Below are 46,209 nucleotides of genomic sequence, written 5' to 3'. Positions count from 1 at the left end.
TCAGAGCCTGATATCGCTGAGAAATGTGATGAAGGGGTCGGAGGAATATTGGGTGACTTATCCGGCCCTGGCCTATCGGTATCAAACCAATCCGTTATTTCTTTCCGCCGATTGTTTTCTGACCAAAATACATCACCTGCAGCGTCTCAAATGGCTTCTCACCGATCCCGGTAACGAAATCGAAGAGACGGAGATTTCGGCTATCATCGACAGTGTGCATGTTCTCGGAAAAGGCAGAAGTCGTGCTGAGTTGACATCATTTCTGGCAGCGCTGGCCAATCCTGAAACCGACAGTGCAACGCAGACAAGTCTGACGGCGATGATTCTTTCCGCATCCGAACGAACGAAAACCAATGCTGTTGCCGTTGCGAGAAGCCTTCAGATGACTCTTCCGGAAATCCCCGATGCCGATCTGGCGGGGGACTGGGATTACTTATGTCGCGAAATAAAGACCGATATCATGATAAAGCCGGAGCGGACTGTCGCACGGATGAATGATATATTGTCGCTACTGCGTAAGACGGACAACGCCCGGATGTTCATGATATCGAACAGTACCGACCGGAATGCCACTTTTGATATAATTGAGAAGCTGGTGACCAAGCTTGATGCAACCGGCAAATCGATCAGACAGACCTACTCCAAAACTGACAGGATAACCGGCCGCCTGCGCGATCGCGTGCCGGGTCTGAAAAATCCCGACTATGTCGGCTTGGTCAACGAAAATACCCGCAATGGGGTGATTATCTCCTCGGCCCGGGATGCCGGCATCTATGACATCAGCACCAGTGCTATTATCAATGATTTGGCCGCACGGATGTACACCGGCGGCGGCGGCCATAGTCTTTTCATGAAAACCTGGGGCGCCGGGCTGGCGTACAGTAACGGCGTTTCTTACAACGAACGTAACGGCCGGGTGGGGTATTATGCCGAAAGGTGTCCCGACATTTCGGAGACAATGCGCTTTGTGGTGGATCAGTTAAAAACGCCGCTGAACGACCCGAGCCTGGTTGATTATGCTACCGCCCAGGTATTTCTCAGTTCCCGAGCCGCTTCCACTTATGAATCACGCGGACAGGGAATGGCCAACGATCTGGCCGATAATCTCCCCCCGGATATGGTTCGCAATTACCGCCGGAAAGTAATGGAGGTGCGCAAGACCGCCGATCTCATGAGCAAAATGAAAGCGCGTGTCGAACCGGTTTTGGGTTTGGCGCTGGTCGGATACGGGCCGAAACAATCCGAAAGCCCGGAAGCAAGTTTCTTCATTATCGGCCCCGAACCCCAGTTCAAGGCGATGGAGGAATATATCAAAGCGACCGATGGTGAACAGCCGGTATATCGCCTTTACCCGCGCGATTTCTGGCTGACGATGTAACTTGCACGGTGCAGAAAGCGTAGCACAAACGGCGGCCGCCCGGCCGCCGTTTTCATTTGTTTAATATTCGCAAAGGATTCTTTCAATCATATTGATATTTCAGGCGACCGCTATTTGATCGTCGGGTAAGTGCCGGGGAGAAGCATCGGCAGCGACTTACCCTGATGCTCTGCGAGCATCCGGATATATCTATAGAACGGCTCCGCATTCATTTCGGCCGCAACCGACGCCATCGGCGAACGAAATCTAAATAGACCTTTGTCTTTGGGTATTTCCAGAATTTCCACATCCGCCGGTTTCAGTCCCGCCGTCGTTTCAGCCAGCGCCAGTGCCGTCATTAGCCCGCCGATTTCATCCACCAGCCCGTTTGCTTTTCCCTCGGTGCCGGAATAGAAATGCCCCTCGCCGATTCTTTTGACATCCTCAACCGACATCTTTCGTCCGGCGGCCACTTTCTGGACAAAGATATCGTAGCACTTTCTGATAAACTCCTCCATCTGTGTCCGTTCCTCGGGCGTGAGATTGCGGGCCGGGACCTGTAATCCAAGGAATGGTATGGTGATACCGAATCCTAAGTCGGCATGGTCACCCCGTTTGACAAAATCGGAGGTCATCCCCAGTTTGCTGCTGAAACCCAGATCGTAGAGCCAGCCGCCGATGACACCGATAGAGCCGGTGATAGTGAGTGGTGCGGCGACAATGCTCCGGCCGTACATCGAAATCCAGTATCCGCCCGAACCGGCTACCTGTCCCTGGCTGATAATGACCGGCTTATTCTCGGCGCATTTCTTGAGCGCCTCGGCAACCAGGTCGCTGGCCAGACCATCGCCCCCCGGGGAATCAACCCGAAACACCACCGCTTTGACCGATTTGTTGCGTGCCAGGCTCAAAAAGACTCTTTCCAGCCATCGCGCCTTGATTCCGGTATCCATGGCGCATTCGCCGAGGCCGTACACCACAGCCACTTTGGGTCGGGCGCCCCAGGACTGCGGCGGCAGGGCGATATCGTACAATTCAGAGGCTGCCATTTCGTTCATATTAAGGCCGGTCACGGTCGATACCATTTTTCTCAGATCCGACCAGCGGGCCAGCGTATCGACCAGATGCGCTTCGAGCGCCGCATCGGCCATGAAATATGACTTTTCGTTGATGAGTTCATCATACTGCTCCGGGGTCATCGTGCGCGAAGCACAGATATCGGCCCGCACCTCCTCGTACCAGTCATCCAGATAGTTCTGGTACTGTTCGCGATCCGGATCGGACATCCGGTCGCGGCTGAGCACTTCGACCGCCGACTTGTACTTAAAGAAGCGCCATTCGTCAAAGCCGAGACCCAGTTTGGCCAAGGTCCCTTTGAAATAGGTTTTTCCCAGAGCATAGCCGGAAAGCATTACGCTCCCCTCGGGATCCATGACAACTTTATCGGCAACTGAGGCGAGATGGTATGAGGTCATCGCGGCATTATCGATGAATATGATGACCTTTTTACCACTGTCACGCGCGGCGGCTAACTCCCGCCGAATTTCCCAGGCATGCTCGGGAAGAATTCTCATTCCGGAGAGATTTAGAGCAATAGCACCGATCCGAGGGTCATTCGCGGCGGCGCAAATATTCTGAAGAATATCCATGAATCGAAGTGTTTCGTTATCGAACCAAACATATCGCTGATAATCGACCGTTCCTTTCATGTTAACGGCAAGGTACTTTCGGTTTCTCTGTCCCATGTTACTGAAAACGCTCGGCTGAAGGCCGCCTGTTCTCAGCGAATAGGTATAGTGCGAAATATTGTGATCGGAATCATAATGACCCTGCGCCCCTATTTCCGCATGGCCGAAATTGATCGCGAGGCCGATCGTGAATGCTTTACTCTTGAAATATCGTCCTACCAGGCTTATTCCCGAAACCAATTCCACCGCCGCGCCGACACTCCAGGGTGCATCGGAGATATCGATCCCCTTCTGCCAGGCGCCGTCCTTTTCAGCGAGAAATTGCCGATCAGGCCCAGCGATAGATATTTCCCCGGACGGGCAAGGCCGCCCAGACTTATAATCTTCTCCCGGCCCATGGCGCCGTTGCCCCCGGAGGACCAGCCGTACGCCAGCCCGCTCGCGAAGTCACCGGTACCGAATCCGGTCGATATTTTGTAATCGGTGACTCTGACATCTCCGAATTTCCGGCTCTGGACACCGAATCCCAATCCCCGCACGCCGGAGAACGACCCCCAGTCATGGAATGATGAAGCATCAACGCCGTTAGTCGACCAGTAGAAACGAGACTCGCCGGTTTTAAGCAAGGCCAGATTAGCCGGATTGACAAACCCGACCAGTCCATCCTGAAATGCGCCGGGGGGCGCAATAAGAAAATTATAGCGGGAATAGTAATCGGGAAGTGCAGTCGTCCACACGTTGCTCCCGAAAAACGTCATCACCAGAATCAAGGACAACAGGATATTTCTTCTCACAATACCTCCAGATTGATTTTTGAATATCACAGGGGAATATGATAGATTTCATTTGGAAATGGCAAGATTAAAAGATATTACTCATGCTCTTTATAATAGAGGCGCGACCTGTGAGCCAGTTGAGACAACTGATGATATATTTATTGCGCTACAATCCGGTCGATGATTTTCTGGTCATTGGGAAGCAGTTCCGATTTAACCAATCGCGGGACCAATACCCGCCATGAATCATCCATCTTGAATACTTCCTTGAAAATTGGAAGCGCCCGTTCGAGTTCGCCGGCCATCACCAGAGTTTGCGCGTGCCAGAAAAGTATTTCGGCGTTGCCGGGGTTGAGCTCGGCCGCTTTGCCATACTCGGCATTGGCCTCGTCATATTTTTTCTCGGTGATATATTCGTCGCCCTTATCCATGTGTCGGTAGGCGCGCGAAATATTGAGTAACCGCCGCAGGTCGACCAGCGGCTGCGGGGAATCATCAACCCTGATATCGATAATCCGGTCGCGCCAGCTCATACCGGTCGGCTTGCCGCTCACGACCACCATCGCGGCCGACTGCATGCCGCGGATATCGCCCCCCTCTTTTTGCGCCGCTTCCAGCGCCGCCATCATCCGCTCGGCCAGATGCCCCTTGGCTGATTCGAAAGCGGTTGCCATGGCACCCCAGACCGTGTTGTTGCGCATCAGATTCGCCTGCACCGAGTACAGCTTGCCGGTGTGATGCCCCGCCTCGGCGATACATTTTGAGCCGGTATGGGCGGCGACCACGCCGTTTTTGTCGATCATGGCCACCTGACGCACGGCATTGTTGGAATCGCCGGCCAGAAGCCCCGCCAGCGCCTCTTTGGCCGACTTGCCGTTCTTCATCATCGCCAGTCCCAGCGGCCCGTAGGAAAATTCCACCAGCGACTGGGTGGCCACGGCGCCGATACCCGGTTCCAGCCAGATCACATCGGCCACTTTGAAATAGTGCGACTGCACCGCCGCGCCGAACTGGCCGGTGGCGCTGTCATAGGCGACAATCGAATAAGTGTTGACCGGTTGTATTGGCGTGTATGCAGGCTCGTTTCCACCTGCCAGCGCGGCGACCGCCAGCAGGGTGAGGGCAATGGTGAGTTTCAGGATTTTCATTTTCGATTCCTTTCATATTTATCTGGACGAGAATATCGAATGGGCACCACGGTTGAACATACTAAGGCAGAGATTCAAATATATATTCATTGGACGCCACGCCTTTTGAAGTTTCAACAGTTATCTTACAATACATTCTTGCATTGACGATATTGATAGGTAGCTCAGGTGCATCGGCAAGCATTTGACGATCTTGGCCTCTTAGCATTATACTGATTCCCGTATCACTCCAGACAATTATGGATTCGCTGTGCAATCTCATGTTTGTGAGTAAATGCGGCCCCCTGGAAGAAACGGTAATTATTTCTCCGTTGGCGGATGTATCGACTTGAAGGAGAGAAATGGAAATGATCACAGTGCCCATCTCATTTCCAAAATTTAGGCCACGAATTTGTCCGCGGAATGCCGGGGGTAAACTGGATATTTCACTTCGCACAGCCCAAATGACTGGTCTTTCTTCCTTTATGGCTTCTATATTTGACTGGTAAACTAGCGCTTGAGAGTCCAGTTGCCGGCTATCGTCGGGCCGAAGACTCTTTTCATTGATTAATGAATCAATTTTGTGATTTAAGTCAGCAATAGTACGTGCATCTTCCTCCGATTTAATATCCTTTACCCGCAATACGGAATCATTCAACGCAATTTGCCTGACCAATGAATCTCTCTTCGCCTGCAACGGCTGGATTTCGGTCTTTATGCGGCCTATTTGCTCTTTCAGGTTTTGTCTCTCTTCATTGAAAAAGCCGGCAAACCAAAGCGATAAGAGACCAATGATGGCGAGAATGAGTGGGGCCAGAGCAGCAATATAGCTGGGCTTACGCCACCAGGGGCGGGCCAATTCGGCACCTTCTAACTGAAGTTTCTTATTCTCTAGAAGGAGCTTTTCAATTTCCAGGCTCTTAAGTCTGCTATTATTGCTTTTTTGATCTTGTTCTTCGTTCATATCGTGGCTATTTATCCGTAGACAAATATTGGGCCATAATCAGAGGAACCGGAGACTATTGGCCGCAAGCAGAGCAAATGGATAATTCGAGTGCTTCCAATTGCACAATCTCTGCCATGATCCATAAAACCAGACCCTTTAGATTCTCCGGTTGATATCCGTGAATAAAGATAACTTCTTATAAGGCATATTTCAAGAGTAAAGCGAAAGATTGCGCCAAAATAATTAGGAAAGGGTTCCTGCCGGCGCGAAATAAAATGTCGGGTTTCTCGCAGCCGCTGGCGCGGCATCTTGGAACCACGACCTACAATAAAATCTCGCCGACAAAAAATGTCACGGCGCGGCCGCTCATTTTCACCCGCTCGCCAAGATATTCGCAGAAAAGCTCGCCTTTTCTCTGCGAGAGCTGAATGGCATGCAGAGATTTCTTATTCAGCCTCTCCGCCCAGAACGGAATCAGCATCGAATGAGCCGAGCCGGTCACCGGATCTTCATTAATCCCCAGCCCTGGCGCAAAAAAGCGGGAAACGAAATCGCACTTTTTCCCCGGCGCCGTAACAATGATACCATGGCTGTCGACATGTTTCATTTTTTCAAAATCAGGATCCATGGTCAGGATATCATCTTCATCGCCGAAAAGGGCCAGAAAATCCCTCGCCTTGAAAACCTGCTGCGGCTCTTTCTTGAGCGACTCGGGCAGGCCATGGGGCATCTCGGCCGGTGCGGCATGATAGGCCGGGAAATTGAGCGAAATGAGATCACGATCCCGCGAGGCAACCAGTTTCCCGCTCAGTGTCTGGAATTCGATGGTATCACCTTTATGCCCCAGGTGATTGAAAATGACATGAGACGAGGCGAGCGTGGCATGGCCGCAGAGATTGATTTCCACCCTGGGTGTGAACCATTTCAATTCGAAATGGTCGCCTCTGGGAACAAAGAAAGCGGTCTCGGAGAGATTATTTTCGGCGGCGATATTTTGCATCAGCTCCATATCGAGCCATTGTTCGAGCGGGCAGACCGCCGCAGGATTCCCGCCGAACAGTTTACTCGTAAAAGCATCAACCTGATAAATGGGTATCTTCATGATAACTTTCAGTTCCTCTTGCACGCAAGAAAAGATTAAGAGTATTCAAGGATCACATTGGAGTACCAACGCCCTTCGAGATAATTGACTCACATGGTCGCCGACATCCAAAATCCGATTCCGATGAGTCCAATGCCGGCGGTGACTCGAATAGGCTTAAGCACTCTCTGCGCTAATTCACAATTCGGCCATGACCTCCCGCAACAGCTGTTGGGTCGGCTCGTGGTTGGGACACCCTTCAAAGTAAAGGAGTTCTATTTTCATGCTTTCATCCTTAAACACTACTCAACAAACAGGTGTTTGAACACCTGGCCGCTGCTGTCGCTGAAGAAATTACTTCGGTTTTACCGCAGGCGAATTGAGCGGCGTCCCCACGGGGATATCACACCGATGATTCGGCTGTCCGTGCGGTGGATTCATGCCCGGAGCCGTCGTGGGTGGGGCAGTCTGAGAAGGGACATTTGGCTGCGAGGTAATAATTGGTGTCGGCGGCGTCCCCGGAGGCGTATCGAGCGGCGCCCCCACGGCGATATCACACCGGTGATTCGGCTGTCCGTGCGGTGGATTCATGCCCGGAGTTGTAACAGACTCGGGGGTCATAAGAGGTGGAGCCTCAATACGATTAGCCGCAGGGACGGGCGAATCTGTTGATAATTGAGGAGATGCGGGGGCAGACTGTGTCGTGCCTGAATTAGCGCCTGGACCCTCGCGCGCAGGGATTTCCGATGATTTCTTGCAGGCCATCGTAAAAACCATGAAGAGAATGACAATCGTTATGCTTAAGCGCTTCATAAAGAACCTCCTGCTTTTGATGAGTATATTGTTTGACGATCCCTAAATAATGCAAATGCCTTATGCGGCTCAGTCGGTTCAAGGCTTGTCCTTATTTAAGAGGGACCATTTCCATTAATCACTTTAACTCCTCAAAGGAATCACTCTACTGATAGGCCTTTGAATATCCGGCCGCCGATCACTCCGGTAATGAGCCCGACCTCCTTCGGTACCCAAAGGTGCTGCGGCACCGTCGACTGCGCCAGGGGAATACGCCCCGCCAAGTCACCGCAACGCACGTGCGCATTGTATCGTGACCACAAATTTCTCTCTGATCACCGCAGCAGGATGCCAAACGCAGGAAAATTATGGCTCTATTTGGATTTGATAAAGCCGCAAACATCTGCGCATAGTGCTTGACTTGATTTATACGATACTTCGACATCTATCGAACAATACTAGATTGGTTTCATCCTGTCAAGTACTTTAATGACATCGCCCAAATATGTAATAGCTGTCAAGGGCCAAAAATGATACTGTAAGGCACCGATGTCACCGGCCGATCCTTGTCGTCGGTAGTGATTGTAACAGATCCAGTCACATTTTGCCTGGCACCGAGCGCCGTTGACTTTGGGGTCATGGATATTTCGTACTGCTTTTCGGCTCGTAAAGTATCGATATGAAAGGTAAGCCTTTGGTCTGCATCCTTTATATCCAGGAGATGCAGCCGCGCCTCATCAACGTTGCTGGTTACCCTGATTGTTTGTTTCGCAAACTTGGAGTCGTTTTTCAATGTATCCATAAAGAATCGCACCGTTTCCGGCGAAATGTCGACATCGCCTGTCACGGCACCGATAATCTGCAAAGTGGCTTCCAATACAGAACGATCGCCGGCGCGAGCGGTGATCGTCGCACTGATGCGGCCGACGGGCATCGCCGAAGTTCCCGAGACTTCGACATTAAGACGCCCCTTCTCTGCCCCGGGTTCGGCGGGACTTTTTGCCAGATTAGCCGTTATATATGACGACGATGAAGTAAATCTAATGGTCTTGATTATTGATGGGTCTTTTACGAGCAGAGTTGCTGTCTTTGAAACAGACTGTCCCTTACGAATCTTTCCCATATCAAGGTTGTATTGTTCGAAACCAAACACGATCTCAACGAGGGCCGAGACATTCAATAACGCGCGCGGATTCCGAGAATCATTCGATTCAACGGTAATTGACTTATTCTGCCGGCCCCTTTTATGACTGGTGTCAAAGGTAACTTCGATTTTTCCTTCCCCACCCGGGGGAATATCCGTGTTTGTGAGCACGGCCGCCGTACAGCCTCACGAACCCGCAGCCCTGATCAGTCGTAAGGGCGCATCCCCGGCATTCCGTACAACAAACGTATGCGAAACCTTCGATCCCTGGGCTATGGTCCCAAAATCGTAACTTGTCTCTGGAAAATTAATTTGTGGTCCGCCGGATACATTAGTACTGTCAGTTCCCGATTTTGCGCCCGGTGTCGCAGCTCGTAATTGATTTATCGAGGCGGATTCGGACGAGCTATGCGATATATTCTGAAAAACCATCCATGCCACAACTACCGCTACGACAGCCATAAGACCGCTTATCGACCAGATGGCATAGCGCCTATGCTTGACTTGCTGTTTCGGAACGGTGGACGGCATTTGTTTGCCAATCTTTGAAGCAGTTGCGTCTGTTTGCTTAATTCTTTTCTTATTTTTTTTTGCCATATTAGTTTGACCCGTTTTCAATTCTACCGTCTTTCAGGCGAAGCTGTCTATTTCCAAATTTGGCCGCCTCCGGGCTGTGCGTGACCATAATAATGGTCATGCCTTCCGTATCGTTTAGATTCTTCAATATTTTCAGTATCTCAAGCGACAGGTTAGGATCCAAATTACCCGTCGGTTCATCCGCCAGAATCACATCGGGACTGTTGGCAAGAGCACGGGCAATCGCAACCCGTTGCTGCTGTCCCACCGAGAGTTCACGCGGCAGATGCGCCCTTCGGTCTTCAAGACCCAGCTTCTGCAGCAATCCTAAAGCCGAGGCTTGAGCGTTACCGTTTCTTTCGGCATTAAATAGCATCGGCAGCATGACATTCTCAAGCGCCGACAGGTATGGAATCAAATTGAAAGTCTGAAGAACAAAGCCGACATTTTTGTTTCTATATTCGGCCAATCTCGGCTCGGGCAATGAATACACATTCTTTTCTTCATAAGTTATAGAACCGCTGGTGGGATGATTGAGACCGCCCAGTGCAAGAAGCAGAGTTGTCTTACCCGACCCGGAGCCGCCGGTGACGGTTACAAAACTTCCCCGTTCTATCGTAAGAGATACATTATCCAGAGCGCGGATTGTCCCATGCCGGCCGGTGTATATTTTGCTCAGATTCTTGATGATATACATCGATCATACCTCCTGCATAATGACAGCAGGATCGAACCGCGATGCCCGCCGTACCGGCAAAATACTTCCCATCAAGGAAATCAGCACCGCTACAATAACTGACAGGAGCAAGTAAATCGGGACCGGTGATATCTTTAGCCCGGCAAGTTGCGGTCCCAGTATCATGGCCGAACCGGTACCCAGGATATATCCGATAATACCGCCGACAAGGCCAAGAATGACGGCTTTGGTCAGGAACATACGATATATTATCGAGCGCCGTGTGCCGACAGTGATCAAAATGCCTATCTCGCGGCGTCTTTCTTCGACATTTGCCCACATATAGTTACCGATGGTTATAGCTCCGACCAGAATAATAATTACCAGAAAAACAAGAGAGATCTTGCTCATCAGTTGATTGGTTTTAATCTGAGTGCTGACAATCTGATTGATAGTGGTTATACGGGTATCGGGAAGAATATTCCGGAGCTTGCCCAGAAGCCCGTCGGAAATGGCCGAGCAGCATCCCATGATTTCAATCGCACTCACCTGGTTACCTGTGCCCAGCGCCTGCTGAACCGTATGCAAGTGCGCATATATCCGATTATCATCGATTGTCCCTGTCTCAGGTATGACTCGAGCTACCGTGAACGATCTCCCCGACATTTCGAGGATATCATTCTCACGCAAATTCAGTCTTTGAGCAATGACACTTCCCACCAGAATATCATTGACGGCAAGAGAATCAATCGCCTTGCGTTGCAGGCGTTCATCCTGGTATCCAAATGATTGATTGGCTGAATTTTTGGGATCGCAGGCCGGGTCGAGGCCGGGTCCTATGAGTCCCGCTGTTTGCCAGATCGGTTTGGATGCCAGCTCGTTGGCCGGAAGGATGCCGGTCAGGATTACCGGTATTTCCTTTATCTTCAGGCGCCGGGTCAACTTGGGGGACAGATTGTCAACACCGGGAAGCATTGATGTCGCCAATCTCTCCACATATTCTTCCGGGAAAGTAGGCGCATCTATATCGGCCGAATAATAATCATCCACCGATGCGGCCTGCGGAAGAACCAGAATATTGGCGCCCAGGTTGTCGAGGCTGACCTTAACCGCTTTCTCGGATACCGTCGCAACCGACTGGATACCGACAATGACCGCTATGCCCAGGGTAATTCCAAGCAACGCGGAAATAAGCTGTGATTTTCTCAGCCACAGTTCTTTCCAGATGATGGTTCGCAATCTCATTATCCGACTTTCCTATTTCTTGGCCGGCGCACAGGAGGCATCGGGCTTGGCAACGGTCGATGGACAGCAGCCGCCGATCTTCTTTTTGGCAGCCGTAACTAAGTCAGCCACCTGCATCGCACCGGTATACATACCGGCAATCTGACCCTGAGCATTGGCTACTAAAGTCACCGGTTCGGCGGAAGTCATATTAACTTTCATTTCGGTCAAAAAGCCTGCTTCCGCCGGATCATCCATATTCACTTTTACTTGCACCGATTTCCCGGCCATTTGCTGGCAAGCCATGGCGCAGGCGCTGTTGACCGTTTCGACCGTATTCATGCTCTTACGGTAAGCTGTTATAAAAACAGCATTCCCCGTCGAAAGAGCCTTAATAATTTCTGCTTTCTTGGGTGAGGGAATCATCTTGACCAACTGGTCCACCGTCCCTTGCTGTGCGATCAGACCGCCCGTGATTATCCCCGTCGAGGAGGTGACCAGAATTAGAGGGACCGGCGCTCCGGACAGTCCATATTTGGACACAAAATCAATATTGGCCGGGTCGCTGCGGTCAAATTCGATTTTCACTGAACCGGGGACTCTGGCCATTGCGTTGGCGATAAGCTCGCGGGCCTGCTCAACCTGCATGGCCGTCTGGTCATACATTAGAATAAATGCCGCCTTGCCCGCACCGGCGGCGGACTCCATCTCCTGCTGCACGGAGGCAAAGGCCATGACGGCCGCAAGAATGATGATAATTGCACTGACGCTAACCTTCCGTAACATCATTACCTCCAATCGAAAATTATTTTGGAATACTATATTTTCTGCTTTTCTCTCTTCAGCAAGTAATAAGGATAAGTAATCTATTTCTCAACTGACGTCATAGAGCATATATATTTTGCCTTTGCTCATGTTATCACCGTCATTAATCAGTTCGATGAAAACAGCAGTAGTTCATGCACACTTACTGGTCGCCATGTATTTCTTGAGCATTTTCAAATCATTGCGATATGGATTGAAACCGGCGTAATTCCGTCTTAAAAAGCTTCGCAGTTCATTGACCAGGGGCGAGTTGTCAAGTCGATAATGGACCCATTTGCCATTGCGACGATCAATCACGAGTCCCAATGCTTTCATACGCGACATATGCCGGGACACCGTCGATTGCGGCAACTTCAGAACCGCCATAAGATCACAGACACATAATTCCTGATCCAGAAGCAGGATAGCGATTCGCAATCGGATTGGCTCGGCCAAACCCTTGAATAGCTCGATTGTCATCAGTTTGTCTCCTGTGTCGCGACTCCCGCAACCATGAAGTATCGGCGGCGGAAATAAAGGGCGACATTGACCAGACCAATCATCACCGGCACTTCCACCAGCGGCCCGATAACCGCCGCAAAGGCAACCCCCGAGTGAATGCCGAAAACCGCCACCGCCACCGCAATAGCCAATTCGAAATTATTAGACGCCGCCGTAAAGGACAATGTGGTTGTCCGGCCATAATCGGCGCCTGCTTTCTTGCTTAAGTAGAAACTCACAAGAAACATTAGAATGAAATAGATTAATAGCGGTATGGCAATGCGGACGACATCCATTGGAATCTTGACAATATGCTCACCCTTAAGGGAAAACATGACAATGATCGTAAAGAGAAGGGCGAGCAATGTGATCGGTGAAATCTTCGGAATGAATTTTTGATGATACCACTCTTTGTTTTTCAGATTTATAAGCGCGAATCGAGTGATAATACCGGCCAAAAACGGAATCCCCAGATAGATAAAGACACTCTTGGCGATCTGCCCGATAGTCACCTGAACCAACGCTCCCGAAAGGCCGAAAAGTGGCGGCAATTTTGTAACGAATATCCAGGCGAAAACGGAATATAAGAGAATCTGGAAAATGGAATTGAAAGCGACCAGCCCGGCGGCGTACTCCGGATCACCCGAGGCGAGATCGTTCCAAACAATCACCATGGCGATACATCGTGCCAGCCCGATCATGATCAGTCCGACCATATACTCGGGGTAGGCGGGAAGGAATATTATGGCCAGAAAGAACATCAGGATCGGCCCGATGACCCAGTTCTGAATCAGGCTCAAACCCAGAATTTTGAAATCCCGGAACACCCGCCCCATTTCCTCATAGCGCACTTTGGCCAGAGGCGGATACATCATAAGTATCAATCCGATCGCAATGGGGATATTGGTGGTACCGACGTTGAATCGATTCCAGAATGAAGGAATATCGGGGATAAGGTACCCCATGCCAACCCCGACAGCCATCCCCAAAAAGATCCAAAGGGTAAGGTAACGATCCAAAAATGAAAGTCTCTGTTTCATTTGTTGTGTCATCCCCGGTGTCTCCCCATACAATATGCTATAATTACAAAATGCTACTTTTATAGACGACTACTTTACATATCCGCTTATGCGAATATAAGAGTATATCGGCAGGCTGTCAAGCGATATTTAGCAATTCTTGCTCTTTCCTTGCCGGCGGCGGAATAGGCCTTGGCGACGACTGTCAGGAGGTAATGTAAAAACAAGCAGACCATAGCGTTAGGGGTTTGCTTCTATATTGGCAGACCAAAGATATATATCAGAGAATAATAAATTCCCACGATTATGAAAGTCACACCCGTGATACGTCGGACCCATTTTTCGATATGGCTCAATTTGTGGAAAGCCTTTCCGACTGTCTGCGCTCCGAACGCCAGAAGGAAAGCGAAGACGATTACCGGCAGGCCGGTTCCGATTCCATAAAGTGACGGTAACAGAATTTTTGAATTATGTTGTACTGCCAGAGGAATAAGGCTTCCAAAAAACAGGGCAGCGGAAACGGGGCATAAGGATAAGGCAAAGACGAAGCCTATGAAACCGGCGCCAAAGACGCCTCCCTTTTCCGCCCATTTTCGGGCTTTTTCACCGGATGACACTCCGAAACCGCCGAAGCGAATGATATCAAGAAGAAATACCCCGACAATTATTAAGAGCGGGCCAAGTATGATATTCAGATACCGCTGCAGGAAATTGGAAAGACCGGGAATGGACAGCAACCCCGCCGTGATAATGACCCCCAGAACCAAATAGGCCAGCATCCTTCCCAGTGTATAAGCCAGGCCGGAAAAGAGAATGCGGCCCGTTCTGCCGACCTGCCGCCCGATAAATGATATGGCGGCGATATTGGTGGCCAGCGGACAGGGGGAAATGGAAGTCAATATTCCCAGCCAGAGAGCCGAAACTGATGCAATCAGGATTGAATCCATCAATCGACTTTCATGAAAAGAGCGACCTCGTCACGGATATATTTCTTAAAGGCCTCTTTATCGCCAAGATGCTCCCAGACCTTTTCCAGATTTTTCCAGCGTGCCTGTTTGCCGTCATGCATATCGACCAGAACTACCGACTTGGTGTACAATTGATAATCATTGAGAAAATGATTGTTGGCCTCCTCATCAGTATTAACCACTCGCCAGACAAGACTGCTGTCTTTGAGAGCCGCGCCATAAGCGCTGTCAATGGCCTCCTTGGTATAAGACTCAATCTTAATGCAATTCGAGCAGCGGCGGATTCCATGGAAATAGTATGCCAATACCTGGTGCACCGACGGCACGGAAGCTTTTGATGAATCCGAGGTTGCCGCCGCGGGCACGACCGGTTTCCCCTCAAGTTTCGGGATTCCGGCCGTACGGCTGGAATCGGCGCCAGTCATAGCGGTCAGCGCGATAGCCAATAGTAAAATTGGTAGAACAATCAAGCTGCGTTTCATTCTTATTTTACTCCTTCGCTGATAGTTTTTAAAATCTCTGAGACTTCATGATATACGCGCCCGACATTATCGTCGGTGACCGGGGTTTTTCCTTTAATCATCCCCAGATCAGTTATTCTGATATGCTTGAAATTATTGAAACCGGCCTGGTCGAGAGTATGGGCGGCGCAGTCCAGCGGACACCCATCAATAGCCACAAGGCCGGCGGCCGACTGAGTTGATTTCATTATGCCGCTTATTCTCCCACCAATACCTGCCAGGCAATACATCGTCCCGATCTTATCGCGGGTCAGTTTGCGCGCGGCCAGGTCGGCGATCTCACCCGTGTCGGCTGCTCCGGAACAGGCAAATATCAATTTTGGCGAAATACTGCAGGCGCAGGGCTTTTCTTCGTTCATAGCGCTTATTCTCCTTATCAATCGTTCTGCACTCAGGCAAGCAGTTTCTTAATTTCCTCAACACTTGGGACCTTGCCTGTCACTTTGACCACGCCGTCCACTACCAGCGCCGGTGTCATCATCACGCCAAAGGCCATAATATCATTGATGTCGGTGACCTTCTCGAGTTGATATTCTATTCCCAGCGCCCAGGCGGCCTCTTCAGTGGCCTCGGCCAGTTTTTTGCATTTGGGGCAGCCTGTCCCCAAAATTTGCAGCTTTTTCATAACCTATATCCTCCTAAAAAATAGCGCCATAAAGTAATCCGGTAATGGTCGCCATAATAACGACAATAACCACATAAACCACGGTCTTTTTTGTTCCCATAATGCTTCGCAGGACAAGCATGCTCGGAAGCGAGAGTGCCGGCCCGGCCAGAAGAAGCGCCAGCGCCGGCCCTTTCCCCATACCGCTGCCGATCAATCCCTGTAGAATCGGCACTTCGGTAAGGGTTGCGAAATACATAAAAGCCCCGACTATCGAGGCAAAGAAATTGGCCCAGACCGAATTTCCGCCGACCGATGCACTAATCCATGAGGAGGGTATCAGACCCTCTTGACCGGGACGCCCCAGAAAGGCGCCGGAGAGAAGAACGCCGATAAGAAGCAGCGGCATGATCTGTTTGGTGTACCCCCAGGTGGCATCAAACCAGTCGCGGCTTTCTCCCTGCGAAGTGGAAGTGATAACCGAAAGCCCGATTACCGCGGCCGCAAATGGTATCATCGGCTGATCCCGAAATATTATCGCCAGAATAGCCGCAGGAGCAACCGTAAGAAGCACTTTCCACCAGTGCAATTTAAACCAGACAATCAGGACCAGCCCAAGAATCAGAGCAAGTACCGCTGTTATTATCCATTTGATGTTATAGACCATATAGTACAGCCCGGTCTGCAATTCTCCTTTGCCCCAGTTGGCGAAAACCAGAATTCCGACCAGCAGGGCAAAATAGACGGCGGTTCTCCAGAGCGCGCGGGATTTTATATCCGGCGGCAGCGCTGTCTGATTATTGACTCTTTGCGCCTCCTCTTTACGAAATATGAAGTGCATCAGAAGGCCAATGATAATACTGAATGAAATCGCGCCGACCGCGCGGGCAATGCCGATTTCAAGCCCCAACACACGGGCCGTAAGAACTATCGCCAGCACATTAATAGCCGGGCCGGAATAGAGAAAGGCAGTGGCCGGCCCCAGGCCGGCGCCCATCTTATATATGCCGGCAAAGAGGGGAAGTACCGTGCAGGAGCAGACCGCCAGAATGGTTCCGGAAACCGAGGCCACCCCGTACGCCAGAACCTTATTGGCTTTGGCACCGAGGTATTTCATGACCGAGGCCTGACTGACAAAGACCGAAATCGCCCCGGCGATAAAAAAAGCCGGTATCAAACAGAGGAGCACATGCTCCCGGGCGTACCATTTGGTCAGATAAAGTGCTTCCTTTATCGCATTATCAAAGCGGATAGAGCCGACCGGCAGATAGAAGCAAACCAAAAAGAGGGCGATAATTATTGTCAACGGTTTCCATTCTCTTTTCCATTCCATATTTATGCTTCCCTTATCTTGCTGAGAACATTTTGCTTATCATGGCAATTGTGGACGAGAAATTTGCCATGACAGTCGTTTGAATCCTGCCTATCATTTTACCAATGCCGATCGTTCCTCGGCGGAGGTTTTCAAAACCGACTCGACACAGCCGAAGAAGTTCAGGATACAGGGGACTTTCAGACTGTAATAGACTTGCGCTCCCCGTTTCTCATCGCGGACGATTCCAGCAGTCTTGAGGACCGACAAATGTTTTGAGACAGTAGAAACATCGGCGCCGATTTTTTCGGTCAGTTCGTTGACACATCGCTCATTTCGGGTAAGCTCCTCGATGATGAAAAGGCGGGTCGGGTGGGCCATCGCTTTTATGATTTCAGCGCGGGCTTCCAGCCGCGCCTGGGTTTTAATATCCAATCTCTACTCCTTCTTCAATTTATCGGGCCTGCCCGGCCAGGCGGGCAAAACCTGAGCGGTATTTTCCAAAACCATTGGTCATTTTACCAATTGGCCAATATATTTCTTATACAAAATTTGTCAAGGAATGGTTGAATTTTTTCTTAAATCAGATGCTGTAACTCAGCCACCGTGCTGGACAGGAATGACTTACCGCCCCTTGCGGCGATGGCTCATGAAATCCCAGAATAAGTAATCGCCGAGATTATCGGCGGAGGCGAAATATGCGCGGCCGCGGTTTAATTCGGTCAATTTGCGCACAAACTCCTGCAGGTAGGGGTCATCGGTAATCATAAAGGTAGTGATAGTAATTTTTTTCTTGCGGCAAATGACCGCCTCATCGAGGGTGCGATTGACAATCATCGGGTCGAGACCGATCGGATTCTTGTAGGGGCGGCCGTTCCTTTTGACAATCATCGATGGTTTGCCGTCGGTGATCATGAAAATCTGCTTGTTGGGGGATTTCTTGCGGAGAAGAATCTGCCGGGCCATCTGAAGACCGGCTTTGGTGTTGGTATGGTACGGCCCGACCCCGATATAAGGCAGATCCTTTATTTGTATTTCGTGTGCATTGTCGCCAAAGAGAACGATGTTGAGACTATCCTTGGGGAATTTGGTCAGAATTAATTCCGTGAAAGCCATCGCCACCTGCTTGGCGGGGGTGATACGATCCTCGCCGTAGAGTATCATCGAGTGGGAAATATCAATCAGGATGACAGTGGAACAGTTTGTGGTTTTCGAAGTATCGAATACTTCCAGATCGTCCTCATGCATTTCCATCCCCAGCGAGCCGGTGCGGGAGATGGTGTTGAGCAGCGAGCCGCGCAAGTCGATGTTGAGAAAGTCATCACCGAAATCGAACGGCTTCTTCTCGGGCAAGATCTCCTCGGAATATCCGCCGCCGAGCGGCGCAGGATGATTGCCGATACCGGAAGCTTTGAGCTTCTCGAATATCCGGTCAAAAGCATCTTTGCGCAACCCCCGCTCGCCTTTACGTGTCAGGGAAGCGCCGTCTCTCTGCATGGCGATAATTTTGCTGTTGAGGAGCTCTTTCTTGAATTCCTCAAGGTCGAAATCCTCGGGGAGGTACCCCATCTGCTGCAGTTTTTCCATCAGTTTCAGGGCCATTTCGACATTGCCGTTCACCTGCAGAAGGAGATAGTTGAAAATCGCCAGAAGATCTTTCATGTTCTTGATCTTCTGGAAAAGAGAATCATTCCATCCGGAATATATAAACCGCATCTAACTCCTCAGAATATTTTCGATCATATCGGCATAGATGAAACGGTTGTCAGGCGATTCTTTGGCGATGATATTGGAACGGTGCAATCCCTCGAGAATCAGTTCCATAGCCAGATAAATCTCGCGCGGATCCTTGGACGGGAAAAATCGTTCGGCGATTTTTTCCAGTCCGACTATCTGCGAAAGGCGGCGCTTATATTCATCGTACGGTATCTCATCGGAGATTTCCAATCGCTTTCCGGTCGAGAAGAAGTCGATGACCGGCTCATAGATATTTTCCTCATCGGGCCGGGCATCGAGATTAACTTTCTCCCTGCGCGGCGCGGGGAAATATCGGGCGAAGGTGGTTTTAATCGCCTCGCCGATAAGGTTCACGGCCAGAATGGCCGGCCCCTCCAGTTCTCCCTCGTAAACCAGTTCCACTTTTCCGGCAATGGATGATATGACCGAGAAGAGGTCGCAGATACGGGGAATATGATCGTGGTCGTTATTAAGCGCCGCTCGCCGCTCGATATTGGAAATGAGGTTTTCATAAGCGGAAATGGAGAGCCGGGCCGATACCCCTGAAGACTGGTCGACATATTCGCTGGCGCGGGCCTCGAAAGAGATTTGCTCGATGATATCCCGAATGATTTCGGGAATGAATATTTTGGAGCCACGGTCGACCCAGGCCTCCTGACGGGTGATCGACTTGGCTTCTTCAAGAGTATTCGGGTAATGGGTATTTATCTGCGAGGCGATCCGGTCTTTGAGGGGGGTGATAATATTGCCGCGATTGGTGTAATCCTCCGGGTTGGCGGTAAATACCAGAAGCATATCAAGCGGCACCCTTATCGGGAAGCCGCGGATCTGAAGGTCATTCTCCTCGAGAATATTGAGGAGCGAAACCTGGATACGGGGTTGCAGGTCGGGAAGTTCGTTGATGGCGAAAATGCCGCGATTGGTGCGGGGGATTATGCCCCAGTGAATCGCCTCCTCATCGGAGAGGTCGAGCTTTTCGCGTACCGCCTTGATCGGGTCGATATCACCAATGAGGTCGGCCACCGATACATCGGGCGTGGCCAGTTTCTCATGATACCGTTCGCTGCGATGCAGCCATTCGATTTCCAGCTCATCGCCGGCCTCGGCCGCCAGCTTCTTATACCGCTCGGAGATGGGGGCAAACGGATTTTCGTTCAATTTGCTCCCCTTGATAATTGGAAGGTAATCATCCAAAAGCTCCACCAGCTGGCGGAGAATTCTGGTCTTGGCCTGTCCCCGCAAGCCAAGGAGGATAAAATCATGTTTGGAAAGAACGGCATTCTCCAGCTGCGGCAGGACGGTTCGGTCGTAGCCGATTATTCCGGGAAAACGTTTTTTCCCCGATTTTATCGAGGTCAGGAGATTCTTGCGCAATTCATCCCTGGTGGAGTGGGAGATATATCCGGAGCTTTTCAATCCCCCCAGCGTTTTGGGCAATTTCATATATTCCTTTCGGTCATTTTCAAATTATACGTATGGAATGAAACAACGGTTTACCCCTTAAAGTTCATTGGCGGCCGCTTTGACCTGAAGCGAGGTATCTATATGATTTCGATTGACTTGCCCTCCCGGATTAATATAATTGCCATAATATATTCAGAGTTCGAGTCGAATTTCAGATGGGAGTCACAGATGGAGATTAAGAAATACACCGAGGCCAACCGGGTTGCCTGGAATGAGGCTACCCCATATCATATGAGAGCCAAGAGAGATGAATGGTACAGAGCATTTGCGCGGCCGGGATATTCCTGCCTCGATGCGGTCGTGACCGGAGTATTGAATGAAATGGATGTCGCGGGCCGGGATATCGCGCAGCCGGGGTGCAACAACGGCCGGGAGCTGGTTTCGCTGAAAAATATGGGTGGGCGAAAGTGTGTCGGGTTTGATATTTGCGATGCCGTCATAGAGGAGGCGCGTCAACTGGCCGCCCATGCCAAAGCCGATTGCGAATTTGTCCGCACCGATATCTATGATATTCCGGACAAATACAACGACTCCTTCGACCTGATCTATATGTCCATAGGTTTTCTGACCTGGCTTCCGGATCTGGCCTGTTTCATGGAAAGAGCCGCCCGCCTTCTCCGCAAGGAGGGAATCATGCTGATTTATGATACACACCCCTTTCTGCATATGTTCGATTGTGACAAGAAAGATGATCCGCTTAAAGTAAGAGAGTCATATTTTAAGGATGATCCATGGGAAGACTATGGCAGTCTCGATTATTACGGACTGACACCGTACAATGGCACCGTTAATTACAACTTTGCGCATAAGCTTTCGGATATTATCAACGGCTTTCTGAGGAACAGGCTGCGGATTGTCCGCTTTGAGGAATACGAGCATGATATATCGGTTTGTTATGAATATATGGAGAAGACAGCCATGCGCCTGCCGCTCAGTCTTCTCATTGCGGGGAAAAAGGAATAGGGGGTCTGATGAATCAAACCCCTATTTTTTGAATCGCAACAGTCGCGTGATATTGAACCCCAGCCGCCATTCGCTGCTCCTGAATTCGTAATCGGTTCCGGCCAGGTACTGCGAGGGATTGAGCCAGATACTGTTGGTCAGGACGATTTTGAAAAAATGCCCGCCGGTGTTGAACTCCACTCCGAATGCGGCGGGCGTATATTTCCGGTGATAGCCGTCCACTACCGGCGACCACTCGGCCAGCACCCCCACAATCGAGTTCAAATAATACTCCAGATAAGTCCCGATAATTACCGAATGCCTGGTGTCGGTGCTGTATATATCGCTGTTCTGCAAATACGACGGCACCAGCCCGATGCCGAAATTTTTCTTTATCATGGTGTTGATTATCATCTGGCCGTAGTACTGGAAGTTGCGGGAATCGCCGGTGCTTCGCCCTTCGACATAAACCTCGCGGTTCCAGGCGGCGCCCGCCTGCAGGGCAACGACAATCGGGAAATCGGCGCTTCTAAGCTGCAGCAGTTTGTATTTAATACGCCAGTCGTTGTTGTCCTCGGCGTTGCTGATAGCGGCGGTGAGTACCATTTTATTGGTCAGGGCATATCCCAGCGCGAGGCGCATGTTGATCGGGCCATCGAGCCCCCAGAGATAATTGGAACCTTTTGAAACCGGCGGTGAAAAACGATGCGATATTTCAAACTCCAGGTCACCTTTTTGCAGAGTCTCGGTGGTTGGAAGGCTGACCAAATGACTGGAGCGGAAAAGCTCCAGGTCAAGTTTAACCGGCGCCTCGGTCCGTGTCCAGTGGCTTTGCTCGGTCTGCGCACTGCCCAACGGTGCCAGTAGAAGGAAAATGGCCAACGCAATAATGATATGCTTCACAACGCCTCCTATTTTTTATTTTCCATTGTCTTAACATAAAAATCCAGGCGAACAATCTGCGTATCGCTTAGCTTCATGAACATCAAAGAGGGAATTTTAATATTGAAATCGGACAGCTTGACCTGGAATTCGGTGGTAATATGGTACAGGGGACTCTGAGGAGTCACACTGGCGGTGATGGTCAGCGGTTTCTCTATCCCGTGGATATAGAACTTGCCCGAGGCCGTGATCAAAAAACCGCCCTGGGGTCCCTTTTCCACTTTGTCCAGTTTCCCGGCAAAATGGGTATAGGGAAATTTGCTTGTTTCGAGATAGTTTTCGCGCATATGGCGGTTGCGCAGTCCGATTCCGGTATCGAGGCCCTCCAGCGCCACCTCGAAATAGAGTTCGCTCTTGTCGCAATTCTGCCCTTCCTTAAGTCCTTCCCCTTCGGCTATGACATAACCATCGATGCGGTCGGTCACTCCTTCGAAATTATCCAGCGTAGCGTGTGATATGAATTTGACCAGGTTCTTCCGGGTCTTGTCAATGTGACACTCCTCGGCTGGCGCAAAACCGAAGACCAGAAGGAGCGACGTTATTGTCAGGAGAAGCTTTTTCATGATTGTTTACCAGCCTGATTAATTGTTCAGGGCCCCTTTCGAGATCCAGTTCTTGATATTCTGAATTTCGATGTTGGTCAAAGGGGGTTGCCCGAGAGGCATCCTGTCCCCCGTCGATTGGGTGCCGGAAACTTTGTCGACCAGATAACTCTGCGCCGTATCGCTCGGCATGACCAGCTTTTTGGCCGCATTTTCGGAAGAGGTGACATTTACTAATTTGAGGTAGGAGCTATCGGGAGTGAGAATCAGGCCCAACAGATGGCTGCCGACATCATGACATCCGGCCGTGGTACAGCCGCGGTTGTCAAAAATCTTTTGAATGTCTTGCGAAAATGACGGGTTTTCTTTGGTGGATGAGCCCCTCGGATTGATCACAAAATTATTGCCTCCGCAACCAAGACCGGCCAGGACCAGCAGCGTCATTATCAAGTAGAAGAGTTTCGTTCTCACAGGCATTCGGGACCTCCTGAACTTAATATTATGGCCGGGGCAACGCCCGGATTAGGTGCCAAAATAGACTGACAATATATACGTTTACAATTAAAAAAAATAAATATGTTTCCGGCAGCTCGCCCATAAATTATGGGCGGGGATGAATTTGACAATTTCTCCCCTCCCCGTCTGAAAACTACGGCAGTTACGGGCAAACAGGCGGCGTTCCAGCCTGATAGAGAAATTTGATCAGGTATGTTACATCCTGGATGTTTAGCGGATTAAATCCATTGACATTAGCCTCATCAAGACAAGGCGGCGGCGGACCTGCCTGATATAAGAATTTTATCATATATGTCACATCCTGAATATTGACCAGACCGTTATTGTTGGCATCACCGGGAAGATCGCAGCAGCTGGCCGAGGCGGCGGCCACGGAAGTTGTATAAATGAAATCCCCCGTGGTAGTAAAATTCCCATTGGCGGCATTGCCGGCGACATAGAAAGTAATAGTGTGAACACTTACCGCCGGGGCTTTCCAGTCGAAATTCCAGCTGACCGGGCCGTCAAGTGTGTTGTTGAAAGTACCGGTTGTGGTTTGTTTCACGTAATCGCGGGCCGGAGCCGCGTTATCCGAAAGCTGCGTGTTGACGATGTCAGTCGAAGTGAATTGACCCGCACCTTTTGCGGCCGCATCGACTGCGGTCAACTCAAAACCCCAACGTTTCTGTGCGGCATTCTGGATTGTGGCAGTAAGAGTATAAGTCTGGCGCAAGTTGTATTGTGCCGGAACGCCGATTATGGTCAGGCTGCCGGTTCCGACAGCGGTGCCGTGGCAGTCACGACAGGTGGTCTCACTGGGGGCGCCGGTATGGGCATCGGGCGGGCCCGCAGAATAACCGGCAACCAGAATAGGCAGAAGCACGATCACCCCAAAAACGAGGAATCCGATAAAATATCTTTTTCGTTTAAGCTGGGTCATACGACCTCCTGAAACAAGAATGATAATATTATTGATAATAATTTACCATTATAGACCATCCTTGTCAAGGATTAAATTTCTTTACATCCCAGGATTCGGGCCAGTGGTGCGGGTTTGCTGAAATAGTAAAGAGGCGGCATCGCTTGATGCCGCCTCCAAGATAACAAGTTGCGGGTCCTAATTGACCATGGTCTCGAGCGAGTACCGTTTCAGTTTCGCCCGCAGGGTCGATTCGTGGATGGAAAGGATCCGCGCCGCCTCGGATTTGTTTCCGCCGGCGGCAATCAAGGCCTCGACCAGCAACCTCTTTTCGAATTGCTCTACCTGCTCGAAGAGGGAATTGGTCTTTTCATCACGTTTCTCTTCGAAGAAGGTTCGAGCCAGCTCGGTGATGGAGCCGTCGCGGGCCAGGGATGAAAGAACCGACAGCTGTTTGACTTTGTTTTCCAGCTGGCGAATATTTCCCGGCCAGTCGAAGCTGATAAACTGTTTGACCAGTTCGGGATTCGGTTTCTCGCCTTCCAAAAGAAGGCCGGCTCTGGACATGAATAATTCCAGAAGACCGGGTATGTCCTCTTTCCGCTCGCGTAGCGGCGGCAATTCAAAAGTTATACCGGCCAGCCGGTAATAGAGGTCGAGGCGGAACTGCCCATTTTTGACCATTTCGTACAGATCACGATTGGTGGCCGCCACGACAATGACATTGATTGGCACTTCCTCTGAGGTACCGAGCGGACGGAGCTTCTTATTCTCCAGAACACTCAGGAGTTTTGCCTGAAGGCCAAGCGGGAGTTCGCCTATTTCATCAAGCAAGAGGACGCCATTATTGGCCGCCAGGAATAATCCCTTCTTATCCTGGTCGGCTCCGGTAAAAGCTCCTTTTTTGTAACCGAAAAGCTCCGATTCAATCAGGTTCTCGGGCATAGCGGCGCAGTTTATGGCCAGATACGGCCTTCCGGGGCGCGAAATGGAATGGAAATAGCGGGCCATGTAATCTTTGCCCGTTCCGGTCTCGCCGGTGAGCAGAATGGGGAGATCGGAATTTCTGAGAAGGTACAGCTGGGAGATTATTTTGGCCATGCGCCGATTCCGGGTAGGGAAATCAGTCTCAGAGGATTTGGCCGCCTCAGTCTTGGTTGCGGCGCGGTCGGTACCGATTTCGATTTCGCTGATTTGTCTCTGCATCTCGATAACCCGGGTGTCCATGCCGCAGCTGCCGTAAAGTTCCTCGGCGCGGCAGAGGTACATAGTCCTTCGGCCGGCATCATAGAGCGCCGATTGCCCCATCGCGTCGAGCGTTTCGGCGAGCTCAGGTTTGGACTTATGTTCCTCGAGAATATCCAGCGAATGGCCATAAGCCTCGATCGCTTTCTGCTTCTGTCCCATCCGGTCGAAGCAAAGAGCGATAAGGCGGTGCAGGGCGCCGATTTCGATGGCATCATCGAGTCTCTTCATGAGAAGCATGGTCTGGTTGGCCAGAGTCAGGGCTTTGCGGTAGTTTCCCTGGGCGGCGGTCAGCTCGGCCATGAGACGGAGCGGCCGGGCCGGCAGAAGCGAATCGGCGGCCACTTTCCGGCCAAGTGTGGCGGCATCAGTCAGCATCTGCTCGGCGGCTTCGTACTGTCCGGAACGGAGGGCCAATTCGCCGGTGTAGGTCAGATAAATGGCTCGCTCTTTATCCAGCTTATTGCGGTCGATATGACCGAGCGCCTGTTCCAGTGCCTCCTGAGCATCATCGAAACGATACTGCCGGATAAAGATATATCCCAGCGAAAGGTACGCCCGGGCCAATTCGACGGCATCGTTGAACTCGGCGGACAATTCAATATTGAGCCGCACATTTTCCCGAGCGGCGTCGAGCTTGCCCAGGAAAGTATATACACGGCCGATATTGCCAAACAGATAGGCCAGTTTTCTTTTGTCATTTTCCTTCCGGGCGGCTTCAACGGCTTCCAGAAGGTATCCCAGCGAAGCATCAAGGTCGCCCTTGCGGAAGAGGATACCGGCCAGGAGGTTGAGGGCATCGCCGGAACGGGCAATATCATCATTTCTGCGGAATATTGATTCAGCGTCACGGAAAGCTTTTTCGGCTTCCCCGTATTGCCCCATTTCCCTTAAGATGACTCCCAGAACCATAAAACATTCGCCCAATTCGGCGCCATCGCTGACATTGCGCGAAATGATGTTGATGGAGATTCTGATCATGGGAAGGGCTTTGGAATAATCACGGGATGAGCCATAAGCTTTAGCACCGAGACGCATCAGGATTCCGCTCTCGAGGTCGGACTGATCTTTCCAGGCGTTCTGGATCGATTCGAAATACCTGACCGCTTCCTTATGGTCATTGCGGTCAATTAGGTTCATCAGGTATTTCCGACAGCTCAAGCGGTAATCCAGGTCTGCGGTAAAGATCTGACTCATCTTAGTTTCCTCTATACGTGGTTGCCTGGTTGACTGCTGAGTTTGAGGGATTCGGCTCGGAAGGCAGCCGATAAGTTCGCGATAAACCGCCGTTGCCCCGAACCAGGGGGATATCGTTCCGGGTATTCAAATAAGGGAGAATCTGGAAGAAGTTCATCAACGACAGTGGATTTCCAATCTGGATTATGAAAATGCTGCTGGTCCCGCCGCCGCCCGGCTGGTAAACCTCGCCGCCCCAGGGATGCTCATCACTTCCCTCATTCACGCCCATTTCGTTCCTGATCGGATTGACGTAGGCGAAGGCCGATGTCATCATGGCTAAGGCCACAAAAAACACCAGAATTGCGCACAATTTTCTCTTTTTCATTTTACCAACTCCTTGGTTAAAGAAACAGCTATTTGGATATTTATCATATTCCTATCAAAAGTACGGATGGTGAAGGTAAGGCGGATAAGGAGGTCAGGATCCTATCTCAATAAAAATATAGCAATGACCAATCCTTTTGTCAAGAGAAATTGTTACCCTGCACAATCTTATCTATTGCCTTGCCTCCACAGAGCCGCATGCTCCTTTCCCGAACCGAATAAGCGAAATTACTGTCTTACTTTAAGATAAGGACAACCCCTGACAATACTTGACATATTGAGTCGGTTCCGACATATTATTATTTTAAAGGGAACCTGACAGCGGCGACAGCAGAATGAGAGTTTCTTGTCTGTGGCTCTAAAGGAGATAGAATGTCGAAAAATTTTGCCATGACCGGGGTGGCCGGATATGTGGCTCCACGCCATTTGAAAGCGATAAAAGAAACCGGCAACCGACTCATTGCCGCGGTTGATCCGAACGATTCGGTCGGTATTCTGGATGGATATTTCAAGGATGTTCGCTTTTTCACCGAATTTGAGCGATTCGACCGTCATGTGGAAAGGCTTCGCCGCCAGAAAGAAGAAGAACGGATTCATTATGTCAGCATTTGCTCCCCGAACTATCTTCATGATGCCCATGCCCGTTTTGCCCTGCGTGTCGGCGCCGATGTCATCTGCGAAAAACCGGTTGTCCTCAACCCCTGGAATATCGATGCCCTTCAGGAACTGGAGGAAGAAAGCGGCCACCGGGTCTTTACGGTACTGCAATTGCGCGTGCATCCGGCGCTGGTAGCCCTGAAAGAAAAGCTTCAGAAAGAAAAATCCACCCGTCAGAAAGACATTTGCCTGACTTATATCACGACCCGCGGCCCCTGGTATCTGGTTTCCTGGAAAGGACAGGCGGATCGTTCCGGCGGCCTGGCCACCAATATCGGTATACATTTCTTCGATCTTTTGATATGGCTGTTTGGAGACGTGGTTGGAAGCGAAGTGCATGTCGCCAATCCGCTCAAGACGGCCGGGTTCTTGGAACTGAAAAACGCCCGGGTGAAATGGTTTCTTTCCATCGACAATGAGGACCTTCCCGCGCCGGTAAAAGAGAAGGGAAAGCGGACCTATCGGTCGATAACCATTGATGGGGAAGAGGTGGAATTTTCGGAAGGATTCACCGATTTGCATACCATCATTTATAGCGAGACTCTGGCCGGGCGGGGGTTCGGCCTGCAGGAGGCGCGCCCCTCGGTTGCTCTGGCACATGATATCCGTGAGGCGGCCGCAATCGGTACTACTTCCGAGGCGCACCCGCTGGCAATGAAATCAAAGTGAATTGATTCAATCGATTCTTAATAAAGAGTGCCCTTTTTGATCCGGTCTGTGACCGGAGCAAAAGGGGCTTTATATTTTCAATGTAACTTCAATCGACGATAAATAGCTTTGCCCCGGTGCGGGTGAAGGAACGGTGCGGATTGATTGAATCGTCCTGAGTCTGATAACTCATCCCCGGCGTCAGCACCGAGCGGGTGCCGTCTTTGAGTTCATTAATCAACTCTCCCTCCAGCACCAGCACCACATGCCCGCGCGGGCACCAGTGGTCGGCCAGATATCCGGGTGAGTAATCGACTATCCGCACCCGGAGATTCCCCTGCTCGAAAGTATGCCAGTAGGCGACCCCGCTTTCACCCTTATGTTCGGTGGGCGCAATCTGGTTCAAGTTGGTTACGGTATAAGGAACATTTTCAATCTTCATATTTTCCTTTCGCCAGAGGTCTGGATAATAGAGAGTGAATTGTCCGGACCCAAAGGGATTCCGCTCCGCCGTATCAGTAACTGGTCGGCTCGAGTTTTACTTTACCCCGGAAGATGCGATAGACCACGATCGTATATGAAAGAACCAGCGGCATTCCGATAACGGCGATAATCAGCATTATTTCGAGCGTCCGTGCCGATGAAGCCGCATTGTAAATATCCAGGCTGTTTTCAGGAGAAGGGCGGGAGTAGATCATGTAAGGATACATGCCGATGCCGAAGAGGGCAAGAAGGGCCAGCATTGAAGCGCACGAAGAGAGAAAGGCGCGGAAATCGCGACGGTGATGTATCTCACGGGGGATATTCGCAATGGCCAGCATGTTCAGAATCGGCACGACAAACAGGACCGGATGACCAATGATATATTCGGTCATGTGCGGAACATATAGAAGAGTGGCAACGGTCGTGCTGAGATAGCAAATGACAAAGAAAATTATGGCATTATTCACCCAGGGGCGGGCTTTTTCGTGAAGCGCCCCCTCGGTTTTGAGTACGACATAGATGGAGCCGTGCATAATGAATAAAGCCAGGGTCGTTATGCCGACCATAAGAGAATAGGGATTCAGCAAGGTCAGGAAGGTTCCCGCGAATTCATGTTCGGCATCGAGCGGTACGCCCCAGGCGATATTACCCAGCGCGACGCCGATAAGAAACGAGGCCGTAATGCTGCTGGCGCTGAAAGAGATATCCCAGAGGCGGCGCCACCAGAGCATCGGCTGTTTGCTGCGGAACTCGATGGCGACGGCGCGGAAGATAAGAGCGAAGAGGACGAACATCAGGGCCAGGTAAAATCCGGAGAAGGCGGTCGCGTACACAATCGGAAAAGCCGCAAAAAGCGCCCCGCCGCCGGTCACCAGCCAAACCTCGTTACCATCCCAGACCGGCCCGATGGAGTTAATCATGAGCCGGCGTTCCTCATCGGTTCGCGTGAACAGGTGCAGTGCTCCCACGCCCAGATCAAAACCGTCAAGAATGGCATATCCGGTGAAAAGTACCCCTACCAACATGAACCAAATCGAATTGAGGTCGAATGTAAAATTCATGCGCGATGTTCCTCCGAAATAATCCCATCTTCAGAAGGGCCTTGCCGGATTTTCTCGTTAAGCAAATAGACAAACAGGGCCAACAGGAAAATATATATAACGACAAACATGACCAGTGAGGTGATCACCTCGCCGGAACTGATCGATTTTGAGAAGGCTTCTGAGGTCAGGAGATGATTATAAACAATGTATGGTTGACGCCCGACCTCGGCCGAAAACCAACCGAGCTGGTTGGATATCTGCGGCCCCAGAACCGAAAAAACCAGAATCCAGAGATACCATTTGAGATTGAATAGCCATCTGCGCCACCAGAAAAAGAGGCCGCCCAAGGAAAGGGCAATCAGCGCCATGCCGATGGCCACCATGCCGTGATAGGTCTGGAAAACAAAATTGACCGGCGGACGTTTATCGGGGGGGAATGCCCGTAGGCCGGTGACCGGTCTTTCGAAATCACCGTGCACGAGGTAACTCAATAATCCCGGTATCTTGACTCCCATCAGAACTTTTTCTTCTTTCTCATTGACCCATCCAAAAAGGTAAAGAGGCGCCGCAGCCGATTCGGCGTAATGGGCCTCAAAGGCGGCCAGTTTGGCCGGCTGGGTCACGCTGATCCCCTGCGCGCTGGAATGACCGGTCACCAGTTGCATGACCGAGGCAACCGCCGCCACTATCAGAGCAATCTTTATGGAGGTCTTGGCGAAATCCTGATGCTTTTTCCTGAGCAGGTAAAAGGCACTGACGCTCAGAATAAAAAACGCTCCGGCCTGCCAGGCACCCATGAATGTATGGCTGATGCGGTCGACAGATGACGGGTTAAGAACCATCTGCCAGAAATCGACAATCTCGGCGCGGGCGTTCAGCCCCTGACCGACAATATGGTGTCCCGCCGGCGTCTGCTGCCAGGAATTGGCCACCACAATCCAGATGGCGCTGAAATGCGCCCCGAGCGCTACCATAATGGTTGAAAAGAAGTGGAATCGCGGACTAACCTTATTCCATCCGAAAAGAAGTATGGCCAGGAAACCCGATTCGAGGAAAAAGGCAAAAATCCCCTCGGCCGCCAGCGCGCTCCCGAAAACGTCACCGACATATCGGGAATAGGCCGACCAGTTGGTGCCGAATTGAAATTCCATGACGATCCCGGTGGCGACCCCGATGGCAAAGATAAGGCCGAATATTCGGACCCAGAAACGGGCCATCAGGTGATATAGGGGATTCTTGGTCTTAAGGTACAATCCCTCCATAATGACCAGAATAAGGCCCAGCCCGATACTTAACGGCGGGAAAATATAGTGGAAAGCGATCGTCAATCCGAATTGCAATCGGGAGAGCGTCAAGACATCCATTCTACCGCCTTCACATTCAGTTCAGAAGCTTATGCGATAGGAAATATGGATGCTGGACTATCACAATGCAAAGGAATTCTTAAGTTGATTCAGATAAAAAATATTAATTTTATATTTAATAAACCCAATATTGCCTATTGAGATTACTTCCTTTTCGGCTTCTTCTTTTTCTTCTTCTTGGGAGGAACTCCTAAAAGAACATGTATAATCTTATCGAAGTCATTATTTTTATTCATTATCATTTATCACTTTCAGATTTGGCCGTTCAAGTTGGCACATGCCAGCAAGGTTTATAAAACCAACTTGCTCCTGCCGACATGCATTAGGTATTTTCCCCCGGCCAAAACCCTCGCTGGCAACAACTAGGCAACCTTGTGAATGGGTAGATGAGCAGATTTTGGCATATGCGATAACATATGGGTCAGCGCGTTCTTGCGATAATTTTGCTCTCGGCTTTGACATTCTTGGATATTTTTCTGCAATACGCGCAGCTTCTTTTAGGAATTGTTCTGTCTCTTTTATGCATAGATTTTTACGATACGATTTTATTCTTGCAATGGCTGCCGGGTATTCTAAACTAAAGTCTTCTAATTCATCAAATACAGCAGGAACAACTTTCAATCTATTTTCGCACTGCAGCATCTCAATAATATGCCATATTTCGTTTTCTGGTGGCAGCGGACAAATATCTATCAAACTGGACGTATCAATTACGTAGCAGAGATTACTCGCCCCCAACATATTGGCCCCTATATTCATTAATTCTGTTTTGGAATTCGGTCCAATATTTTGGAGTCTTCCTTACCAATTCATATGCTTCAAATTTCGATATGGCTTCTTTTTGTAATGCTCGGAAAACTATATCAATATATCGTATACCGTATTTTCTTATGGTCTTATCTAAATGATGAATGTACCCACCGCTACCCTTTTGAGGACGATATTTAGGCAATTTTCTTTTCCATTGATCATAATATCCTTTTGGTGCATATTGCAATTCTTCAAGTCTTAAAATAAAACTCAGCAAACTAACTTTCAATTTTCTCGCACCACCCCTTAATTGATATTCCAACCATTCTTTTCTGACGTTATCTGGCGGTAATTCGATGACTTCTTTTAAGGCCGCAATAGGCATTAGAATCTCAGCGGCGAATCTGTTACAGACTGCTTCGGTCTTGTTATTCCTTTCTTGCAAACATATGCCCGCGTCTCTTATCAAGATATGTGCATATTCATGAAATAATGTGAATATTTTTGGGGGATAAGTTCTTTCACTATCATTTATGGCGATAGCGGGCAAACCATTTGCCTCCAATATTGAAAAACCCCTGCATTCCTCGATAGGTGCCTTAAATAAATAGACAAATATACCAAGTGATTCGATACGGGCCCGCCAAAATTTGAAAGCTTCTATCTCGTTTTTCCATTCTATTTGTTCGTTGATAGATACACCTAGTCTATTCCGCTCTCTTTGGGCAATATTAACGACTTCATTTTTGAATTCAGTTAGAGTATAATTTGATAAATTCGGATATTGAAATATTTCACGGTTCTCCAATACAATATCTTCTATATCTTCGTGCTGATTCCTAACATCTCGCATAGCCAAAATTGTTTCATGGCTCAATTCGGCTGGCCTGCCATCGAGTGTCCTAAATTCCTTTGGTCTTTTTTCCGGCTCTATAGGTTCATCAAATAGCAAGCAAAGTAAAGTTACCCCATATAACTGGGCCATCTTTTGCAGTTTTGTTTTATTCGGTCTATCAAGTCCCGTTTCATAGCCGCGCAATTCAGTGTCATTCCAACTTAATTGATGCGCCGCTTCAGGTATACTGAGATTACTCTCTTCCCGAGCCCAAATTAAGACCTCTGGATTCACTGGCATTTTTGACATAGTAAGTCCCTGTTCATTAAACGTTTGCCTTCAATTCCCGTTAATGCAAACATGGTTCTTTGGGGCGTATTTCCAATCTATATCCCCAGCTACGCCCAATGCGCCTTTGTAATAATTATAACCTCAATAGTCTTCATCGCCGTGTCCGGTCTTATTGTCATCATCGTATTGATTAAGGAAGTTCGGATCTTTTATTGCTTCTTTTATTTTATGTGACAAGAACCACGCCGTCTTATAAGTTATACCCAGCATCCGATGTAAATGACTACTGCTAATATATTTTTCCGATACGCTTATAAGATAGATAGCCAGCAACAATTTATGCAAGGGGATTCTACTTCTTTCAAATAGCGTGCCGACTGTAACAGTGAATTGCTTCCGACAATCCCCGCATTTATATAATCCAGCCCTTGTTTTTCCACCGGTCAATTTGTATATATTCTTGCAGTAACCACAATGGGGACAAATAGTTCCATGGGGCCATCTCACTTTTTCAAGATAATTGCGGGCTTCTACTGCATCGTTGAAATATGGTTCGGAGAGAATTAGTTTGACCATTTTTTCCTTCTCCGCGGTTTCTTATCCCTTCTGGAATAAATTTAATATATTGTTATGGGTTTGTCAAGTATATAATCAACTGCATTAGATGTCGCATGAGCCCTACTCCTATCGGCATTATTTCCATACTTTCACTCGGAGATATCGAGCAGACTCAGAAGAAAAGCGTAATCAAAGGCGGTATCCCTGAGGTGCGCATATCTTCCCGACACACCCGAATGCCCGGAATCGATATTCATTTTGAGTAGAAGGATGTTGTTATCGGTTTTGAGGGCTCGCAATTTGGCCACCCACCTGGCCGGTTGCCAGTACTGCACCCGCTGATCGTTCAGGCCGGAGGTGACCAGCAAAGCGGGGTATTTCCGGGCCGTCACATTTTCATAAGGAGCATACGACTTGATATATTCATAATCTTCCTTGCGGGCGGGGTCGCCCCATTCCTCGTATTCGCCGGCGGTCAGCGGCGCCGCTGGGTCAAGCATGCTGTTCAGAATATCGACAAAGGGGGCGGTGGCGACAGCGCCGCAGAAAAGGTCCGGGCGCAGGTTGATAACGGCGCCGACCAGAAGCCCTCCTGCGCTCCCTCCTGAAATGACCAGCCTCTCCGGAGAGGTGTAATTTTCAGCAAGGAGGTGTTCGGCACAGGCGATGAAGTCGGTAAAGCTGTTTCTTTTCTGTTTCAATCGTCCCTGTTCGTACCAGCGATGCCCCAGTTCATCGCCGCCCCGGACATGAGCGATGGCATATATCACACCGCGATCCAAGAGGCTCAGCCGGTCGGAAATGAAAAAAGGTTCGGCGCTCATGCCGTAAGCGCCATAGGCGTAAAGGAGGAGCGGACTCTGCCCATCGCGCTTAATCCCTTTCTTGTATACCAATGATATCGGGATTTTGGTGCCGTCAGGCGCGATCGCAAAAATCCTTTCGGAATGGTACTGTTCGGGGTCATGCCCCCCCATAACCTCGTACTGCTTGACAAGCACCCGTTCCCGGGTATTCATATCATAATCATAAGCGGCGATCGGGGCCACCATGGAGCAATACATGTAACGAAGCAGGGAAGTATTGAATTCACGATTTCCCGACGACCAGAGAAAATAGGTCGGTTCCGGAAAATCAATATAATGGAATTCATTGGTACGTATATCGATGACCCGAATTCTTTTCAGACCCGCCTCCCGCTCATAGACGACCAGATGATTCCGGAATGCATCATAACCATCGACCAGAACAGCCTCTCGATGGGGCAGGAAATCAAGCCAATTTTCGGGGGCGGGATTTTCTATGGGCGCAACAACCACTTTGAAGTCGCCGGCCCGTTCGTTGGTCAGAATGTAAAATTTATCCCCTATATTTTCGACCGCATAATCCACCCCGGCCCGCCGCGGCTTAATCAGGCGAAACGATTCCAAGGGAGTGTCGGCCGACAGGTAGTGCATTTCGGCGGTCAAATTGCTACCGGAACGCAAAAGAAGATATCGGTTATCTTTCGTTTTGGCGTTAAAAAGATAGCAGGTCGGGTCCTTTTCCTCATAGATCATCTCATCCTGCGATGGTGCCGTTCCCAGGACATGCCTGTAAAGCCGATACGGACGCAGCGAATCATTGAGCACCGTATAGAATAAAGTACGATTATCGTTGCCCCATTCTACCGCGCCGGCAACGCCAAAGATTGTCTCGGGAAAAAGACTCCCGGTGCGCAGATCTTTAATGTAAAGGGTGTGTGATTCGGAGCCGGTTGTATCCACGGCATAAGCGAACAACTGCTGGTCGGGACTGACCCGGAAGAATCCCAGGGAATAATATCGATGTCCCTCGGCCAGAACGTTGTTATCGATGATGATTTCTTCGGGGGCCGAAGGTTCGTCTTTCCGGCGGCACATGATACTGTGAGGCTTCCCTTTCTCCGAACGGTTGAAATATAGATAATGGCCGATTCTAACCGGAGGCGACCAATTATCTTCCTTGATCCGTGCGAGCATTTCCTGAAAGAGTTTTTCCTGCAGTCCCTCAACCGGTTTCATCACCTCCGCCGTGTAGCGGTTTTCCGCTTCCAGATAAGCCATCACCTCAGGATTGGACCTGTCGGTCAGCCAGGCATAATTGTCGGTAAGGAGATCGCCATGCAAGGTACTTTGCGAGGGAATTTCCCTGGCCAGAGGCGGTTTTATTTTTCTCACCCGCTCAAAAATAGAGGCCGCCGCCAGGAGGCCGGCGGAGGCCAGAATGCCAAAAATTGATTCAAATCCGGTTGGCTGCAAAGTCATTCATCTAACTCGCCGATAGCACTCGATACGCAATTGCTGTTTTTTCAAATTCCAACACCAAGAGTCCAGCAATTCCGGGGGTAATCTATGGATTGAAAGGCCTATTGTCAGCAGAAAATTGCAAAAATTAGAGCCGCCGGACCTCTTCGGCTGAGAAATTCAAGAGCGTATCATGATGAGAAGTAATCGGGGCCATAAACCAGAGTTGCTCCCAGATGTCCGGTCACCCCTATGATGAGAGATAATACGAACAGGGCTATCCGATATCGCCAGAGGCGGGAAATAGTCTCGCGGCGCTGAAACTGAAAGGCGAGGAATGCCACCACGGGAGTCATTATGGCCGAACTAATGCCGAATATCCGGTGCCAGTGGAAATAAGCCCTGAGAATTGCCGGATAAGCGGTGCCGGAGCCTGCGGCCAGCCCGAGAAGCGCGGACAGTACCGAAAAAGCCGCCGCAAGATAGATTATTCGAACACCAATAAGCTCATAGCGTGGATTTCTTTTGATCATTGAAAAAAGAGTAAAGAGAAGAGCCGTGAAAGTCAGGGCAATCGGGAAATGGACCACCAAGGGATGGAATTTACCGATAAAGGCAACCGGGCTTGTTTTCTGCGGGGTAGGCACTGATTCTTCCGTCACGGTTGTCTCAGCCGCAGCCTTACCGGCCGTTTCGCCGGTTGAAACGACAGAGGCAAACTGGGGAAGACCGGCCAGGTACTTTTCCGGGTCAGCCAGAAAATCTCTGCGGCATTTGTTGCAGCAAAAATAGACTCTTTTCCCCTGATAATCGGTGAAGATATTTTGATCAACCATCTCACCGGCCAGTACCGGACAGGTGCTGTTGGTGATCTCCGCATGAGCTGGAAAGGAGAAGAAAACAAGCGAGGCAAGCAAAAAGAATATTGCCGGAAGCGGCATTTTTGAACTTGCCCGCAGATACCTGGAAATCGGAAGAAGGCCGAGACCACCGAGAAAAGATGCTCTTTTCCTGTTGCACTGATGCTTGATTGGTTGGTAATATCTCACCAGATTTCTCATGGTCACGGCCTTTTCCTCATTGCCTACTTAGTTTTAGTGTCCCATGCCTTCATGCATCATATGGCCGGAGGTACTATCTTTCATCGGCGGTGTTTCTTTAGCGGCCGGTTTATCCATCTTGGTCAGGAAATTTGCCGGAGATTTCTGGAACTCAGCCACGCACTTTTTGCAGCAGAAATAGATGCGCCGCCCCTGGTAGTCGGTATATATGGCTTTGTCGATTTCCTCGCCGCTTACCGGGCAGGCGGTCTGGATATTCTTAAACAGGACACCTTCCTCGGCCGCTTTCTGGAAATACTTATCCGGATTAGCCTTCAGCTTGGAAATACATCCCGGACAGCAAAAATATACCCGCTGCCCCTGAATATCGGTAAAGACCGTAGTATCGATCTTATTCCCCATCACCGGACAGAGAGTCTGGCTCTTTAGCGCCTTCGGCGCCGACGGTGCCGGGGTGGCCGTCTGTTCGACCGCATAGCCATTGGAAAAGGTCATCAGCACGACCGCCAGAAGTGGTAAAGCAAAAATGAAAAGCTTTCTCATCGATGAACTCCTTTCAAGAATTCAGTTTACTTATTAAAGACTAATTTTATCTTATCTTTTTGATTATTATAATGCGTCTTTCTTTCAAGGTTCATGTTCTTTTTCAGCTATTATCTTTCAGTGGTCATATCAATTTTGATGCCGGATCGGGTCGCTCGCGATAACTCTTTGTAATATAATAAATTATACCTTTTTGTGGCTGAGGCCATAATTAATGAACCGAAACTATTGTTGACCGCTGGGAAGAAAATTCAACAATATTCTACATTAATTATGTATAATTGAATGTCGAATGACGAAACAGGATTAAGCAGCTATCATAAAGGATAATTAGAACCTATCTAATTGTTGCAAAGGTGCTCGTGCCCAACTCACTCTTTGAAAAAAATCAGACTGACCGGTGGTGGAAAATGGTCACTCTGGCGCTGACGGTTGCCCTGACAGTGGCTATCCATTACGGTTGGATAATCGAACCACTTTTCGGCCATTCTAATTGGGGACATGCTATCCATAGCCGTCTTTGTTATATCCCGATTGTGGTAGCGGCCGCCTGGTTCGGCCTGCGGGGGGCGCTCTTGACCGCCCTGGCGATATCGGTGCTGGTTCAGCCCTATATCTTTCTTCTGAATAATCCTCACGTTGATGTCTCCAGCGAGCTGGTGGAAATAATATTTTATTTTGCGCTCGCACTTCTCACCGGGGCCCTGATTGACCGGGAATCGCGGATCCGGCGCCGGCAGGAAGAGACCCAGCTTCAACTGGAACGCTCGCACAAGCTATCGATTATCGGGCAAATGGCGGCCGGAGTGGCGCATGAAATAAAGAATCCGCTGGCCTCCATTAAGGGAGCCGTCGAAATTGTGGCCGGCGAGAGCGCCACCGCCGAGGAGAAACAGGAGTTCCGGGGGATAATTAACAAAGAGATCAAACGTATCGATAGTACGGTCAAGGAATTTCTGGAGTTTGCCCGTCCCAGGGAAATGGCGCTGCACCGAATCAATCTGGGTGATACCGTACGAACCTCACTTAAACAGCTGCAAGGTCAAATCAATCAGGGCGGGCTGGAGCTTCAGGCCGAAATTGCGGATGACATTTATGTTCCGGCCGATGCCGAACAGATTCATCAGGTACTGCTAAATCTTATTTTGAACGCCATAGAGGCCTCACAACCCGGCGGGCGCGTAGAGGTGACTCTATCCACCGACCATGCCGAAGTGCAACTTGCCGTGCGTGATTTTGGCGGCGGAATCAGCGGGCCGGACAAGGAGAGAATTTTCGAACCGTTCTATACTACCAAAACCAAAGGCACCGGACTCGGGCTGGCGATTACCAAATCGATAATTGACCGGCACCGGGGGCGAATTGAAGTCGAAAGCAGATTGAATGAAGGGACGGCCTTTCATATCACCCTGCCGATCGACAGGGGGAGCCGATGAGCATAAAGATTCTTCTGGCCGATGACGACCCCAGTTTACGCCGGGTGATACAGTACAAGCTGAAGCAGAAAGGGTATGAGGTAAATGCGGTCGAGGATGGAGAGAAAGCGCTCGATGAATTGAGCCGCAACCGCTATGACCTGCTGCTCTCCGATATCAAGATGCCCGGTCTTGACGGTCTGGAACTTCTTGAACGCTCCAAGCAGGTGCAGTCTGACCTTGAAGTGATCCTTATCACCGCTCATGCCACGGTGCCAATGGCGGTCGAGGCGGTGAAACTGGGCGCTTTCGATTATTTGACCAAGCCATTTGAGGATGACGAGCTTTTCGGCGCCGTCGAGAAGGCGCTCCGGTTTAAGAAACTTGAGGATGAGAACCGCCTTCTGCGGCAACAACTGGATGGAAAAGAATTTTTCCGGAATATCGTCGGTGTCTCCAAGCCGTTCAAGGACCTGCTGGCACTGGTGGAAAAAGTGGCCCCGAGCGATGCCACCGTGCTTCTTACCGGCGAATCGGGAACCGGCAAGGAGTTGATTGCACGGGCGTTACATTTCAAAAGCCACCGGAGTGGAAAGCCGTTTGTGGCGGTCAACTGCGCCGCAATACCGAGGGAACTGCTGGAATCGGAGCTTTTCGGCCATGTCAAAGGAGCTTTCACCGGCGCCATTAAAGACAAAAAGGGAAAATTCGAATTGGCGGATGGCGGCACGCTTCTGCTCGATGAAGTCAGCGAACTGAGTACCGAACTTCAGGCCAAACTTCTCCGCATCATACAGGAGCGGGTGATAGAACCGGTGGGAGCGGAGGTTGTTCGGGAAATTGATATCCGTCTCATTGCTTCCACCAATATTGATTTGAAAAAGCGAATCGCCGGGGGGAAATTCCGTGAGGACCTTTTCTACCGCCTGAATATTATCCCGATGGCGGTCCCCGGGCTGCGGGAGCGGCTTGATGACATCCCGGTGCTGATCGGCGAATTTCTGAGTCGGTACAGTCCACAGCAAAAAATCGAGATTGATGACCGTCTGTTGGGGCGCCTCAGGGATTATCATTGGCCGGGCAATATCAGAGAACTGGAAAACCTGATCGAGCGGATGGTGGTCTTGAGAAAGTCGAATCTTCTCACGCCGGGCGATCTCCCGCCTGATTTTGGTATGAGTGATACACGGTCGCAAGGCGGCATCGTTTCTCCAAATACAAATCTGACTTTTCATGAAGCGGAAAAGAAGCTGATTGTCGAAGCTTTGGACCGTTTCGGGTGGAATCGCTCCAAAGCGGCCGAACACCTGAAAATACCGCGCCATATCCTTATTTATCGGATGAAGAAATATGGTATATTCTATAAAAACGTCGCTCCGCCATCGGAGGAAAAGGAGTAATTGATCCATTCGGGATGACTGCACGGTAATTGAACTATGAATGCAAAGAAACTGATTAAGAATATTTTGGGGTGGCTGATCGCGGCGGCAATCATTTATATCCTTTTCCGCACGATCTATAACAACCGAGCGGAACTTGAGAACTGGGATTGGCGGATAGACTGGTTCTATGCCTTCCTTTCGATAATCACTCTCATGGGAGCGTATGTCTGCGGGAGCATGATCTGGCGCGCGGTGCTGGAAGGTTTTGGAATCAAAGTTGCGCTGCATGAATCGTTCCGGGTGGTATATCTGGCCAATCTGGGAAGGTACATTCCGGGGAAAGTCTTTCAGGTCGTGGGGATGGTGGGCCTGGCCAAACAATTGGATATTCCGGCTAAAGTGTCGCTGGCCTCTTTTGCCCTGATACAGGCGTACGCCTTGCCGGCCTCGTTTGTACTCATCGGTTTCTTTTTCCTGTTTGGACATCCGCCCGACTCACTGGTGATTTTCCGCGATGTGATGTATATTTTCATGGGGGCGGTGCTGCTCTTTTTCCTGTTCCTCTTTTTCAAACCGGATGGATTGAACTGGGCCCTGAACAAGGTCCTTAAGCTTTTCAAAGGGGAACCGGTCAATTACTGCCCCGCCATGCGGAACCGGATCGTTATTTTTGTATGGTGTCTTCTTAACTGGGGCCTGTTCGGTGTCTCTTTCTATTTTTTCACTAAAGCGTTGATGAATCTGGCGAACGGGTTGGGTTTTGTATATATGGCCGGCTCTTATGTAACTGCTTATATAGTCGGGTATGTGACTTTTCTTTCGCCGGCGGGATTGGGTGTGCGTGAGGGCGTGATGTCGGCACTTTTGGCGCCCACTTTCGGCGGGCCGGTGGCCGCCTCGATTGCACTGATACATCGGGTTTTGATAACGATTGCCGAAGCAGCCATAACCCTTCTGGCGCTGGCGACCTATAAGATTCGTCGTCGCGACAATAATAATACTCATTCGGGATAACCGCCGGGCAGACGTCCTGAGGCTTTCCCAAAAGCACTGTGTTCGGCTGAAATCGAATCATGAGACATCCTCTACTCGTCTTCCGGTTGTCTGCCTGTAATATCCATACCATGTAACGCGGATGGCAACCGATCAATCGAGGCACGGCGTGCCGATCGTAATTATTGCAGCCAGATAGGGACACGACATTGATGAACTGGTCTTTTCCTCATTGTTAATCCCGAATTTTCTTATTATTTTATCGGCATATGCAATCAATCGGAACTTCTCGATTGTCAGACATCATCGCGAAGACTCTTTGCTGGTCGACTTTGTTTTCTGCCGCGGGCTTCACGATCGCCGGTTTTCTCGGCACACCCTCGCTATGGGGTATAAATCACATCTATTTCCTCTCGCCACAGTATGTCATCTTATACTTGCTCGCTTTTGCGGCGATGATAGTTGTCAGTATCCTGCCCGATTCACTGCCACAGGTAGAATCATCAATCAATCGCATCAGTAGCTGGCTCTGGGGGGATAGGCGCGCACCGCGTTTGACGCTGGTCGCATGCTGCCTGCTACTTTTCATAATCTTTCATGCGCGGGTGCAACTGCTCGGCGACAGCTATACTTGGTTGGCTGTGTTTGGCAGCGGCGAAGCGTACATTCACAAACTGACAGAACCGGGGTCCATATTCCTTCTGCGGCAATTGCAGAGTATTATGGGCGCTTATACATCCCAGACCGCGCTTCATGCCTTTCAAATCCTATCCTATATTTCCGGTGTCGTCTACCTTTATTGTGTGATTCTAATTATCAGGCAGATCGCCGACCATGCCCCGACACGTCTTTTGGGACTGACTTCGCTTATCTTTTCCGCTACGGTACTCCTTTTTTTCGGATATGCGGAATTTTATTCAATGGTTTGGGCTCCTGCGACCCTTTTCATCTATCTGTCCCTGCGCTGGTTGAAGACCGGTCGCTGGCTTTGGGCGGCAATTATTGTTTATTTTGTCGCGCTCATGATGCATCTGCAGGCGCTTTATTTCCTGCCGGGTGTTGCCTATCTGCTCCTGAGGGCGGTTGAAAATACTAAAGCACGAATACTTGCACGTGTGGTAATCGCCGCCTCACTGATTGGCGGTATAATCCTCTTTCTCTGGCTGTACAGGTCCAGAATTGATTTCGAAATTCTCATATTACCTCTGTTCCACGGCCGTCCTCTTGCCGACGATTATTTTATTTTCAGTCTTCCGCATTTGCTGAATATTATCAATCTGGTCTTTCTCATTTTCCCGGGGGCGTTGACTTTAGCGGTAATTTGGTTCTTTTATGGTAAGAAGAGTCTGCGGAGTCCGGTTGCCGCATTCCTGGCCTCTTTGTCGGCAGGCGGACTGGCGTTCCTTCTTCTCTTCGGCGCAGGTACAACCATGGCCCGTGATTGGGATATTATGTCATTGAGTTTGCTCGCCCCACTGCTTCTCATAATATATCAGATCGATCAAAAGGGGAGTTTTCGATCATTCAAAACCGTGATATCTTACGCACTCCTGGCGGCTCTGATGACTTTTGCTTTCGTGGCCGTAAACAGACAATCGCCTGTCGCCGAGGAGCGATTCAGGACGCTTCTCGACAGCAGAAATGAAAACGGCTGGATGATATTGGCCGATCATTATCTTCAGAAAGGCGATACCACCAGTTATATACAGGTAGTGAGAGAAAGGGATAGGATCTTTCCCAATCTGGCGCGCCTTCAGTTGGCCTATGCTTATCTCGAAAAAGGTGAATATGCCAGAGCGACGAACCTGGCCCGAGAGTTGTATTTGGCCAATCCCTACAATCCTGATTTCCTTCAGATTATGGGCAATCTGTACGGCAAGGAAGGGCGCAGCGATTCCGCGCTGGAATTTTATCATCGGGCGCTGGCGATCCGCCCGTTTAATACTTCATTGATGAATGAACTCGGCCAGCTTTATATAAAAGAGGCCCAATATGACAGCGCCCTGATTTTCCTTGAACGAGCGCATCGATACACCCCGACCCTCACTCATATAACCGAGAGCATCGCCCTTGCGCATTTCTATAAACAGGATTATGACAAAGCCTCGGCCCTTGCCGATACCCTTTTCGCGGCCGATAAAAATTCCCCCGGGGGTCATCTGGTCAAAATGGTGATCGCCCTTAAATTCGGAGACAGGAATCAGGCGGCCCAGCATTACCGGCAATATCTCATTTATGGCCGCGAACGATCCGATTACCCGAAAATCTCCGCCTATTACAAGAACCTTGCCCAATGAACTCTGGCGTGCCTTTTTGGTCAGGATGCAAAACCCTTGACATTCGGGGCATTTTAGTTATATAAATGGAAATGAAAGGACCATCGTGAGGCTATCTCTTTCAGGCGAAATCAATCGGTGCCGCGGGCGGTTGCTTCTCATAGCCCTGATATCAGTTGTTTTTATTGTCTCATGCGGTGACACCCCGGTCTCGCCCATAAACCGACAGCCCGTGGGGCCGAAACTGAGTATCCCCGACTCGACCTTTAATTTCGGTAACACGCCGACCGTTTCCACCGTCAGCCATACTTTCTGGCTTTATTCAACCGGCGATGATACGCTCCGTATCACGCGGATAAATCCCGGCTGAGGTTGCACCTATACGCCTTTGGACAAGGCGGTTCTTCCTCCCGGCGACAGCGCCGCTCTCGAGATTGTTTTCACCATCGGAGAATTTCAGGGTCATTTGACTAAACGACCGGCTATCTACACCGCCGCCGATTCAACCAGGCCGGCCGCGTTCGTTCAGATCACAACCAATGCCATCGCCGCCGACAATTCAGAGATGACCCTGCTGATCACGCCGCAGAAATTCGAGCTCCCGTCCTACGACACCCGCGATTCCCTTTCGTTATTGATAACCAACAGAGGTGACCACCGCGCCTGGCTGGACCTGGTTGATTTCCCATCGTCTCTTCTCGAAATACAGTTTCCCGGCTCCATCCCGGCGCACGATTCGGCCGCGGCGATGATTCATTTCAGACCCGAAGCCGATTCTGTATCTTTTTCCAAATCGATAACTATCGAGCTTGGTGATTCGTTTCACACGCGCTACACTATCCCGATAAAACATATTCATTAGGCGAGAGATTTTCCGACCATTATATTATTGTCGTGCAATGTATTATAGCGTTCCCGGCGGATTTTGACCCTTTCTTGATGCGGCGGTCGAATCGGGAGTTAATTGCCTTTTTTTATCCTCAATTTTCACGCCTAAGTTACTATAAATTGTTGATTTAGGGGGTTGCCGAAAAAGCCGAAATGTGTTATAATATATGACTTTAGTATTTGATATAAAGGAGTTGTAATATGACAGTTTCGTTGAGAGATAAAGCGACTCTCGGGTATTCCTCGATCCCCGATAAAGAGATTTTAGACCTTGAACATATTTATGGCGCCACTCATTACCGCCGCCTGCAGGCGATTGTTCGGAAAACTCAGGGTGCCTGGCTTTATACCCAGGATGGCCGAAGAATTCTCGATTGCCTGGCCGCCTACAGCGCCGCCAATGCCGGCCACCATCATCCCAAAATCGTCGATGCGCTGGTGAAAGCGCTTCAGGAGGGGTACGGCTCGGTGATATCGAATGTCGTTTATACCGATGTCCTGGCTCTGTTCCTGAAAAAAGTCGCCGAGTTTGTTCCCCAACTGGGGGTGCGGTTCGGCCAAAACGGCAACAAGGTTCTCCCCAAGAACGGCGGCGTGGAATCGGTGGAGACCGCGATCAAACTGGCGCGGTATTATGGCTGGAAAGAAAAAGGGATCCCCGATGGCCGGCAGGAAATAATCGTCTACGAAAACAATTTTCATGGCCGGATGATTACCATTATCTCTTTCTCCACCACCCCCAAGTACAAAGAGGGATTCGGCCCGCTGACACCGGGATTCAAAATTGCCCGCTACGGCAGCCTCGAGGAAACCGAGAAGCTGATTAACAAGAACACTTGCGGCATACTGGTGGAGCCGATGCAGGGCGAGGGAGGGATGTACCAGCCGCCGAAAGGATTCCTGAAAGGCCTTCGCGAGCTGGCCGACAAGCACAACCTGCTGTTGCTTTTTGATGAGATTCAGGTCGGCATGGGGCGGACCGGCAAGAGGTTCTGTTTTGAGCACGAGAATGTTATCCCCGATGCCATCATGCTGGGCAAGGCAATCGCCGGCGGGCTGGTGCCGGTCTCGGTGCTGGTGACCAACACTTCCCTGATGGATCTGGCATTCAAACCCGGGTCCGATGGCTCCACATTCGGCGGGTATCCGCTGGCCTGTGTGGCCGGGCTGGCCGCCATGGAGGTAATGGTCGAGGAGAAACTGGCGGAACGTTCCGCCGCCACCGGCAAGATACTGAAAAAGAAAATCCTTGATGTTGCCTCCCGCTCAACTCATGTCAAAGAGGTGCGGGGTGAGGGTCTGTTTATCGGGGTCGAGGTGAAAAACGGCGATGCCATGGTTTTCTGCGAGAAATTGCTCGGCCACGACATGCTCTGCAACGACAGTCATCACCACACTATCCGCATCTCGCCGCCGCTGATTATCAATGATGATGAGGTTGATTATATTGCCGAAAGATTAGAGCGCGTGCTGGTTGATTAATAAATAGAATACCCACTCTCTTATATACCCGAAGCGTCCCCCCGCAAGGGCGGGGGACGCTTTTTTCTATCCAAATCTTGAATAGCTGTTCGGTAATGTCAATATTAGTGTGGAAATTGGTATATCCTTTTTTTCATTTATTTAGGCTGCTTTTTGTATCATGTTTTTGTTGGTTTTTATTATTTCATTGTTTCTGTGCCATTTATGATTGAAATAGTTGAATAAAGCATAAACGATTCTCCGGCAGCTTGGGGCGTTTTGGAAATATCCCATTATTTTCAGACGCCGTCTTACCTCACGGAAGGCTCTCT

The 46,209-nt window shown here is 50.0% G+C and carries 45 protein-coding genes; 10 read left to right on the top strand and 35 right to left on the bottom strand.

The genetic code is table 11. The annotated features are described in order from the left end of the window. Positions 1-1,378, top strand: a 1,378-nt coding sequence (locus NT002_09110; protein ID MCX6829422.1) for a hypothetical protein, incomplete at its 5' end; no start/stop codon positions are given. A 110-nt stretch (positions 1,379-1,488) separates the two neighbouring features. Here the strand turns inward: NT002_09110 and NT002_09105 are convergent. The 20 genes from NT002_09105 to NT002_09010 all read right to left on the bottom strand — a co-directional run bounded on the left by NT002_09105 (position 1,489) and on the right by NT002_09010 (position 20,296). Beyond that, a complete protein-coding gene (locus NT002_09105) occupies positions 1,489-3,291 on the bottom strand; it encodes a S49 family peptidase (protein MCX6829421.1) in 1,803 nt (600 codons plus the stop codon). Beyond that, the gene (locus NT002_09100) at positions 3,270-3,839 is read right to left on the bottom strand and encodes a hypothetical protein (protein ID MCX6829420.1); all 570 of its coding nucleotides are present in this window, start codon (positions 3,837-3,839) and stop codon (positions 3,270-3,272) included. The genes NT002_09105 and NT002_09100 overlap by 22 nt, the downstream gene beginning before the upstream one ends. A 140-nt stretch (positions 3,840-3,979) precedes the next feature. Next, positions 3,980-4,969: a DUF1028 domain-containing protein gene (locus NT002_09095; protein MCX6829419.1), complete on the bottom strand. Its 990-nt coding sequence runs from the start codon at positions 4,967-4,969 to the stop codon at positions 3,980-3,982. Between the two features lie 61 nt (positions 4,970-5,030). Further along, a complete protein-coding gene (locus tag NT002_09090) occupies positions 5,031-5,912 on the bottom strand; it encodes a hypothetical protein (GenBank protein ID MCX6829418.1) in 882 nt (293 codons plus the stop codon). Positions 5,913-6,216: 304 nt separating this feature from the next. Further along, positions 6,217-6,996 carry a PhzF family phenazine biosynthesis protein gene (locus NT002_09085; protein ID MCX6829417.1) on the bottom strand — a complete coding sequence of 260 codons (780 nt, stop codon included), beginning with the start codon at positions 6,994-6,996 and terminating at the stop codon, positions 6,217-6,219. A 333-nt stretch (positions 6,997-7,329) separates the two neighbouring features. Further along, complete coding sequence (locus NT002_09080; protein MCX6829416.1) at positions 7,330-7,788, bottom strand: hypothetical protein; 459 nt, start codon at positions 7,786-7,788, stop codon at positions 7,330-7,332. Positions 7,789-8,284: 496 nt separating this feature from the next. Next, positions 8,285-9,343, bottom strand: coding sequence for a DUF1573 domain-containing protein (locus tag NT002_09075; protein ID MCX6829415.1), 1,059 nt, complete (start codon positions 9,341-9,343; stop codon positions 8,285-8,287). A gap of 166 nt (positions 9,344-9,509) precedes the next feature. Next, complete coding sequence (locus NT002_09070) at positions 9,510-10,184, bottom strand: ABC transporter ATP-binding protein (protein MCX6829414.1); 675 nt, start codon at positions 10,182-10,184, stop codon at positions 9,510-9,512. 3 nt (positions 10,185-10,187) lie between these two features. Further along, entirely contained in the window at positions 10,188-11,408 is a 1,221-nt protein-coding gene (locus NT002_09065; protein MCX6829413.1) for an ABC transporter permease, read from the bottom strand. A 12-nt stretch (positions 11,409-11,420) separates the two neighbouring features. After that, positions 11,421-12,176, bottom strand: coding sequence for a hypothetical protein (locus NT002_09060; GenBank protein MCX6829412.1), 756 nt, complete (start codon positions 12,174-12,176; stop codon positions 11,421-11,423). Positions 12,177-12,344: 168 nt separating this feature from the next. Continuing rightward, positions 12,345-12,671 (bottom strand): metalloregulator ArsR/SmtB family transcription factor, encoded by a 327-nt coding sequence (locus NT002_09055; GenBank protein ID MCX6829411.1) that lies wholly within the window; start codon positions 12,669-12,671, stop codon positions 12,345-12,347. After that, the gene (gene arsB / locus NT002_09050; protein MCX6829410.1) at positions 12,671-13,744 is read right to left on the bottom strand and encodes an ACR3 family arsenite efflux transporter; all 1,074 of its coding nucleotides are present in this window, start codon (positions 13,742-13,744) and stop codon (positions 12,671-12,673) included. The genes NT002_09055 and arsB overlap by 1 nt, the downstream gene beginning before the upstream one ends. Positions 13,745-13,965: 221 nt before the next feature. After that, entirely contained in the window at positions 13,966-14,658 is a 693-nt protein-coding gene (locus NT002_09045; protein MCX6829409.1) for an aromatic aminobenezylarsenical efflux permease ArsG family transporter, read from the bottom strand. Beyond that, the gene (locus NT002_09040) at positions 14,658-15,161 is read right to left on the bottom strand and encodes a nitrophenyl compound nitroreductase subunit ArsF family protein (GenBank protein ID MCX6829408.1); all 504 of its coding nucleotides are present in this window, start codon (positions 15,159-15,161) and stop codon (positions 14,658-14,660) included. The genes NT002_09045 and NT002_09040 overlap by 1 nt, the downstream gene beginning before the upstream one ends. Before the next feature lie 2 nt (positions 15,162-15,163). Beyond that, entirely contained in the window at positions 15,164-15,559 is a 396-nt protein-coding gene (locus tag NT002_09035; protein ID MCX6829407.1) for a putative zinc-binding protein, read from the bottom strand. Between the two features lie 32 nt (positions 15,560-15,591). Further along, entirely contained in the window at positions 15,592-15,825 is a 234-nt protein-coding gene (locus tag NT002_09030) for a thioredoxin family protein (protein MCX6829406.1), read from the bottom strand. Between the two features lie 13 nt (positions 15,826-15,838). Continuing rightward, entirely contained in the window at positions 15,839-17,137 is a 1,299-nt protein-coding gene (locus NT002_09025; GenBank protein MCX6829405.1) for a permease, read from the bottom strand. A gap of 93 nt (positions 17,138-17,230) precedes the next feature. Then, positions 17,231-17,551, bottom strand: a complete 321-nt coding sequence (locus NT002_09020) for a metalloregulator ArsR/SmtB family transcription factor (protein ID MCX6829404.1) — start codon at positions 17,549-17,551, stop codon at positions 17,231-17,233. Positions 17,552-17,740: 189 nt separating this feature from the next. After that, complete coding sequence (locus NT002_09015) at positions 17,741-18,832, bottom strand: VWA domain-containing protein (GenBank protein ID MCX6829403.1); 1,092 nt, start codon at positions 18,830-18,832, stop codon at positions 17,741-17,743. Continuing rightward, positions 18,833-20,296 carry a magnesium chelatase gene (locus NT002_09010; GenBank protein MCX6829402.1) on the bottom strand — a complete coding sequence of 488 codons (1,464 nt, stop codon included), beginning with the start codon at positions 20,294-20,296 and terminating at the stop codon, positions 18,833-18,835. 189 nt (positions 20,297-20,485) lie between these two features. Here NT002_09010 and NT002_09005 point away from each other — a divergent pair, with 189 nt between their 5' ends. Next, positions 20,486-21,280: a class I SAM-dependent methyltransferase gene (locus NT002_09005; GenBank protein MCX6829401.1), complete on the top strand. Its 795-nt coding sequence runs from the start codon at positions 20,486-20,488 to the stop codon at positions 21,278-21,280. Between the two features lie 21 nt (positions 21,281-21,301). Here the strand turns inward: NT002_09005 and NT002_09000 are convergent, their stop codons facing one another. The 6 genes from NT002_09000 to NT002_08975 all read right to left on the bottom strand — a co-directional run bounded on the left by NT002_09000 (position 21,302) and on the right by NT002_08975 (position 26,966). After that, on the bottom strand, positions 21,302-22,162 hold the full coding sequence (locus NT002_09000) for a DUF5777 family beta-barrel protein (GenBank protein MCX6829400.1): 861 nt from the start codon (positions 22,160-22,162) through the stop codon (positions 21,302-21,304). Positions 22,163-22,170: 8 nt separating this feature from the next. Beyond that, complete coding sequence (locus NT002_08995) at positions 22,171-22,764, bottom strand: YceI family protein (GenBank protein ID MCX6829399.1); 594 nt, start codon at positions 22,762-22,764, stop codon at positions 22,171-22,173. An 18-nt stretch (positions 22,765-22,782) separates the two neighbouring features. Beyond that, a complete protein-coding gene (locus NT002_08990) occupies positions 22,783-23,220 on the bottom strand; it encodes a hypothetical protein (GenBank protein MCX6829398.1) in 438 nt (145 codons plus the stop codon). 181 nt (positions 23,221-23,401) lie between these two features. After that, positions 23,402-24,178 carry a hypothetical protein gene (locus NT002_08985; protein MCX6829397.1) on the bottom strand — a complete coding sequence of 259 codons (777 nt, stop codon included), beginning with the start codon at positions 24,176-24,178 and terminating at the stop codon, positions 23,402-23,404. A 177-nt stretch (positions 24,179-24,355) separates the two neighbouring features. Then, positions 24,356-26,599, bottom strand: coding sequence for a sigma 54-interacting transcriptional regulator (locus NT002_08980; protein MCX6829396.1), 2,244 nt, complete (start codon positions 26,597-26,599; stop codon positions 24,356-24,358). A gap of 1 nt (position 26,600) precedes the next feature. Further along, on the bottom strand, positions 26,601-26,966 hold the full coding sequence (locus NT002_08975; GenBank protein ID MCX6829395.1) for a hypothetical protein: 366 nt from the start codon (positions 26,964-26,966) through the stop codon (positions 26,601-26,603). A 371-nt stretch (positions 26,967-27,337) separates the two neighbouring features. Here NT002_08975 and NT002_08970 point away from each other — a divergent pair, with 371 nt between their 5' ends. After that, complete coding sequence (locus NT002_08970) at positions 27,338-28,291, top strand: Gfo/Idh/MocA family oxidoreductase (protein ID MCX6829394.1); 954 nt, start codon at positions 27,338-27,340, stop codon at positions 28,289-28,291. 88 nt (positions 28,292-28,379) lie between these two features. Here the strand turns inward: NT002_08970 and NT002_08965 are convergent, their stop codons facing one another. The 9 genes from NT002_08965 to NT002_08925 form a co-directional block, all read right to left on the bottom strand. Next, on the bottom strand, positions 28,380-28,712 hold the full coding sequence (locus NT002_08965) for a DHCW motif cupin fold protein (GenBank protein ID MCX6829393.1): 333 nt from the start codon (positions 28,710-28,712) through the stop codon (positions 28,380-28,382). A gap of 73 nt (positions 28,713-28,785) precedes the next feature. Beyond that, entirely contained in the window at positions 28,786-29,814 is a 1,029-nt protein-coding gene (cydB, locus tag NT002_08960; protein ID MCX6829392.1) for a cytochrome d ubiquinol oxidase subunit II, read from the bottom strand. After that, positions 29,811-31,160, bottom strand: a complete 1,350-nt coding sequence (locus tag NT002_08955) for a cytochrome ubiquinol oxidase subunit I (GenBank protein ID MCX6829391.1) — start codon at positions 31,158-31,160, stop codon at positions 29,811-29,813. The genes cydB and NT002_08955 overlap by 4 nt, the downstream gene beginning before the upstream one ends. A 228-nt stretch (positions 31,161-31,388) precedes the next feature. Next, positions 31,389-31,919, bottom strand: coding sequence for a DUF4411 family protein (locus NT002_08950; GenBank protein MCX6829390.1), 531 nt, complete (start codon positions 31,917-31,919; stop codon positions 31,389-31,391). Further along, positions 31,885-33,054 (bottom strand): XRE family transcriptional regulator, encoded by a 1,170-nt coding sequence (locus NT002_08945; GenBank protein ID MCX6829389.1) that lies wholly within the window; start codon positions 33,052-33,054, stop codon positions 31,885-31,887. Before NT002_08945 ends, NT002_08950 begins: the two co-directional genes overlap by 35 nt. Positions 33,055-33,177: 123 nt before the next feature. Then, on the bottom strand, positions 33,178-33,612 hold the full coding sequence (locus NT002_08940; protein MCX6829388.1) for an IS1595 family transposase: 435 nt from the start codon (positions 33,610-33,612) through the stop codon (positions 33,178-33,180). Between the two features lie 131 nt (positions 33,613-33,743). Next, the gene (locus NT002_08935) at positions 33,744-35,879 is read right to left on the bottom strand and encodes a S9 family peptidase (protein ID MCX6829387.1); all 2,136 of its coding nucleotides are present in this window, start codon (positions 35,877-35,879) and stop codon (positions 33,744-33,746) included. A 170-nt stretch (positions 35,880-36,049) separates the two neighbouring features. Next, on the bottom strand, positions 36,050-36,919 hold the full coding sequence (locus tag NT002_08930; GenBank protein ID MCX6829386.1) for a YHS domain-containing protein: 870 nt from the start codon (positions 36,917-36,919) through the stop codon (positions 36,050-36,052). A 33-nt stretch (positions 36,920-36,952) separates the two neighbouring features. Next, on the bottom strand, positions 36,953-37,462 hold the full coding sequence (locus tag NT002_08925; GenBank protein ID MCX6829385.1) for a YHS domain-containing protein: 510 nt from the start codon (positions 37,460-37,462) through the stop codon (positions 36,953-36,955). A 362-nt stretch (positions 37,463-37,824) separates the two neighbouring features. Between NT002_08925 and NT002_08920 the strand changes: the two genes are divergently transcribed. The 7 genes from NT002_08920 (at position 37,825) to NT002_08890 (ending at position 45,898) form a co-directional block, all read left to right on the top strand. Further along, positions 37,825-38,898: an ATP-binding protein gene (locus NT002_08920; GenBank protein MCX6829384.1), complete on the top strand. Its 1,074-nt coding sequence runs from the start codon at positions 37,825-37,827 to the stop codon at positions 38,896-38,898. Then, a complete protein-coding gene (locus tag NT002_08915; protein ID MCX6829383.1) occupies positions 38,895-40,277 on the top strand; it encodes a sigma-54 dependent transcriptional regulator in 1,383 nt (460 codons plus the stop codon). The genes NT002_08920 and NT002_08915 overlap by 4 nt, the downstream gene beginning before the upstream one ends. A 36-nt stretch (positions 40,278-40,313) precedes the next feature. After that, positions 40,314-41,273: a lysylphosphatidylglycerol synthase transmembrane domain-containing protein gene (locus NT002_08910; GenBank protein ID MCX6829382.1), complete on the top strand. Its 960-nt coding sequence runs from the start codon at positions 40,314-40,316 to the stop codon at positions 41,271-41,273. A 311-nt stretch (positions 41,274-41,584) separates the two neighbouring features. Then, the gene (locus NT002_08905; GenBank protein MCX6829381.1) at positions 41,585-43,549 is read left to right on the top strand and encodes a tetratricopeptide repeat protein; all 1,965 of its coding nucleotides are present in this window, start codon (positions 41,585-41,587) and stop codon (positions 43,547-43,549) included. Between the two features lie 85 nt (positions 43,550-43,634). Next, complete coding sequence (locus NT002_08900) at positions 43,635-43,898, top strand: hypothetical protein (GenBank protein MCX6829380.1); 264 nt, start codon at positions 43,635-43,637, stop codon at positions 43,896-43,898. 18 nt (positions 43,899-43,916) lie between these two features. After that, positions 43,917-44,390 (top strand): hypothetical protein, encoded by a 474-nt coding sequence (locus tag NT002_08895; GenBank protein MCX6829379.1) that lies wholly within the window; start codon positions 43,917-43,919, stop codon positions 44,388-44,390. A 227-nt stretch (positions 44,391-44,617) separates the two neighbouring features. Continuing rightward, complete coding sequence (locus tag NT002_08890) at positions 44,618-45,898, top strand: aspartate aminotransferase family protein (protein ID MCX6829378.1); 1,281 nt, start codon at positions 44,618-44,620, stop codon at positions 45,896-45,898. Positions 45,899-46,209: the final 311 nt, after the last annotated feature.

The organism is Candidatus Zixiibacteriota bacterium (genome assembly GCA_026397505.1).
In the GTDB taxonomy this organism is placed as follows: domain Bacteria; phylum Zixibacteria; class MSB-5A5; order GN15; family PGXB01; genus JAPLUR01.
The sequence above is the reverse complement of the archived record's forward strand: the minus strand, read 5'-3'. Positions and strand labels throughout refer to the sequence as shown.

Excerpts from the sequence above, each read along its gene's own strand:
- NT002_09095 (MCX6829419.1), bottom strand. The coding sequence starts at position 4,969 with ATGAAAATCCTGAAACTCACCATTGCCCTCACCCTGCTGGCGGTCGCC.
- NT002_09090 (MCX6829418.1), bottom strand. The coding sequence starts at position 5,912 with ATGAACGAAGAACAAGATCAAAAAAGCAATAATAGCAGACTTAAGAGC.
- NT002_09085 (MCX6829417.1), bottom strand. The coding sequence starts at position 6,996 with ATGAAGATACCCATTTATCAGGTTGATGCTTTTACGAGTAAACTGTTC.
- NT002_09080 (MCX6829416.1), bottom strand. The coding sequence starts at position 7,788 with ATGAAGCGCTTAAGCATAACGATTGTCATTCTCTTCATGGTTTTTACG.
- NT002_09070 (MCX6829414.1), bottom strand. The coding sequence starts at position 10,184 with ATGTATATCATCAAGAATCTGAGCAAAATATACACCGGCCGGCATGGG.
- NT002_09065 (MCX6829413.1), bottom strand. The coding sequence starts at position 11,408 with ATGAGATTGCGAACCATCATCTGGAAAGAACTGTGGCTGAGAAAATCA.
- NT002_09060 (MCX6829412.1), bottom strand. The coding sequence starts at position 12,176 with ATGATGTTACGGAAGGTTAGCGTCAGTGCAATTATCATCATTCTTGCG.
- NT002_09055 (MCX6829411.1), bottom strand. The coding sequence starts at position 12,671 with ATGACAATCGAGCTATTCAAGGGTTTGGCCGAGCCAATCCGATTGCGA.
- arsB (MCX6829410.1), bottom strand. The coding sequence starts at position 13,744 with ATGACACAACAAATGAAACAGAGACTTTCATTTTTGGATCGTTACCTT.
- NT002_09045 (MCX6829409.1), bottom strand. The coding sequence starts at position 14,658 with ATGGATTCAATCCTGATTGCATCAGTTTCGGCTCTCTGGCTGGGAATA.
- NT002_09040 (MCX6829408.1), bottom strand. The coding sequence starts at position 15,161 with ATGAAACGCAGCTTGATTGTTCTACCAATTTTACTATTGGCTATCGCG.
- NT002_09035 (MCX6829407.1), bottom strand. The coding sequence starts at position 15,559 with ATGAACGAAGAAAAGCCCTGCGCCTGCAGTATTTCGCCAAAATTGATA.
- NT002_09030 (MCX6829406.1), bottom strand. The coding sequence starts at position 15,825 with ATGAAAAAGCTGCAAATTTTGGGGACAGGCTGCCCCAAATGCAAAAAA.
- NT002_09025 (MCX6829405.1), bottom strand. The coding sequence starts at position 17,137 with ATGGAATGGAAAAGAGAATGGAAACCGTTGACAATAATTATCGCCCTC.
- NT002_09015 (MCX6829403.1), bottom strand. The coding sequence starts at position 18,832 with ATGCGGTTTATATATTCCGGATGGAATGATTCTCTTTTCCAGAAGATC.
- NT002_09010 (MCX6829402.1), bottom strand. The coding sequence starts at position 20,296 with ATGAAATTGCCCAAAACGCTGGGGGGATTGAAAAGCTCCGGATATATC.
- NT002_09005 (MCX6829401.1), top strand. The coding sequence starts at position 20,486 with ATGGAGATTAAGAAATACACCGAGGCCAACCGGGTTGCCTGGAATGAG.
- NT002_08995 (MCX6829399.1), bottom strand. The coding sequence starts at position 22,764 with ATGAAAAAGCTTCTCCTGACAATAACGTCGCTCCTTCTGGTCTTCGGT.
- NT002_08990 (MCX6829398.1), bottom strand. The coding sequence starts at position 23,220 with ATGCCTGTGAGAACGAAACTCTTCTACTTGATAATGACGCTGCTGGTC.
- NT002_08985 (MCX6829397.1), bottom strand. The coding sequence starts at position 24,178 with ATGACCCAGCTTAAACGAAAAAGATATTTTATCGGATTCCTCGTTTTT.
- NT002_08980 (MCX6829396.1), bottom strand. The coding sequence starts at position 26,599 with ATGAGTCAGATCTTTACCGCAGACCTGGATTACCGCTTGAGCTGTCGG.
- NT002_08975 (MCX6829395.1), bottom strand. The coding sequence starts at position 26,966 with ATGAAAAAGAGAAAATTGTGCGCAATTCTGGTGTTTTTTGTGGCCTTA.
- NT002_08970 (MCX6829394.1), top strand. The coding sequence starts at position 27,338 with ATGTCGAAAAATTTTGCCATGACCGGGGTGGCCGGATATGTGGCTCCA.
- NT002_08965 (MCX6829393.1), bottom strand. The coding sequence starts at position 28,712 with ATGAAGATTGAAAATGTTCCTTATACCGTAACCAACTTGAACCAGATT.
- cydB (MCX6829392.1), bottom strand. The coding sequence starts at position 29,814 with ATGAATTTTACATTCGACCTCAATTCGATTTGGTTCATGTTGGTAGGG.
- NT002_08955 (MCX6829391.1), bottom strand. The coding sequence starts at position 31,160 with ATGGATGTCTTGACGCTCTCCCGATTGCAATTCGGATTGACGATCGCT.
- NT002_08950 (MCX6829390.1), bottom strand. The coding sequence starts at position 31,919 with ATGAATATAGGGGCCAATATGTTGGGGGCGAGTAATCTCTGCTACGTA.
- NT002_08945 (MCX6829389.1), bottom strand. The coding sequence starts at position 33,054 with ATGTCAAAAATGCCAGTGAATCCAGAGGTCTTAATTTGGGCTCGGGAA.
- NT002_08940 (MCX6829388.1), bottom strand. The coding sequence starts at position 33,612 with ATGGTCAAACTAATTCTCTCCGAACCATATTTCAACGATGCAGTAGAA.
- NT002_08935 (MCX6829387.1), bottom strand. The coding sequence starts at position 35,879 with ATGACTTTGCAGCCAACCGGATTTGAATCAATTTTTGGCATTCTGGCC.
- NT002_08930 (MCX6829386.1), bottom strand. The coding sequence starts at position 36,919 with ATGAGAAATCTGGTGAGATATTACCAACCAATCAAGCATCAGTGCAAC.
- NT002_08925 (MCX6829385.1), bottom strand. The coding sequence starts at position 37,462 with ATGAGAAAGCTTTTCATTTTTGCTTTACCACTTCTGGCGGTCGTGCTG.
- NT002_08915 (MCX6829383.1), top strand. The coding sequence starts at position 38,895 with ATGAGCATAAAGATTCTTCTGGCCGATGACGACCCCAGTTTACGCCGG.
- NT002_08910 (MCX6829382.1), top strand. The coding sequence starts at position 40,314 with ATGAATGCAAAGAAACTGATTAAGAATATTTTGGGGTGGCTGATCGCG.
- NT002_08890 (MCX6829378.1), top strand. The coding sequence starts at position 44,618 with ATGACAGTTTCGTTGAGAGATAAAGCGACTCTCGGGTATTCCTCGATC.